This window comes from Kordia aestuariivivens (assembly GCF_014397005.1).
Taxonomy (GTDB): domain Bacteria; phylum Bacteroidota; class Bacteroidia; order Flavobacteriales; family Flavobacteriaceae; genus Kordia; species Kordia aestuariivivens.
Map to the genome: position 1 here is coordinate 1 of NZ_JACGWS010000006.1, position 57,671 is coordinate 57,671.

Below are 57,671 nucleotides of genomic sequence, written 5' to 3' on the forward strand. Positions count from 1 at the left end.
CTGCACTGATAGAACTTCCGATGAATGTTTTTTGTGTAAACTTAGTATCATCATGTGTTTTGTTTCTGAAAATCCAGATTCCACGTGCTGCAGTTTCTTCATTAATATGACCGCTAATGCTAATACGCTCTGTTAGTTGGTCCAATCTGAATACGTCTCCGTCTTCTAAGGCTACATTTTGTAATAAGAAGTTTCCATCTGCTAACTGTCTTACTGAACTTTCACTGTTTGTGTTTGTTGTGAAAGAGAATAACATTAAGCTTAACATTGCTAATACTGGTAAAAAGATTTTAGTTTTCATAATTTAATTATTTAATGGTTTGTATAATTTTTAAGTTTGATTTTTTGTAAATATGTATTGTAATTTGAAATGCGGAATAGATTATCTCTGCATGTAACGTTGCATCATTTCATTGATTTCCCCTTGAGCTTGTTCAACAACTTGTAAGTCTTCGCCAGTTAATTCTGCACTGATAGAACTTCCGATGAATGTTTTTTGTGTAAACTTAGTATCATCATGTGTTTTGTTTCTGAAAATCCAGATTCCACGTGCTGCAGTTTCTTCATTAATATGACCGCTAATGCTAATACGTTCTGTTAGTTGATCCAATCTGAATACGTCTCCGTCTTCTAAGGCTACATTTTGTAATAAGAAGTTTCCATCTGCTAACTGTCTTACTGAGCTTTCACTGTTTGTGTTTGTTGTGAAAGAGAATAACATTAAGCTTAACATTGCTAATACTGGTAAAAAGATTTTAGTTTTCATAATTTGATTATTTAAATGGTTTGTAATTATTTAATAGTTTGATTTATTACTTACTCTGTTTAAAGGCTTTTCAGTAACCGCCTCGAATACTATTGCAACAATATTTCATTTGCTAAACAACATCGTAAACATCACATTTTCAAATGATTACTATTGTGATTTATAAATACAATCACCTGATTTATAAATATCATGTAGGAGTTTTTTATCCGTTTTCACGTAAATACTGGCTTGACAGACGAAAGAAGCGTGATTTTTATAAATTCATAGACTTATAGTGTTCTTTTTGTTTTGCTTAAAAAACAGCGAAATACTAGTAAAATAGAGGATTACGAAGCCTTTTATTTATAAATACCACTTGTCGCAAACAGAAAATTGTGTGTGATTTTTATGTTTTCCGCGTTTTTTACTTCGATTTGAAAAAAAGGTGTCAAAAAGTGGTTTTTTTTGGTTGTTTTGAATTGCTTTTTGGAAAGAAATTGTCCTTTTTTCAAAGTTCTCGGTATTGATTTTTAGTTTTTCAGATCCTACGTGGGTTTTTGAGATGATTCTCTTGGAAAAGTGGTGTGAGTTGATCGTTTTCTATTGTCCATTTTGAAAAAAGCAATAATATATTCTGAGTTGCATCTGGCAGAAGCCAAAAAAGAAAGAACATTGATATATATTCTAGAAAAAACGATACTGGCTTTGTGATTTTTTTGAAGAAAACAACAATCTATAACGAGTCGCATCTGGCGGAAGCCAAAAAGTAAAGAAAAGCAATCAGTATTCTAGTAGAAAACTGTCTATTCTACGTCATTTTTTGAAGAAAGTATTACTATTGATGGACACTGTTGCCCGTATACTGTACAATGGGACAACAATTTTTAAATATGCTCGGTATTTGAAGTTGAGTTTCATTGTTTTCATTACCATGACTGAAGTTTTTAGGCACAAAAAAAGAGCACTGAAATCAGTACTCCTTTTTAGCTTCTATGATTTAAACATTTAATAGATCTGGTAGATATTTGAAATTTTTCATGCAGTATAATTTCCTGGAATAGGCACGGTATTTTTTAAAAAAAATTAAAACAATGTGTGTATCAATATCAGTACTCACATAGTTACCTATGGTAGGTACAACTTTTAAGTATGTATTGTGAAGGTGTTCTGTGAGTACTTTTTTTGTGTATTGATATAATTTTGTGATGATTTGACACATACTAATGGCTGCTTTCCCAAACAGCCATTAGCGTTGTAATCAAAGTATAGAAGCTGCAATTGCTAATAAATTAGTATTATAATTGCTATATCTAAAAGTTACTTAGGCTTTTTGACACGACCTCTAAGTCTTTAGCTTTTATTGCTTAAAGCTTTACCAATTACGTTTCATGGGTTTTATTTTTATAGTCTGATTTGTTGTTTTATAGTCTTTTTGGGATTGAACTATTTGTAGCTTGTTGTAATTTCATAATACAAAGTAATGACCTTATTTGCTATTTATCAAGTGTTTAGCATAGGTGTTTGTAAATATCATGCAACGGATTTATAAATCTCAACAGTATAATTTTACGTGAAACGACCACTATTACTTGCTTTACAAATAGATGTCCGTATTCTTTCAAAAAGTAATATCTTTAGGAGCGTTTATGGAGGTTTTATAAGAATATTTTGATTAGTTCAATAAAAATGTAGTTTTTATATTACAATTGTTAATGAATTTTAAACATTATATTTATTTTTTAAAACAGTTTTTATGCCCATTTCAATAAAAATCAAAGAAAAGTGAAAGATCACACCCAAAATTTAATTTCTTTTTCGTTCGTACCTACAAGAAAGTATCCTACCTACTTTCAATTGAGCATTATTTGTATCCTATTTGGTATCACTTCAGCATTTTCACAGGTAAGTTCTGATACTTTTGAAGCTATTAAATCCGATTTCGACGCGTCATCACAAAACTCTGAAGAAGCATTAAATGCAGCTACGTTATTTCTGGCGAAAGCCAAAGAAATTAATGATGTCGCACGAATTGTAGAAGGATATGAGTTGTTTGTTTCAAATTACAGTCATACTGCAAAAGCAATTTTTTATACGGATAGTATTATTTTGTTGACTAAGAATACGAAGCTTGACAATTATCCTGCGGAAGGGTATTTGAAAAAAGGAATCCAGTTATATTACAATTCTAAATACAACGATGCGCTGAATAATTTTGCCACTGCTAATGACATGGCGCTGACGAGCAAGAATATTAAACAGCAAATTTCCATTAAACATTATATTGGTTTGTTGAAGAATGTGAGTGAAGAACGAGAAGAAGCATTGAAGATTTTTCAAGATAATATTGGATTTATACGAAAGAACAATTTTGAAGATAAAGATCCTGAGCAATATTTGAAATCATTATTTGCACTGGCAGATTCATATAATAAAAATCGGGTGTTGGACTCTGCCGAAGTTGTACATCAACGCGGTATTAAAGCCAGCTTACAACATCCGAATCAGTATTTGTATCCGTGGTTTTTAACTTCTTACGGAATTACGTCTTATTATAAGGAGAATTACGCAACAGCAATGGACAGTTTGTTGAAAGCCACTGATTTCCTAAAGAATAACGAAAAAACATTATGCTCCAATTACCTTTATATATATAAGTGTTTGGAGAAACAAGGAAAAAATACAGAAGGACTTCGCTATTTGTATAAGGTAGATTCTATTTATGAGCAAAAACCAAAAGTAATTTTTCAGGCCAGAGATGCGTATGAGTTCTTAAATGCGGAACATAAAGCAGCAAATGATGCAAAACAACAATTGTCTGCTATTGAAAAGTTATTGGTCGTAGATGAAATTATTACAGAACGCTATCAAAACTTAGGGAAAAAGATTGTTCAAAAGTATGAAACACCATTAATTATATCTGAAACAGAAGAGTTATTGATTCAAAAAGAAGAATTGATCAGTCAGTTACAAGATAAAAACTTCTTATCTGAGAAAAAAGTCTTTGTCCTCATCATTGTTTCAGTGTTGTTAGTATTCATCATTTTTTACTTCTTCCGAAGAAATGTTGTTTATAAGAAACGATTTAATTCATTGATGGAGGAATATGAACAGAAGAAAGTTTTAAAAGAAAAAGAGAAAGAGGAGAAAAAGAAAGTGCCTTCTATTGAAAAAATACCTGCATCTGAAACTCAAAAAGAAGCTATCGGATTGCCAAAAGAAATTGTTGATGGCATTTTAGTAAAGCTGCAAAAGTTTGAAGATACACATCGATTTACCAAAAAGAATTACACACAAACAAAACTCGCAAAAGAGTTAGATACCAATAGTACCTATCTGTCAAAAATTATCAATATGACGAAAGGTATGAACTTTGCAAACTACATGAATGAGTTACGAATTGATTATGCAATTACGCAACTTAAAGAGGATAAAGTGTTCCGATCATATACAATTAAGGCCATTGCAATGGACGTTGGATTTAATAATGCACAGTCATTTTCCATCGCTTTTCACAAAAAAACGGGCATTAATCCGTCATACTTCCTAAAACAGCTTGAAAATCAAAAGTCTATTTCAAACAATTGATTACCAGTTTTTTACAATCTGTTTTCTATCGTGATATTTGTAAATATCACGATACTTCATTATAATTACGTATGGTTTTCTTATACATTTACATCGTAATCAAAAATAACTTACCCATGAAAACATTTAAAAGAAATTTAGGAAAATTAAGCTTAGCAAAATTAGTAATAGCTAAAGTAGGAAACGTACATAGTATATATGGAGGTTCTATCCCAAAAGAAACTGACAGCTGCCCAATAACATTTAGATGTGGAGGCGACACAATAGATACACAATAATATATAGAATTTTATATTTCTCTTTCCCACATTCATAAAATGCTATTTCGGATATCGTGTAAAATATCTTGATTTAGCATTTTATATTTTATTGCAACTCCTAAACCCTCTACTCATTAATTTATGAAATATCGATCTTTCATTTATATACTCATCTCCTTTGTATTAATTCAATGCAATACGAATAAGAATCGTCCTAAAGCTGCGCCTATAAAAACCGCAACAAATACGTATTTCTCAAAAAATATTGAAGATCCATATCAATACATGGAAAACTTAAAAGACACAACCGTATTGTCTTGGTTGTCTTCTCAAAATAAGTATGCAACTGATATGCTTCAAAATATTTCGGGACGCACACAATTATTGAAAAAGATTGAAGCGAATGATAACTTGCGCGCAGAAGCCGTGTTTGACTTAAAAATACTATCGCCCAATGCTTATTACTACTTGAAACATTCAAAAAACCATGAAGCCACTATTCTGTATTTTAGAGCAGGAATAGACGGGAAAGAAACTGAAGTTTTTAATTCGGAAAACTACAAATCCGATTCGCAACATACGTATATTATTAATTATTTTCAGCCCAGCTGGAATGGTAAAAAAATAGCCATTGGTTTTACAAAGAATGATGAAGAATTTTCGGAAGTTGTTGTGTATGATCTTGAAAAACAACAGTTTCACAAAGAAGTCATTGATCATTGTTGGCCATCTGAACTAGGCGGAATCAACTGGTTGGGAGACGATTCTGGATTTATCTATTTACATATTCCCGATATTGATACAACTTCACCAAATTATATTTTAAATACTGCAACCGTATTGTATCGTTTGGGCGAAAACCCAAAAGATTTACAGGTTATTTTTTCTAAAAAAACACATCCGCAACTTAATTTAACTGCTGCGGATTTTCCCATTGTGCATATTTTTGGAAAAGAACAAAAGTATATGTTTGGTAGAGTTGGCGGCATTGGCTTTAAAGATTATTATTATGCGCCAATAACCGAATTAACACAAGAAACCGTGACTTGGAAACCGTTGTTTCAGAAAAAACATAAGGTTGAAAAGTTTATTGCGTATGCAAATGATATTTACTTTTTAAGCGCACAAAAAGCGTCTAATTTCAGTATTTTTAAAACTAGTTTTGATCAGTTAGATTTTGACATGCCAACCGAAGTGATTCCTGCAGCTGAAGATCAAATTTTAAAAGATTTTACGATTACTACGGAAGGATTGTTTTATACAACTTCAAAAAACGGCGTACTTGCTAATTTATATTGTTTAAAAGATAAAAAAATAGACATCGTAACATTGCCAGAAGCTTCTGGAAGTATTAGCTTGGCTACTATTGGGACGAATTTTTCACACTTATGGATTGAGATTGAAAGTTGGGTGAGTCATAAAAACAGGTATCGCTATAACATACATACGAAAGCTTTTAAGCAAGAAAATATAACGCCTGTTGTAGATTATCCAGAGTTGCGTGATATTGTCGTAAAAGAGATTGAAATTACGTCTTATGATGGCGTTAAAGTACCTTTGTCCATCATTTACAAGAAAGGATTGGTGAGAAATGGTGAAAATCGTATGTTATTGAACGGTTATGGTTCGTATAATTGGATTAATGCGCCCATGTTGTATCCGTATTTACTGTATTGGATTTCCGAAGGTGGCGTGTATGCTGTTGCACATGTGCGCGGCGGCGGCGAAAAAGGTGAACGCTGGCATAAAGATGGATTTAAGTCAAAGAAGCCAAATACCTGGAAAGATTTTATTGCGTGTACTGAGTATTTAATTGATGAAAACTATACGTCTTCGGAACGATTTGCCGTTTGGGGCGGAAGTGCTGGCGGGATTACTATTGGTCGCGCTATTACCGAAAGACCCGATTTGTACGCAGCTGCCGTAATTAGAGTTGGTTTGTTGAATACGTTACGATCAGAAATTGCACCAAATGGTCAAAATAATATTAAAGAATTCGGAACGGTTAAAGATTCCTTAGAGTTTGAAGCGTTGTTGCGTATGGACGCGTATCATCATGTTGAAAAGAACACCGCATATCCAGCAGTGTTACTCACCGCAGGACTGAATGATTCTAGAGTTGCTGCCTGGCAACCTGCAAAGTTTGCTGCACGAATGCAAGCGGCAACAAATTCGGAGCATCCAATTTTATTGTCTGTAAATTTTGACGAAGGTCATGGTTTTGATCGCACCCAAAAAAGTAAGCGAGAAGAACTTGCAGATATTATTTCTTTTGCATTGTGGCAAACTGGAAGTGATCGGTATCGGTTGATTCAGTAGGTGTTAGGTTTTGGGGCGCTTCGCTTTTGGGTTTTAGCAAAATTAAAAATATACTGCTGAAAACTTATAGATTATTCAACAAACAGATTACTTCGTCGCTCACTTCTCGTGATAACTGAAAGTCCAACAATCTAAATATGTCCAAACAAAAAAGAGCGCTATTGCTAGCACTCTTTTTTTGATATATTGTATGTTTTGGAATCTTACATTCCAGTTACTTTTACGTCGTCAACGTGGTATCTTGTTTCTGCACCACCGGCAGCACCTAAATACTTGAATCCAATATGTACATCTCCATCTAAACAAGAAATGTTAACATCTGAAGGTACAAAACTACCAAATCCGCTTCCTCCAACTGGAATATTTGCGTCTAGTAATGACCATTCTGCTGTTGTTGGATCTCCAGTAAAGTCTGTTGAAACATATACTTCTAAGATTGTTCCTGTTTCAAAGTTAGCTGACACATTAAAAGATAATTCTTCTTCTGTTGTTCCGTCTAAGTTGATTGTTGGTGTTACTAACCAAACTTCCATAGGATCTTCTCCTGTACCGAAAGCAGATATTACCATGTATCTATCTCCACTGAATGAACCGTCTTCAAAACGCTCAGAACCACCTGAAACGTTTACGTTTGTCCATCCTAAAGCATCTAATTGTGCTTCGTTTGTGATTGATTCAAAATCTTCTTCAAAAACAGTTACTGCTGTAGAAGTTGGTCCTTGACAGTTTAAGATATCTGGATCGCAACGCGTAGTTTCTGTAAAATTAATATCAGCTAGCGTATTGATTACTAAAACGTTTGTATCATCCCCAAAATCTCTTGTGAAAATTCCTTGAATTGTTCCTTTGTTTTCATCAATTGTTAATGATTTGAAATCAGCAAACGTACTTGTTTGTAATACAATTGATCCACCAGCAACACATTCTTCAATGTTTCTGAATCCATCAAAACTATCAGAAGCTTCTCCTGCGTAACTTAATCCTAACTGGTTTAATCTGAATTGTACATCTTCTAATTGAATTAATGTATTTTCATCAGCAGCAGTTAATTCAGCAACCGTTGTAACTTTTGGTGTAATGTCCTCAACTTGTGTTCCACGTACTACGAAATCTTCTAATTCAAATGGTTGAATTTGATCGATATCGTTTCCATTTGGTTTTCCGATAGCATATACTCCATTTTCAAGTCCGATCGCTAAACCGTTCATTTTGATGTATACTTTTCTACCGAATCCGTAACTACTGAATAATCCAGCTTGGTTAATGTCTACACGAAAACCTAATCTTGGATCAGCAGCATCGTCAGATCCATCTGTTTTGTTTTGAATTACTAGTTCTTCAAAGAAGTTTCCAGCTTGGTCACTAGATATTACATATCCTTCAATAATAATTTCTGCTTCATCAAGCTCAATTACAGCAATATCGTCTCCGCTTGCTGCAGCTTGTTGGTATCTTGCTACCATGTTACTAAAAGTAGCGTTTGCAGTTAATCCTGGATCAACGACTGTTGTTCCTGTTGGAATTGCAAATTCATCATCTTGAACACAAGAAGTAATAACTAATCCCATGATTGCTGAGACAGCTATTAAACTAAATATTTTATTTGCTTTCATTTGTTCGATTTTATGTTTTTTGTGCACAACTTAAAGTTACGCAATATTTTTTTTGTTTTTTTAGAATCTAAAATATAAATTTAAGAAGTAAGTTCTTCCTCTACCGTACCAGTATCTGTTTCCAAATACTCTTGTTTCTAAAGCAGAATCATCTCTTAATTCTCTGAAGTTAGCGTTTCTTCCTTGCTCAAAACCACCAGTTTTGTATTCTTTACCAAATACGTTATTGATACTTGCAAATAAGCCAACATAATAGTCTCCTAACTTCCATGATTTTCCACCTATAAGATTTACAAGCATGTAATCATCAAATTGTTCTTGTCTTAATAATTCACGTGCCAATTCAGGGTCGTAATCATTGAATGGTTGTCCGTCAAAGTCAGTGTAGAAGTTACTACTTCTTTGTAATGGACTTACGTCGATGTAAGCATTAGAGAAGAAGTTCGTTGTAGCTCCAAACCACCAGTAATCTGGATCTCTATATTCAAATCCTAAAGAGAATGCTCTTTGTGGTCCACCAGCAACTCTATAATCTTTTAATGTTGATTCTCCTAAGTAACGTGTTCCGTCTTCAAAATCTTCAGAAGATAAATACAAGTCAGGATTGTTAGCATACGTATATTGTCCTAAAGACGCTACACCTTTTAACTTAATCGTAGATGTTGCTTGTACTTCAATTCCAAGTTCTGCACCGATGTGTTGTTTGTCAACACCTTGTAAAATTTCTTGAACAAATGCTTGATTGTCTCCACCAATTCCATCTGCAAAGAAGAAAGAGATTTCGTTCGCATCTTGCATTTTTGTATAATAACCAGTTAACCTAGCTTTTATTATTGGAGATCTGTAAATATAACTTGCATCAAACGAAGTAATTTTTTCTTCACTGATGTTTGGTACGATGTTATGATTTTCTCTTGAGTTAGAGAATGTATTACGGATTGATGGTGCTTTTGTAATGTATGCTCCATTAAAATCAAATAAATGACGACCTGTCAATTTATACGTTAATCCACCTTTTGCTCCAATTCCTGTAAACGATAGTTTTTCACCTTCTCCAAAAGAGTTATTGGCAAAACCACCATTTTGATATAATCCTGTACGTTGGTAGGTTGTATTTTCAACACTAGCAGCTACAAAGAAATCAACTTTTTTGTATTTGAATTGCGCTTGTGCAAATCCTCCAATTGTATTTGATTGAATTTCGAAGTTATATCTAAAACGATCTCCTACTCCTACCAATCTGTTTGGATTTCTGATATCGTTTTGTACGCCATTAGGATTTCCTACTAAGTCATCAGCAAAGTTGTCAACATCTAAATACGCTCTTCCACCAAGTAAATCTGTAATTTCTGCAAAATTTTCAGATGTTAATGATGTAAAGTTTGCACCTGCATTTATGGTAATGTTATCATTAATAGAGGTGTTTAATATTGTATTTGCTGTAAATTGCTTGTCATCCGATCTATCTTCATAAACGATGTTTATAGCGTTTCCACCTGCAACTAGGTTATTTTGGTTTGCACCATATAAAGCTGCCCAATCAATTTGTCCGTTGTTTATAAATTCCTGTTGTGCTCCAAACTCTAATGCTGGATTTTCAGGATTGTTTCTAGCAAAGAAACTTGGTAATTTTTGGTAATATGTTGGACTTGGGTTTACACCACTTCCAATTGGAAATCCACTAACGTCTAAGTCAGTTCCTCCAAAGTCTAAACGACCTCTTCCTTGCTCTCCAAATTGGTACGCAACACTTGTTTGTAACGACGTGTTTTCAGCAATATTCCAATTATGGTTTAACATTAAGATTGGTTCATCAACTCTACGCACTCTTGCGTTACGCTTTTTACCGTCTTGATATCCCCAAAAGTCATTGTATTTAATTCCTTTTAGATCAAATACTTCTTGCGTATTTGCTGAAGATTGTCCTCTTCTGTTTGGTGCATAAATTCCAGTAAAGTTAATGCTATGTCTGTCGTTCAATTTCTTTTCAACTGAAACGAATAAAGAATTTGCGTCGTAGAAAGTACCGTCGTTAAAACCTTCATCTCCCCATCTTCTTCCTGCAGAAACTGTATACGCCCATCCACTTTCAAGTAAACCAGAAGAATATGTTGCCATAATTCTGTTGGTATAACTTCTGTTTGATGACGAATACGTTACTCTACCACCTTCTCTATATTGAGAAGCTCTCGTATTGATATTTGTTGTTCCTAAGATTCCTCCGAAAGTATAATCGTTAGCACTTAGTCCATTTGTAAGTTCTTGATTTCTTACAACATCATTTAATCCTCCCCAGTTACTCCATTGTGGTCTTCCATTGAACTGCTTGTTCATTTTAATACCATTGATAAGTACTGTTCCATTTTCGGAATCTAATCCTCTTACTCTGAAGAAGGTTGCTCCAAATTCAAAAGCGGCAGTTCTTAAGTATATATCTCTGGAAGATTGTAGTAATCCTGAGATGTTGTCTGCTGCTGTAGAATCATCATTTAATTCATCATCGGTCAATGAAATAAGTGTAACATCTTCCTGAACGAACCTTTTTAACAGAATTGTTCCCAAGTCAATTGCTTGACCATCGACAACGGTTATTGGCATTCTCAAAATAGAGTATCCATCTTTAGTGAATACTATATCCACTTTACCCGCTGCAATATCTGTTAACTTAAAGACTCCAGATGCGTCCGTAACAACTTCTTTGTTATTGTTACCTGCAACTGAAACCAAAACATTTTGAATAGCATCGTCAGTATTGGCGTCAAGTACCTTTCCGGTAATTGTGTTTTGTCCACTGACAAACCAAACTGATAGCAATCCAAATAAAAAAATAAGTTTTTTCATACTGTAATTTGCAATTAATTATTATTGAGTTAAAAAAATCTTTAATAACGACGCGCAAATGTACATTTTTTATAATTAATACCTACTTTTGGTCTATCTTTTGCATAGATTGTTTAAGTTAACATAACATTCATTAAATGAAAAACCTTAAATCCCTAGTTATACTTGCTTTTTTACTAGCGTTTACCCATGGTTGGGCACAGAAAAAAAAGCAATTTAAAGTACAAACGATAGCTTTTTACAACGTTGAAAACTTGTTTGATACCATTAATGACCCACTGAAAGATGACGAAAAGAGTCCTATGATGGAAATTCAACGTGATCGTTCAAAGATTTATGAAGATAAAATTGCGAAACTTGCACGTGTTATTTCTGATATTGGCTATGATGTTACTAAAACATCACCTGCAATTTTAGGAGTCGCTGAAGTTGAGAATAAGAAAGTACTGGAAGATTTGATAAATCATCCAAAGTTGAAAGATTCTGATTATGGTATTATCCATTTTGATTCCCCTGATAAGCGTGGAATTGACGTAGGATTGTTATATAAACAAGATGTTTTTCAACCGCATAGCTTTTCTAAACATCCTTTATATTTATATAATGGTGATGATAAAAGAGTATACACAAGAGATCAATTGTTAGTTTCTGGTGTATTGGACGGTGACGAAATACATATTATTGTGAATCACTGGCCGTCACGTAGTGGAGGAGAAGCTAGAAGCAGACCAAAACGTGTGAAAGCTGCCCAATTGAATAAACGTATTATTGATTCGTTACAGAATGTTGATAAGAACGCAAAAATATTCACTATTGGCGATTTGAACGATGATCCTTTTAATGAAAGTATGAAAGGAGTACTGAAAACAAAAGATAAGCGTGAAGATGCGAAAGGAAAAGATTTGTTTAACCCAATGGAAGGTATGGCAAGAAAAGGACTTGGAACACTTGCATATAGAAATGGGTGGAATTTATTTGATCAGATTGTAATGACTGCTCCGTTGTTAGAGAAAGATTTTTCAGAGTATCGTTATTATAAAGCTGGAATTTACAATAAAACGTACTTGTCTAATAAACGTGGACGTTATAAAGGATATCCTTTTAGAAGTTTTTCTAGCGGATCGTATACTGGTGGTTATAGTGACCATTTTCCTGTGTATGTACATTTGATTAAAGAAGTAAAGTAGTGTTTAGATGTTAGACCGCTTCGCTGTTAGAATTGAGATATAAGACTTGTTTGGTATATCAATTTGAAAGCTGTGAAAATATAAAAAAATCCTTATCGTAACTGATAAGGATTTTTATATAATTTAAGTCTGTTGTGGTTATAAGTCTAACCATACTTTCCAAGGTAATCTAGATAATATTAATAGTAATCCTAAACCATAGAAGGTAGCAATTTTACCAAAAGCTCTCTTGTCTGTTTCTTGTTTTTTGTGCTTAGACCAACCAATTGTAATTAATATGATTGCTAAGATTCCCACAAAAGGATGTTCTAAAGCTAGTAATCGTTCTGCTGAACTCATTCCGCCCATTCCTCTTGATGAAATCATGCTCATTCCGAATGGAGACACGAAATAGAGAATTAATCCAATGACCAATTGTAAGTGTGTAAAGATGAGTGCGAATAGTGAGATTCGTAAGTCTTTGGAAACAAATTTTTTGTTGGTTGCAAATCCTATGATTGCGTTGACAACAGCTACAATTAAGATGAGAAGGACAAAATATGCCCAGTATGAGTGTAGTGTTTTTACAGTATCGTACATACGTTTAGTTTTAGTTGATAGACAAAGGTACTTATTTTTATGAAACAAAAAACCCTGTCAATTGACAGGGTTTTATATTTAGGGTCATTTTATACGTTCTTACTTAGAATGTATAACGTAAGCTAAAGTTCCATGTTCTTCCAAATCCGAAGAATGCTTTGTTGTCCGTGTTAATTCCGTCAAAAGTAGCATCACCTGGATCAGCAAAAATGTTTGTTTGAGATTCAGCAATGTATGTAGTGTTGAATAAGTTGTTTACATTTAATCTAAAGAAAATACTGTTTTCTTTTTCTTTTCCAACTAACCACTTGTATGACATACCACCTTCAAATAATGTATATGCTGGTAATTGTAATGAACCGTTGTTATCAGCTTCATCAAAATCTTCTGCTCTAATATCAGCGTATAAATCATCAGCTCTGAAACCAGCGATATCAAATTTTAAACGTTCTACTGGCTCAACGATTACAGCTAAACGCATTGTCGTTTGTGCAGCATTTCCAACTTTTACATCGTCTAAGAATAATGTATTCTCTCCTACAATAGTGTTATCGTTTGTGTCAAATGCAGGTCCAGAAACTGATCCTCCATATTCCCAATTACCAAAAGAAGCCATACCTCTGAAAGTTACCATATCTAATGGCTTGTATGTGAATTCTAATTCAACTCCTGAGTGAATTTGCTCAACACCTACTAAGCTTGAACGACCTTGAACGGTTTCCATAGGATCCGTTGGATCTGGGAATGTTCCGAATACTTGAATGAATCTGTCTTTCCAAGAAGTTCTGTATATGTTTACGTTAGCGTTGAATTTTTCAGACTTATATCCGTATCCTAATTCAAATCCTAATACTTTTTCGTTTACGTAATCTTGATTGATGTCATTTCCAAAGTCAAGAAAAACTGAATCAAATAAAGGTTGCTTAGAGTAGTAACCAGCATTACCAAATACGTTGTGGTTTTCGTCAATGTTGTAGTTTAATCCACCTTTGATTGTTCCACCTAAGATGTTTTCCCAGTCAGTACGCTGTCCTTCAGCAACTGTTACTGCAAATAAATCTTCTCTACTAAACCCTTGGTTAGATCCAGAGAACTGAACAAATGCAGAGATATCATCTTTCTTATATTCTAATTGACCAAAGATTCCTAACCAACGTACATAACCAATGTTATAGTAGTCAATTTTGTCTTCATCATCGATGTCTTTAAATACATTTACGATAGAACCAAAGTCAGAAGCGTATGTGTTTGTTAATACTCTGTTAGGATTGTTTACGTCATCATTATCTCTATATGCGTCAGCTCCTAATAAGTTGTCTAGTCTTCTGTAATGGAAACCTTTATAAGTTCTTGCATCAAATCCAACATCTAACGTTAAGTTGTCGTTTAATCTTGTATTTAAGTTTGCTAATAAACCAAACCAGTTATGAGAGTTTACAGAAGCTCTTCTTGAAATACCGTTATCTCTACTGTCATTGATGAATAAACCATTTTCTTGATCAGTTCTTTGGTATACGTTACCGTCAGAGAATGTTGTAGCTTGTCCACTGTTGTACTGTACAATTCTATCCCATAATACTTCACCATTTTGTTGATTTCTGAAGATATCACTTGACGCGAAGTTGAATCCTGGTAATCTTCCGATATCTCCAGTTCCACCACCTCTACCAAAAGAAGCGTATGCTACTGTAGATAATTTAGTATCGTCAGAAATGTTCCAATCCCAGTTTATAGATAATACTGGTTTGTGATAAAAGTTTCTTCTCCAGTTAAACTCTTCACCATTTAATGTACCATGGTTAAAGTTATATTTATCACCAAATTGTAAGTACTGACCAATTGTTGCAGCGTTAAAGAAACTTGTTGTTCTTTGGTTGTGAACCTGTGGCGCACCAGTTGCTGTAAATTGAATATCGTGTTTTCTGTCTTCGTCAGCCCATCCAAATCCTATGAAATAGTTGTACCCTTCAAAAGCAGTTCCGTTAATGTATCCGTCTCCAGCAGTTCTACTGAATAATCCAGTAAATGCGAATCCGTTGTCCATTCTTCCTGTTGAATACGAAGCAATTGTTTTTAAGTAGTTGTCGTTACCTAATGTAGTTCCAACAAATCCACCTTCGTTTCTTTCAGTTGTTTTTGTTACAATGTTTAATGTACCACCAACAGAAGAGATTGCTAATTTAGAAGAACCTAAACCTCTTTGTACCTGAATTGCAGAAGCAACATCAGCTAAACCAGTCCAGTTACTCCAGAATACACGACCGTTTTCCATATCGTTTACAGGAACACCGTTTACTAATACCGCAGTGTTTACTTGATCGAATCCACGAATGTTGATTCTTGAATCTCCAAATCCACCACCAGATTTTGTAGCATACACAGATGGTGTAGCATTTAATAATTCTGGAAGTTCTTGGTTACCTAATCTTTCAACAATTTCCTCAGCTCTAATTGTAGATACTGCTACTGGAGTTTCACGCTCTTTCGCGATATCAACAACACCAACAATTACTACTTCATCAAGAGAGTTGTTAGAAACTAATGTAATAGTTCCTAAGTCTACTGTTCCACCAGTTACATTGAAAGTTACAGTTTTTGTTCCAAATCCTACATAAGATACTTCAATTGTACCTGTAGCACTTTTTACGTTTAATTTAAATTTCCCATCAAAGTCGGATGATGTTCCATTTGTTGTTCCCTTTACAACTACACTTGCACCTGGTAATGGTCCTGTTTCAGAATCTACCACTTTACCTGTAATTGTTCCCTGAGAAAAAGCAACAGATGTTACTAAAAACATCGCTACTACAAAAAACAAATTGTTAATCGTTTTCATAAGTTTTATTAGTTTATTTAATGCCGCAAAAATCGTATTTATTGTGCATGCATATATTAAGCGAATGTTAAATGTTTTAACATTTTATCAAATTTACATTTTTAACTTATTTGTTTGTTTTGCAACGAATTAAGATATAAACCGAATTATTAACATTTATTTTCTACTTTTTTTAAAGTATGTTAGGAGTTTTTCCGTAGAAGCATCATGTTTCGCAATTTCGTCATTCTTAATATCTGTTAAAATTTTTGTTGCGAGTTGTTTTCCAAGCTCAACTCCCCATTGATCGTAACTAAAGATATTCCAAATAACACCTTGCACAAATATTTTATGCTCGTATAATGCGATTAAAGCACCCAAACTTTCGGGCGTAAGCTTATCTATTAATATGGTATTTGTTGGTTTATTTCCTTCAAATATTTTATACGGAAGCAATTTTTGTAGTTGCGAAGCTTCCATTCCAGCAGCAGATAGTTCTGAAATAACCTCTTCTTTTGTCTTTCCGTTTAATAAAGCTTCTGTTTGTGCAAAGAAGTTTGCCATCAATTTTTCATGATGATCTTCGTTGTTATTTAATGAATGTACATATCCAATGAAATCTGCAGGGATTAATTTTGTTCCTTGATGGATTAATTGAAAGAATGCATGTTGCGAATTGGTTCCAGGTTCTCCCCAAATTAGTGTTCCTGTTTCGTAGTTGACACAATTTCCTTTTCTATCTACACTTTTACCGTTACTTTCCATGATACCTTGTTGCAGATATGCCGAAAAACGATGTAAGTATTGTGTGTACGGAATGATGGCTTCACTTTCCGCACCATAGAAATTGTTATACCATATACTTAACAGTGCTAAAACCACTGGAATGTTTTGATCGAACTCAGCGCTTTTGAAGTGTTCGTCCATATCATGCGCGCCAGCTAATAACTTATCAAAATTCTCATAACCTGTTGCTAAACTGACGGATAATCCAACAGCGCTCCATAATGAGAAACGTCCGCCAACCCAATTCCACATTGGAAATACATTGTCAGCAGCAATTCCGAATTCCTTTATTTTCTCCAAATTGGTTGAAACCGCTACAAAATGCTGTGCAACAGCTTCTTCAGCTGCATGCGTTAAAAACCACTTGCGAAGTGTCATTGCATTCGTTAAAGTTTCTTGCGTGGTGAATGTTTTTGAAACAATGACAAATAATGTCGTTTCAGGATTCAATTTTTTGATTACTTCCTGTACATGATCGCCATCTACATTGGAAACAAAGTGTACGTTTAAGTGATTTTTGTAATGTTGTAACGCTTCCGTCACCATTGCTGGTCCTAAGTCCGAACCACCAATTCCAATATTGACAACATCTGTAAATGCTTTTCCGGTATGTCCTTTTTTGGCTCCAGAAATAATCGCATCAGAGAATTGTTTTATTTTTTGCTTAACAGTGTATATTTCTGGAATGATATTTTTACCATCTACATATACTTTTGCACTTTCATTTTCGCGCAAAGCTGTATGCAACACAGCTCTACCTTCGGTTTCATTGATGACATCACCATCAAAGTATTTTTGAATGTTTTCTTTTAAGTTAACTTCATCCGCCAACTCCAATAACAAATCCATCGTTTCTTGCGAAATTCTGTTTTTAGAATAGTCTACATAGAAATCTTTCCATTGAATGGTAAACCGATCTGCTCTTTCCGAATCTGTTTTAAACTGTTCTTTTATCGCAAACGATTTCGTTGCATGGAAATGCTCCTGAAGTTTTTTCCAAACTTCAGTTTCCGTAGGGTTTATGTTTGTTAACATGGTGTTTATTTTAGTGCAGTTACTGCTTGTTCTGTGAGTTCTTCCGCTGGCTCTGGAAGTTGAATATTAATACCGTCAAGTTGTATTTTTAACGGTTGAATGTGTTCTAAGAAAGGTACTTTTAGCTTTTCGTCAATTGGATCAGCATCGGGTAGTTTTTGTTTGAATGGATCTACTTGACTTCCATTTTTCCAGAAACGATAACATACGTGCGGACCTGACGTGTTTCCTGTCATTCCAACCCAACCGATTACATCTCCTTGTTTTACAAAATCGCCCACTTTTACTTTACGCTTTTTCATGTGTAAGTATTGCGTGGTGTACGTACTGTTGTGTTTTACTTTTACATAGTTTCCGTTTCCACCTCTACGAGCAGATTCGACCACAACTCCATTGGCTGTTGAGATAATTGGTGTTCCGCGTGGTGCTGCAAAGTCTGTTCCTTTGTGTGCTCGGACACGGTTTCCGTATAGTTTTATTCTTCTTTTTAGATTGTATCGCGATGAGATTCGCACGTTTTTGTAACTCACTGGTGCTTTTAGAAATGCACGGCGTAAGTTTTTAGCATTTTCATCGTAGTAATCCACAATTTGTTTTACACTATCTGTCTCAAATTCAAATGCATAAAACGGTTCTTTGTTATGTTTAAAGTATGCCGCGTGAATTTTGTCAATTCCCACGAAAGTGGTATCATTTATATATTTTTCGGTATAAACCAACTTAAATTCATCTCCTTTTTGCAGTCTAAAAAAGTCAATTGTCCATGCATAGATATCCGACATATCAAAAGCGAGTCGTTGACTTAGTCCAGCTTCGTCCAACGCTCCTGATAATGAACTTGTAATAATCCCAGAAGCTTCTTTTTGTACAATTTTTACAGGTTTGCTTTCCGTGTATGCATTGATAGAGTCTTTGAATTTTATCACTACATAGTCAATACTATTTGGCTGATAGATGAAACATTCTGGTCGTTGAAGCGAATCGCCTTTTGTACATAATAAGGTATACGGTTTTCCGGCAGTGATTTTACTGATATCAAATGTATCTTTTGTTTGTTCAACAATATTGAAAACGGTTCCGTATCCAATGTTATTCTTTTCAAGAATTTTTCCGAAGCTATCGCCATTTCTTACGGTATCTTTTACAACTACATAATCGTTTAAGTGAAACCCAAATTCCATAGGATCTGGAGCTGGCACTTCTATTTGCTCAGTAACTTCTGGCTTTTCTTCGGTTTCTTTGCAGGCGTTGAAACCTATTAATAATACTATAAATAGTAAAATTTTCTCTATTCTCATTGTTTCCTTTCTGTATTGAAGATATGATCTACCCATTCTTTTCCCCATTCGTCTTTTTCATTTTCGCTCCAAATTTCAGGAAAAAATATCACTTTTTGAAAGCTTGGCGGTAAATATTCTCTCCAATTCGTTCCACCAGTGGCTTCAATGGTCTTTTTTTCTCTTCGCAAATAGCGATATGCAGATCCCATGTGCATTAATGGCCAATTGACATTTGCATTGAGATCAAGGTGCTTTAGAGCTTCTATTAAGTCTTTATTTTGTTTTACTTCTTGTGGCAACGCTAAGTAACGGTGATATATTGTACTTGTTTTTACTGCTGCTGCAATCCGCATAAAACGTGGCGTGTAGCGATATTCAAATTGCTTTAATGTGAGTGTTTTTTCGCCTGTTTTGTTATCGGTTGCCCCTTTTTTCCAATAGATATTTTCGTATAAATCATCTAAGGAGTTTTTTGCTGAGAATTGATCGCGTATGGAATGATGCACTAAGTTTTCTAGTGGCGTGGAATAAAATTCGATCATTCTGTATTGTGCCGATTGAAATCCGCTTGCTGGCAATAACGACATTCTATAATTTAAGAATTGTTCTTTTTCCATACCATTGATCATGATTTCGAAAGAAGATATTAGTGCCTTGAGGTAATTGTTGATTCTGAGAATGCGTTGTGTAAAAAAATCTGCCGTTTGATGTTTGTCATCAATGATTTGTTTTTGCTCGTGAATGATGAGCTTAAAGTACAATTCTGTGATTTGATGATACATGATGAAGATTTCTTCATCAGGATAAAACGTGCGTGGTATTTGTAAGCTAAGTAAGGTATCTAAATGAATGTAATCCCAATAGGTAAGGTATCTTTGGTGTAATAAGCCGTCAAGATAAGAGCCTAAGTCTTGCCCAGAATTTGTGTATTTCTTGTCTAATTTTTCAATTCTTTCCGCAATTTCTGGTGGAATTTCCATAATTAATCTACAAGTATTTTAAAGGGATGTTTGAGGCCTTTGAACGCATCTAAGTCAGCTTTTAGGGAACCAACTGCTAAACTAGCTTTGATACGAATTGGAACTTTGTTTTCATCATTAGAAACCCATAATGTTAAGCTTTCATTTTCCTTGAAAACGCGTCCTTTTTGTACATAAGGTCTGAATTTTAAACAAGGAACTTTTCCAAATTTGGTGTTCATTGTTTCTTCGCCTAAGTATTTTAGTTTGAATTTGAAGTTTTCTTTGTCAAAAAACATGTTCAACACAATTTCGTCACCTACTTTAATATCAGAAATATCGTAGTTGTTACGCAAGTAATAGAACGCCGAAACCATGTCTTGCACATCTTTTTCAATGTTGTATTCTGTTTTTGTATTGTGTTTTCGGTTATTGACTAAGGCTTTTTGTTTATTATAGTCAAAATCTATTTCAACATCTTTTGTGTGTCCACCTTCGTCTATTTTACGAATAAACTTGTATGGCTTTCCAGTTTCTTTATCAAAATAGCTTTCGTAATTGTCGTTTACTTTAAAAAACCAACTGGCAAAACCAGTAGTTTTTCCCTTTCCAACAACATGATACACACTTTTTCCGTTGAGATATTCGTCTTTGATTTCTAAGGTAGCATAGCTTGCATTTATGAATCCGTAGTGAATTCTAAATTTAAACCATTCGCCTGTTTGGAATGCGCTGTCTTTTTTTTGTGCTTGTGATGCGATGCATGTAAGCAAGAATAGTATAGTAAGTGTACGTTTCATGTTTGATGTAAAGGTTTGTAAAAATAATAAAATTCGCATTACTTTCTGTTAATTTATGTTAGCATTACAATTACTATTCCAAAAAAAGATTATTTTTTTTCATTCAAGCAACAATTAATCGCTTTTTTATGGATGTTTTTTTAGTCCGTACTTTATAAACTCTTTTTACCTACAGACTTGTATTACAGATTGTAACGATTAAAAATAATACGCGACACATATTGTATTTAATATTATATTGTATATTTCTGATGATTATACGAGCCGACTTCTTACAACCTACCATTATGATGAAAAGCATGTATTATATACCAAAAAATATTTCAATTAAGTCGTTGCATTTATGCTTCTTGAGCGCCTTTGCTCTTTTTTCCATGAGTTTAAAAGGTCAGGAATTGAATACAATGAATGATTCTTTAGTTTCTAAAGAAATACAATTGTTTATTTCGTATTCTGATTCCATTCATGAAATTGAGGAACTGATTTATGATACTTTTGACCAAAAAAAAGATACACTTCTGGGTTTAGCATATTGCAATTCTTTTCTGGAAAGAGGAAAAAAACAACAAAATTATGAGGTTCAATATTTTTCTAGCTATCAAATAGCGTATATAAATTATATGAAATCGGATCATAAACAAGCGGTTCGGTATGCACATATGTCTGTTAAGGTTGCAGAAAAAATGCAAGATACCATCAGTAGTTTTAATAGTAATATTTTATTGGGAAGCTCTTGGTATGTGTTAGGAAATTATGATGAAGCACTACAATCGTATCTCGTTGCAAAAGAACTCGCTACTAAATTACAAGACTTGCAAAGCGAACTTATCTGCCTTGCCAATATAGCAAATACACGTGCAAAACTAGACCGGTATGAAGATGCGCTGAAAGGCTACAATTCCATTTTGAATATTCTTGATGAAAAAGATAAAGGTACTTTTGATCTGTACGTTTCAACATATTTGAGTTCACTTTTAGGAAAAGTATTGTGCCTTACTGGATTGGGTAATTTAGAAGCAGCCGAAAAAGCATGTGCTAAAGGCATCGCGCTAGCCGAAGAAAATGGTTTGAATAGATTTGTAGGTGATTTTAATATTAATTTGGGCAGCGTGCATTATGAAAAAGAAGCCTATTATAAATCGCTTGGCTTTCTGAGAGAAGGAAAAAAAATATTGCGCAATCATGGAGGCTTACAAAACAACTTATACATTACCGATTTTTTTATCGCCAGAAACTTATATAAACTAGAGGAACTTGAAGAAGCAGCTTCTTTACTCGATGGTATTTTTGAAAGTATTGGAGAAAAATTAATTACTGACAGAGTCGAAGAAATGTATGAGTTAGCTAAAAGAATTGCAGAAATCCAAAATAATAAAGAGAAGCAAATTTTTTATTTAGATAAATTAAATAAGATCAATGCAATTAAGACTGAGCGAGAATCAAATGCGAAAGATTTATTGCATAAAGATGACCTAAAAGATATTGTAACCGAAAATGAAAAATTAGCCAATGAGAAAAGCAAAAGTATCGTTGACAAGAATATTATTTTGATTGGGGCTAGCATTCTATTTGTAGTGGTATTGCTTGTTTTTTTATCCTATCACAAAAGAACAAAATTGAAAGAACAAAAATTTCTAACTATTATTGAAAATATATCCAAGAATACAATAGCAAAAAAGCAATCTCAAAATCCTAAAATAAAAGATGAAAAAGCCAATAGTATCCTAGAAAAACTTCAAGAATTAGAAAATACTGATTTTTATCTTTCCAAAAATGCCACATTGCACACCACCGCAAAATTACTCAATACCAATACGACATATTTGTCAAAAGCTTTAAATGACGTCAAAAAACAATCATTCAATCAATACCTGAATAAGCTTAGAATTGACTACGTTTTGGTAAAGCTTAAAGAGGATTCAGTATTTAGATCCTATACCATTCACGCCATTTCCGAAGAAATCGGATATAAAAGCGCCACTACTTTTATTAAAGAGTTTAAGAACAAAACAGGGCTAAATCCTTCGTATTACATCAAAAAGATTCAAAGCTAAGCCTACATTTTGTTTAAATTTATAAATATGAACACGTATCGTTTGTAGTGAAGTATCAAATATTCATACTTTATTAGGGTATAATTAAAACCCTTTGTTATGAAATTAAAAATCTTTACACTTTCAACACTGTTTTTATTTTTTTCGATAAAAACCACTGCGCAACTTACACACGCTCCTTCAACTAATATTGTAGATATCACTTTTTTAATTAGTGATCATCATGACGAGTTAACATTTGAATTGACTCATAAAAATGAATATTTGATATCATCAGAATTGGATCTTGTTTTTAGAATTAACCTTGATTATCAGTCCGTTCAAGAAATGGTAGGTTATTTTGGATTGCAATATAAAATTTACAAGCTATCGCCCGATGGATTTAGACAACTTATAAGAGGTGTTACCGTACCTGTTGTTATTCCTCCTGTCCGAAAAAACAGAACACGAGTTTCTTCAGAATCAGAGGAATACCCATTTAATATTTATGATGCAATCGTACTAGAACCAACAAATTACGACGTAAAAATGAATTTAGTGAAATTTCACACGAGAGCAGACTACTTAGCAAATAATGACAATTACACTATGTATCCTAGAATTAGTTTCCCACTAGTTCATGTTGCTGATCTTTTAACGAATCGAAATGCACCAGATTCATCATCATCATTAATAACGTATCCAAATCCTAGTATTAATGAAGTGATTATTGACTATGCAAATACAACTCAGAATTTACCTGTTGAAGTTGTTATTTTTAATGATAAAGGAATCAAAGTTAGTGCGCATACTTTAATAGGTGTTTCCGGAAACAGTCGTACGTTATATCAATTGAATGTTTCTCACGTACCTAAAGGAATGTATTTCTACCAGATAAAACGTGGAGATAAGACAGAAGTTAAAACCATCATCAAAAAATAAGCTCTTTATTTACTTACTACACAAACCATCTGTTCACTTTAGCAGATGGTTTTTTTATTTCTTCATTTATAGATATCTACAAATTTATAAATCTGAAAATGCTTGTCTTGTTTTCAGAAATTAGGTCACATAACTTTGAATTGTCTTGATCGAGATAGGTCGCATCCGAAAAACCTTAACAGAGTAGGAATTCATTCAAAAATCAAAAATATTTATGAAAAATTCAATTTTCAAATTTCGCAATCTTTCAGCAGTACTTGTAGTGCTTGTAGTATCTTTTTATGTCATTAGTTGTCAAACTGAAGAAATTACCGCTGAATCAGAAGACTCAGTTACTTCAACTGAGCAAAAATTTTCAGGAGGTCCATTGAATCCAGATTTTAGACCGCCAAACATTCCTAATCCACCATCAATTGATGCACATTGTGTGGTACGATTAGCGTATTTATCGTACTTAGAACGCTGTCCAGAAAATGCTTCTGTGGTAAATTATTGGATCAACATTCTCAATACTAGAGGTTTTGATGATTTAGCCAAAGGATTTATTACCTCACCAGAAGCGAACTCCAAATGGCACAGTCGGTATTTGTCTTTTTTAAATAGAAACAATGTTACAAGTCAGCAAATTAATAAGAAAATTTACATTGCTTACAGAGGTTTGCTACTCAGAGAACCTGATGTTTCAGGAGGAATTTATTGGACTAATATTTTATACACTAGAGGCCTTTTAAATGTAGCAAATGGTATTGGAAATTCTCCAGAGTTTAGAGCGCGATTGAGCAGAATTTCTACCGAATGTAACAATGCAGCAAATCAGTGTACATTTTAATCAGCTTATTTTTTTTCATCATATCAATACATCAAATTACGAACAGTTTTTAAAAAGCGGAATCCGAAAAGCTTATAGAGTAGGAATATCTTAATAGTTATCAATCATGAAAAAACAAAAAATTCAAAAGTTGGGAATTAAAAAATCAACTATTTCTCAATTGACACAGAATCAACTAAATGGTGGAGGTACATTTACCTGCCATGGTGGTTCTTGCTGTCCTACAGAAGCTGCTACATGTGCAAATACGTGTGCAGCGACCTGTGCTAACACGTGCGCAAATACATGCGCTACTTGTGGAACAGGTACAGGAGGAGTCAGAACTCGTGATTTCTGTCCAACAATTCAAATATAATACTAATCTATCGATTGAATGATTATAAGAAGACTGTCAATGAATTTTGAGGGTCTTTTTTATCGTTCAAATTAGCGCAAAAAAAAACCCGATCTTACGACCGAGTTCCTTTTTTTATTAACCAACCAAAACTTTAAATTATGAGAATTTCTCTTCTTAAAGTCGCAAAAGGAAACCACTCGCTTTTGCACTGCAAACATATGGCAACATTTTTATTATGCAAGCATAGTATTTAACTTTAACACAATTTTTACACTCACAACTATACTTCATCGATGTTTCTTATTGAATTCACAACAAAATATGCATTTTACTGTCGATTATTCAATATTATTTCAATTTCTAATTAACGTGAGTTCGATGTAAGAAATCGTCACTATAAGCCCGAAATATAATAAAATCAACACTTTGTCACTTCGAGCGCAGTCGAGAAGCTAAAGAACACGACTGTTTTTATTGAATCTCGATAGCTACGCTAGGTATTGAAATCAAAATATATTTTAATTTCAATAATGCTCGATTTGACATTTGTCTTAAAATACTGAAAAAACAAAATATTGAAAGTAACGTTATATCGAACTCACGTTAATTAAAAAAGGTCATAAAAAAAGCCCGATCATAGGATCGAGCTTCTTTTTATTTATTAACCAACCAAAACTTTAAATTATGAAAATTTCTCTTCTTAAAGTCGCAAGAGGAAACCACTCTCTCTTGCACTGCAAATATAGGACGAGAATTATACTATGCAAGCATAGTATTTAACTTTAACACAATTTTTATATTCACAACTGTACTTCATCGTTGTTTATTGATGGATTCTCAATGATATTTCAGTTTCTTTGATGAATACTCAGTAATTTGACACTTTTGACTTTTAAGATTTTGGTTATTTTAGTGTTTTATAGCCTTCTAAATTGGTAATTCCCCAGTTTTTTACTTCTTCTTCACTCCATAATTCAGGAAAAAAGATTCGTTTTTGATATTTTGGGTGCATATATTTCTGCCAATCGCTTCCGCCTGTCGCTTCTGAATTACCTTTTTCAGAATTTATATATTTTCCTGCGGCATGATAATGATGCATTACCCAACTGATGTTTACTGTATGATCGTAATGACGCATTGCATTGATTAAACTTTGATCGTTTTGATAATTTCTAGGCAATTGCTTGAATTTCGTCCAAAGATTGATAGTATTATATTCTTTCATGCAATTGATGAGTTCCTTTTTATACTTTTCATCAAAGTTGACCATCAATTTACTACGCTTGCCTGTTTTGTGATCGTTTCCTGCTACTTGCCAATACATATTGTTATACGCATGTATATATGGCGTTTCGCGATCAATGGTGGTTCTAAATCTGTAATCTATTAGATTGATTAATTCCGTAGAAGCGATTTCAATTTTACGGTATTGTACCGATTGAAAACCACTTGCAGGCGTTAAAGTATCGCGGAATTTCATGTATTGCTCTACTTCCATTCCATCGCCCATAATGTCGAAAGAGTTCGATAACATATCAAAGTATCTACTGATTCGCATTAAATGCATGACGAATTTTTCGGGCTCAATGTTTTCGACATGCGCAATTTGTTGCATTTCCCAAAGAATCATCTTAAAGACCAATTCATTGATTTGATGATACATAATAAAAACCATTTCATCAGGCAATTGCGTACGTTGTGTTTGTAATCCTAAAAGCGCATCCAGTTGAATGAAATCCCAATATTTCATAGGTTCAGCGTGTAGTAATCCTGAAAGATGCACATCGGGATCTTGTCCCATGTCCAAATATTTTTTATCAATGGCTGCTAGTAATTCTTCTCTAGTCATCTTGTGTTTTTTAGGGAAAGAAAGGTGTTAGGTATATAAATTGTCAGTTCGAGCGCAGTCGAGAACTAAAAACCATTTCGTTTTATATGCATTTCGACTGCGCTCAATGTGACAAAAGTTTATTATAAAGTTCCACGCGCTTCTTGTTCTCTTTCAATTGCTTCAAATAATGCCTTGAAGTTTCCGACTCCGAATGATTGTGCGCCTTTACGTTGAATAACTTCAAAGAACATCGTTGGTCTGTCTACAATTGTTTTGGTGAAGATTTGCAACAAATATCCTTCTTCATCACGGTCAATTAAGATTCCGTGCTTTCTGAGTTCTTCTACATCTTCATCAATATCACCAACTCTTTCTAATAAATCATCATAATACGTTTCTGGAACATATAAGAATTCCACACCTCTTTCGCGCATTTGCGAAACCGTTTCAATGATATTATCTGTAGCAACCGCAATATGTTGTACGCCCGCACCATTATAAAAGTCTAAGTATTCTTCTATTTGAGATTTCTTTTTTCCTTCTGCTGGTTCGTTGATTGGAAATTTGATTCTACCATTTCCATTACTCATTACTTTACTCATTAATGCGGTAAATTCGGTAGAAATATCATCATCCGTAAACGAAATAATTTGCGCAAAGCCCATTACTTTCGCATAGAATTCACACCATTCTTTCATTTTTCCCCAACCTACATTTCCAACCATGTGATCGATGAATTTTAATCCAACATCTTTAGGATTGTAGTGTGACTCCCATTTTTTGTAGCCTGGCAAGAAGATTCCGTTGTAGTTTTTACGCTCTACAAAAATGTGAACCGTTTCTCCGTAGGTATAGATTCCTGAACGTATTACATATCCGTTTTCATCTTCTTCTTTGGTAGGTTTCATGTATGATTTTGCGCCTCTTTTGGTCGTTTCTTCATACGCTTTGGTTGCGTCGTCTACCCAAAGTGCAACAACTTTTACGCCATCACCATGTAAATCAATGTGTTCGTTGATTTCGCCACCTTTTCCAAGTGGTGTTGTTAACACCAATCGAATTTTATCTTGTTTTAATACATACGAAACTCTGTCTTTTACGCCAGTTTCTAATCCTGCATACGCTTCTGATTGAAAGCCGAACGCCGTTTTGTAGAAATGTGCGGATTGCTTTGCGTTTCCAACATATAATTCTACATAATCTGTTCCTAGTAATGGTAGAAAGTCTTGTGCGTCTTCAAATAATTTTTTGAGTCCGTATTCTGTATTTTGTAAATCTTTTAAGTTTTTTATTTCTGCTGCCATCTTTTTAATTTTTTAAAGCATTTGCAATTCGTTTTTTTGTTCATTGTGATAAATAGTTCTTGATATTTACCACATTGCTCGAATATGCGCTGCAATTTTAGTTTTGTGTGTCATCAGTGTTTCCCGTTTTCTAACCAAGATTTGTAATAATCTTCATCTGCAATTTTCATCGCTTCTTCGGTTACTTGCAATGGCTTGAACGTGTCAACCATCACAGCCAATTCTTCCGTTTCCATTTTCCCAATGCTTCTTTCTGCTGCTCCTGGGTGCGGTCCGTGTGGAATTCCTGCTGGATGCAACGAAATGTGCCCTGCATCAATATCGTTTCTACTCATAAAATCGCCATCTACATAGTATAAAACCTCATCACTGTCAATATTACTGTGATTGTACGGTGCTGGAATACTTTGCGGATGATAATCATACAATCGTGGTACAAATGAGCAAATCACAAACGCGTCCGTTTCAAAGGTTTGATGTACTGGTGGCGGTTGATGAATTCGTCCTGTAATTGGTTCAAAATCGTGAATTGAAAACGCATACGGATAGTTATATCCATCATATCCAATGACATCAAAAGGATGTGTTGCGTACACCATTTCAAAAATATCGCCTTGTTTTTTTACTTTGATAAGAAATTCGCCTTCTTCATTATTGGTTTCTAGCTCGTACGGTCTTCTAATATCGCGTTCGCAAAATGGCGAATGTTCTAAGAGTTGTCCAAACCAGTTTCTATAACGTTTTGGTGTGTATATTGGTCGATACGATTCTACAATGAACAATCGGTTATCATCTGTATCAAAGTCTATTTTATAGATAATTCCGCGTGGAACTAATAGGTAATCTCCATATTTGAAATCAAGATTTCCGAGCATGGTGCGCAGTTTCCCTGTTCCTTTATGAATAAAGATCAGTTCGTCTGCATCTGTATTTTTATAGAAATAGTCACGTGTAGATGTTGTTGGTGCCGCAAGAATAATGTTGCAATCACTGTTAGTCAACATTATTTTTCTACTTTCTAAATAATCTTCTACTTGTGGCACTTGAAATCCGCGCAAGCGATACGATTGTATGTTGTTTGCTTTCGCGATTTTTGGTGCAACGCTGTATTGTTTGCGTATTTCTTTGACTTGTGTGGGTCTGTGTTCGTGGTAACTGTTGGTGGACATTCCGTCGAAACCTATGGTTCCAAAAAGTTGTTCATAGTATAAATCACCATTTGGCTTTCTAAATATGGTGTGTCGCTTTGGTGGAATGTTTCCTAATTTGTGGTAAAAAGGCATGATTTAATGAATTTAAGTGATTAAAAAAGTTTTAAACGATTCAAAAAATGCACTTTCTTATTCAGGATTTCTTTTGATAAGATAGTGTAAATGTGCCAATAAGTCGTTCCAAAATGGTTTCATTTACCGTTTAGTGTTTTGATTTTCAGAAAGATGATTTTTTCATCACTACACAAATATCGGAATTATTTATAGATTTTATACACTTCTAAGATGTGAAATGTTTGCGTTGAAGTAATTAAAACCAAAACCCAATACTAAAATACAATTGATCTTTCTCAACATCAGGTGTCCAAGCGTATTTTACTTGCAAAGGACCAAAGAAGGTTTCCATTCCGTAACCAATAGCATAACCATTAAAATCGGGTTTTGTGAACCATTCGCCACTGTCAAATATATTTTCGCCCGCATTGGCATAGTTTGCTGTAAAGTTGAAGTGATGTTTGGTAGAAAAATTATAATCGAGCGTAATGCTTCCTTTTACAAAACTATCACCTGCAAAACTTAGAAAGTCGTATCCTAAAAATGAAATATAGTTGTTGATAAAGTTGTTTCCAAATCCACCCAATACAAAGTCTAACGAGCTTACGGATGAATCTCCAAGATTGAAACCACCTTCCGAAGAAAGATTGAGTGATATGTTACTGAATAAAGGTGTTGCATAACCAATTTTTGCGCTGGCGATTGAAAAAGGCTCAAAGTTTTTGTTATAGTCAGATGAATACAGATACCAATTGAAATTCCCTGAAAAGAAGATTCCTTTTGATGGAAAGTATTTGTTATTGTAGGTATCGAGTCGTAAGAAACCAAAAGAACTCACAAAGTCACTTTTTTCAAAAATAGTTTCATTTTCATTACTTGGCACAATCGTTTCCGAAGTAATTTTTAAGCGTTTGTGTTCGGCACCAATTCCAAATACAAATTCTTCTCTAACAACCGTTTGCGCGTATAATTGATTGGTGAAATCAGAAACTTTTACATCAATTCTGTTTATCGCAGGGTTTGAATTGTCTTCACGAATTAAATCATAATTAATCCCTCTTTCAAATGCATTGAATCTAGATTTTAATCCAAGACTCCAATAGTATCCTTTGTCTATGTAGTATTCAAAGTTATACCGAATGTTGTCTCCAATGATAAAATCAAGCGAAGCAACATCATTGTTAAAGAGTATTTTTTTCTTGGTAACATTGATAAGTCCTGCTGTTTTGTAGACATCATCATAATGTGCTGCCAATCGTAAAAATGTAGTGTTTGGCGCTTCTTTTAGATTGAGAATAATGTCTTCCGTTCCATCTTCATTTTTCCATGTTTTGTACCGAATTCCTGTAAAGTTTCCTGTTGCCGCTAGATTCCCTATTCCTTCTGTAAATTTTCTAAACGATATTTTAGTGGGCGTTTTGAATCGTAATTTTCCGCGCACATACGAACGTGTATATTTGTCATTTCCACGCAAGTGAATGTAATTAATTGCTAAAGAATCTTTTGTTTTTACAGGTTTAAGATTCGATTTTTGGTATTGTTGCGCTGCAACTGCTTTTAAGGCTTCTAGTTGATTTTTTCCTGCGACTTCTCCACGTTTGATGAGTTCTTTTCCTTTATCAAAAGAAATAACTGAAAAGCCTATAATGTCTGGACGAATGTAAACATCCGTTTGTTTCTTTTTCTTTTTCATGTCATTGATGGTGCGGAAATTGTTGATTTGCGATAGAATTCCCATCGCAGATTTTAGTTTGTCTCTGTCAGCCAAATCATCTTGCACATCAACACCAATGATAATGTCTACATTTTTTGCTTTGATTTCGTCAATAGGATAGTTGTTCGTTACGCCACCGTCAATAAGTAACCGTTTGCCAATTTCGACAGGTTCAAACAGTGATGGAAACGCACCACTTGCCGTAATTGCATCTGGCAAATAGCCTTTGTCCAAAATAACTTGTTCTCCTTTTTCTATATCCGAAGCAATACAAAGAAAAGGAATTGGAAGTTTACTAAAATCATCTATATGATCTACATGAAGCAATAATTGCGCGAGCAAATTGTATACATTTTGCCCTTTTGAAATAGAAGTCGGAAAGGTTACTTTGAAACTATCAAACGGTAAGCTAATCGCGTAGCGTTCCGAATCTTCTTTTTCGTAAAACGTTTTTGCAGATCGTGGTAATTCATCTTGAATTAGTATTTCCAAATCTGTTTTTTTAAAAATAGAATCTATTTGTTTTCCTGAGTAACCTGATGCGTACAGCGAACCAATGATTGCGCCCATACTTGTGCCGCCAATGTAATCAACCCGAATTCCTAAGCTATCAATGATTTTCAAGGTTCCGATATGCGCTAATCCTTTTGCGCCACCACCACTTAAGACCAAACCTACTTTAAGGTCTTGTCCTGTTTTGGGTTCTTCTTGCGCTGTGGCAAAAGAAAAACTTAATAGCGTGATGCAGATGAGAATCCACTTGTTCATAGGTATGGTAGCTTATTTTTTATGAAAGTTATCGTATATTTTTTTTGCTCTACTGTTTCCAACTACGGTTGCAACTTCTTCTAGTGATGCTTCTGAAATTCGCTTGACCGATTTGAATTTTTTTAATAATTCTACAATCGTTTTTTCGCCAATTCCTGCAATCGTTTCTAGTTCTGAGTTTAACGCAGTAGTACTTCTTTTATTTCTATGAAACGTAATTCCAAATCGGTGTGCTTCGTTTCGTAGGTGTTGTATTATTTTGAGTGATTCACTTTTTTTGTCTAAATATAACGGAATGGAATCGCCAGGATAATAGATTTCTTCCAAGCGTTTTGCAATTCCGATAATCGCTATTTTTCCACGTAAACCTAAGGCATCTAAACTTTTTAGTGAAGATGAGAGTTGTCCTTTTCCACCATCAATCACAATTAATTGCGGCAACGGTTGTTCTTCTTCTAGTAATCGTTTGTACCGGCGATATACTACTTCTTCCATCGATGCAAAATCATCTGGCCCAACAACGGTTTTGATGTTGAAATGGCGGTATTCTTTTTTGCTTGGTTTTCCGTTTTTGAAAACGACACAAGCTGCCACAGGATGTGTTCCTTGAATGTTAGAGTTGTCAAAACATTCAATGTGTCTTGGTTCTGACGAGAGACGCAAATCTTTTTTCATTTGCATCATAATGCGATTCACATGCTTGTCTGGATCGGTTAGTTTTATTTGCTTGAAACGTTCCATTCTGTGATATTTCGCGTTTCGCAGCGACAGCTCTAATATGTGTTTTTTGTCGCCTAATTTTGGAACTGTTATTTTAAATTTTTCTCCAACTTCTACTTCAAAAGGAACATAGAGTTCTTTGGAATTGGTTTTGAAACGTTGATGAATTTCCGTGATTGCCAATTCGAGCAATTCTTTGTCTGTTTCGTCTAATTTCTTTTTAATTTCTAGCGTGTGCGATCGTACAATGGAACCTAAGGATAGTTGCAAGAAGTTGACATACCCGAAACTTTCATCCGATATAATCGAAAACACATCTACATTGCTGATTTTTGGATTGACAATCGTCGATTTTGCTTGATAATTTTCTAAGATTTCTACTTTTTCTTTTACTTTTTGTGCATCTTCAAATTCCATCGCTTCCGCATGCGCTTTCATTTGCGTTTTGAATTGCAATAAGGAATCTTTAAAATTTCCTTTTAAGATTTCACGAATCGCAGTCGTTTGCTTATCATAGTCACCTATGGTTTGATAGTTTTCACACGGACCTTTGCAGTTTCCTAAGTGATATTCTAAACAGACTTTGTATTTGCCTGCGTTTATTTTTTCTTGAGATAAATCGTAATTGCACGTTCGCAGCGGATAGAGTCCTTTGATTAATTCTAATAGTGTACGAACCGTTTTAACACTTGTGTACGGACCAAAATATTCTGAACCATCTTTGATGACTCTGCGGGTTTGAAATACACGTGGAAAGCGTTCATTTTTAATACAAATCCACGGATACGACTTGTCATCTTTCAATAATACATTGTAGCGTGGTTGGTATTTTTTGATGAGATTATTTTCCAACAATAACGCATCTGTTTCCGTTGCCACGATAATATGTCGTATGGAAGCAATTTTTTTGACCAACACTTTTGTCTTTCCATACTCATGATTTTTGTTAAAATACGAAGCCACTCTTTTTTTTAGATTCTTTGCTTTTCCAACATACAGAATTTTCCCGTCTTTATCATAGTATTGATACACGCCAGGATTGGTTGGAATCGTTTTGAGTTGTAATTGGAGTTCTTCGGTCACGTGTTGGGTTTTGGTTTTGGGTTCTAGGTTTAAAAATAGTTTTATAGTTTGTGTTTCGTGTTTTGCTTTTGTTATTTTTTGGAGTTTTCTTCTTCTTTTTGTTCTATTTTTTCTTTTAAAAAATCTTTATGTTTTTTGACAGTTTGCGAAACTAAATAATCTATTTCTTCTTCCGTTAATTGTTCACCGTACTTCTTTTTTAATAAATTTTTTGAAATTATCATTTTTTCGCTCTTTTCTATATAAGAAATAGCGTAATGTTCCGATTTAAATTCAAACTTTAGATCAAAACTAAAATTTCCATCAATAATCGTTGATTTGACCTGATCTGCTTTTAATGAAATAGTAAACTCGCTAATCACTGGCTCTGAAAAGGAATCTACTGAAGGATCTATACTTGTGCTTGAATTTACATGTATATTAACGTAAAACTTTTTAAAAATTTTCGTTTGTTTGAATTTAATTTCTTTTAAAAGCTTAAATCCTGATTCATTTATAATTTTTTTGACATCTTGGGGATCTTTAATTGTTGCACTATTATTCAAGTATTTAAATCGTTGTTCCAACAAAACCACTTCTTTCTCCACATCATCCTCTTCTTCAATAGATTCTCCGTTCGCTCCTGAAATCATCAATTCTAAAGAATGTACTAAGTTTTGTGCGATGTAGTTGATAAAAGCTTCTATGTTTCCTGCATCCGCCAAACGCAACGCCGCAAAATAATTTTCTTTGTCTTCTGTTTTTATAATGGTTGGTGGAAAACCGTATTTCATCAAAATGAAATTCATAATGATTCTTGCCGTTCGTCCATTTCCATCATCAAATGGATGAATTCTTATAAACTTATAATGAAATTCTGCCGCAACTAATATTGGGTTTATCGTTTCTTCTTCTGTTTTACTTCTATACCAATTTAACAAATCGGTCATTTTTGCAGGCGTTTCTTCTGGTGTAGCAAAACGAAATATTTCTCCTGTAACCGTTTTTACATGGTTTGGTGTTTTTTTATATTCACCAACGTGCACTTTCTTTTTTGTTGGTTTTCCGTCTGGAGTTTCTGCATCAACTTCGTACGGTTCTTTAAGTAATAATTCATGAATTTGTCGAATGAAGCTTTCGCTTAATGGACGATCGCCTTTTACCAAATCTAAAACCCAATTGATTGCTTCATTATGTCCTGTAACTTCAATATGATCTTTGAGTGGCTTTCCTTGTGCTGTAATATTAAAAAGCAATAATGCTTTTGTTTCTCCATACGTCAACGTATTCCCCTCTAAGTGATTCGAATGGTAATTCCAATCCAACCGAAATTTCTGCATAATGATTGCTTCTCGTTCTGCATCTATCGGACGTAAAACATCTAATTCGTGTTTGAGTTCTAAGGCTTTTTTTAATTCTTCCATAATATCGTTGATGCTAACAAAGTTACTCGCAATTATTCCAAAAACAAAAGCGTATCCAATTTACAATCTTTATTTTTGTGTTAAAATTACATTTATGTCAAAATCTGCCTTGCGAAAGAAGTATAAAGCGTTGCGAAATCAACTGACCGATCAACAGTTAGACGATTTTAGCATTGCGATTGCAAATCAGTTATTGAAACTTCCCGTTTGGCAAGCACGTTATTATCATTTGTTTTTAACGATTGCCGAACAGAAAGAGGTTGATACCGAGTTTATTTTGAATATCCTTTCGGGAAAAGACAAAGATATTATCCTGTCTAAAAGTAATTTTGATGATTATTCATTGACACATTTTTTATTGACAGATAATACTGCTATTAAAAAGAACGCGTACAATATTCCTGAACCTATTGATGGCATTGAAGTTCCCAGCAACAAGATTGATGTAGTCTTTGTGCCTTTGTTAGCATATAATACGAAAGGAAACCGAATTGGCTATGGAAAAGGATTTTACGATCGGTTTTTAGCGGATTGCAAACCAGATGTGATTAAGATTGGCTTGTCTTTTTTTCCTCCTGAAGAGACTGATTTCACAGTAAGTGAGAATGATATTTCGTTGGATTTTTGTGTGACGCCTGAGCGAGTTTTTGAATTTTGAAGCATCTCGACTGCGCTCGATGTGACAACTGGATAAGTTTTACAACTTCTTTATTTGAATGATTTTAGATACAATTTTCATTCGAAATGACAGCTTACCTTGATCTTGTCATTGCGAGAATTTTGATAAAAATTCGTGGTAATCTGTAGTTAAACAATAGATTACTTCGCCGATTCCTCCTCGAAATGACGCTTTATAAAATTAAAACACTCGAAGTTTTATTCCGAAATTTCTTCCGTAGCAATTTCTTTAGCTGTTACAGGCTTTTTAGGAAATGCTTTTTTGTTGAAAATAATTAAAAGCAATACGCCAATAGTGATGGCTGAATCTGCAATGTTAAATACAGGATCAAAGAAGCTTAAACGATCGCCACCAAGCCATGGAACCCATTCTGGCCATGTAGTATCAATCATTGGAAAATAGAGCATGTCTACCACGTGTCCGTGAAATACAGGTGCGTATCCACCAGCTTCTGGCATAAATGAAGCGACTTCACCTTGGTATACGCTTTCGTTGAATATGATTCCGTAGAATACAGAATCGATGATGTTTCCAAATGCGCCTGCAAAGATGAGTGCAATGGCAACAATTAGAATTTTTGAACTTTTTTTCTTTACAGAATCATATAACCAATACCCAATTGCTGTGATGGCAAATAGTCGAAATAAGGTTAGGAATAGTTTTCCGTAACTTCCAGGAAGTTCCACTCCCCAAGCCATTCCTTTGTTTTCGACAAAGAGAATTTTGAACCAACCGAAAACCTCAACAGATTCTCCGAGTGCAAAGTTAGTTTTGATATATATTTTACTGATTTGATCAATGAGTAAGATCAAAACAATGATTCCAATAGCTTTTTTTAATGACATGAATCGTACAATTTCCGTTTGAAAATTCTAATAGTTGGCTAAAATAAGAATATTTTACCCTTTATCAGAAGAATAAGTGATCTTTCCATTGTCTGCTTTTAATTCTATTTTTTTACCTTTTTCGTAGAATACAATTTGTTGATCCGATTCTTTTTCAAATGTTGGTAGTTTTTGCTTAATATAGTATATGTTTCCTTTTTTAGTTTGAATTTTTGCTTCGCTATGAAAGTTTTCTAGTGTATAGTTTCCTGAGATCAACATTGCTAAGAATTTTTTATACTTTCCTGTTACATATATTTGCGTTGCGTCGCCTTCTAACTGTACTTTGAGTTGTTTTGGAATGTATATATTCATGCTTACTGAAAATACTTTGTGTGCGCTTAGTTTGTCATTTGGAAGCTCAAAACCTTCTGCCAATTCACAGGAAAGTTGCAGTTGTTTGTTTTTTGTCGATGTTATAATGTTTAAATCGCGAAAGTATTCACCTTCCATCTTAGTTTCAATTTTAATAACATTGTCGTTTGTACTGAAGATGTTGAGTTGAAATATTTTATCTGTATTGATTCGGATTTCTTCTATTTCGTGTATGGAAAACGTTTGTTGCGTTACTTTTTGCGCAAAGCAATTCATGTTTACATATAAGAGAAAGAATAGTATGTAGAAGGATTTTTGCATTTTGGGTGTATCGCTTTGCTCTTTTGTTTTTCGTGGATTTGTTTTTTTGTTGTTTGTTCTAGATTATTGAACTCGGTTTTGGTAAAACTATAAAATATCCTTCAAATTAAATTGATAACCTTTTTAATTCAGGTTACCGTTTATAGAGATTCCACTTTTCATTGGGATTAGTTCAACTTACAATTTTGAGTTTCACTAAACCAAAAAAGCGCTCAATGAGCGCTTTTTGTATTGTATAATGTGTTTTTAGCTTTGCATATTTTTCGCCTCAATACTAAGTGTAGCGTGTGGCACAAGTTTTAAACGTTCAGGATTGATGAGTTTTCCTGTAGCTCTACAAATTCCGTATGTTTTGTTTTCTATACGAATTAAAGCATTTTTCAAGTCGCGAATAAATTTTTCTTGACGAATTGCCAATTGCATGTTTTTCTCTTTAGACATAGTTTCAGATCCTTCTTCAAATGCTTTAAATGTTGGCGAAGTATCTTCTGTACCATTGTTATGATCGTTCATATATGCACCTTTTAACAATTCTAAGTCCTTTTGTGCTTGATCAATTTTTTCTTGAATGATAATTCTAAATTCCTCTAGTTGCTTGTCTGAGTATCTTATTTTAGTGTCTTCCATGTTCTACATTTTTTTAATAAACAATATGGTGTTTACGTCATCGAAAGCAATTTCTGTTCCATTTTCTAGTTGATCTACAAATACTAACTCAGCTGTTAACGTTTCTGCTTTTATATAAGCTAAATTAATAGTGATAGCTTCTACTAAATGTTCGTCTTTTTGTAGTGTTACGTGGATTTTATCCGTGACTTCAAATCCTGAATCTTTACGTAAATTTTGAATTCTGTTTATGAGCTCTCTTGCGATTCCTTCTTTACGTAATTCTTCTGTGATTGTTACATCTAACGCTACTGTTATTCCTCCCGAATTGGCTACTAACCAACCTTCGATATCTTGAGAAGTTATTTCTACTTCTGTAATGTCTAATGTACTATTTTTTCCGTTAATTACAACGGGTATTTTCCCTGTTTTTTCAATTTCAGCAATTTCTTCTGGTCCAAATTGCATGATGACAGTCGCAGCCGCTTTCATATCTTTCCCAAATTTTGGTCCTAAAACTTTAAAATTGGGCTTTATTTGCTTGACTAATATGCCCGAAGCATCGTCTAAAAGTTCAATTTCTTTTACGTTTACTTCCGATTTTATTAATTCGGCTACAGCCAAAATCTCCGCTTTGTTTTGCGCATCCAACACAGGAATCATGATTCGTTGTAATGGTTGACGCACTTTGATCTTTTCTTTAGCTCTTAACGATAATACTAAGGAAGATATTGTTTGTGCATTTTCCATTTTTCGTTCTAACGATTTATCTATGAATGATTCGTCGTAGGTTGGAAACTTTGATAAATGTACACTTTCAAAGTTTTCTGTATTTGTCGCTTCCGTTAAGTCTTTGTAAAGTCTGTCCATGAAAAATGGCGCAATTGGCGCACCTAATTTGGCAACATTCAACATACATGTATACAAGGTTTGGTAGGCAGATATTTTATCAAATTCATAATCGCCTTTCCAAAATCTTCTTCTGCTCAATCGAACAAACCAGTTACTTAGCAGTTCTTGTACAAATTCTGAAATCGCTCTTGCAGCCCGTGTTGGCTCATATTCCGCATAGAATTGATCAACGCTTTTGATCAACGTATGCAATTCAGAAAGAATCCAACGATCAATTTCTGGGCGTTCCGCTAATGGAATTTTGTCTTCGCTGTATGTGAAATTATCAATGTTTGCGTATAAACAGAAGAACGAATACGTGTTGTACAACGTTCCAAAGAATTTACGGCGCACTTCTGCAATTCCTTCTAGATCAAATTTTAAGTTGTCCCAAGGATTTGCGTTTGATATCATGTACCAACGCGTTGCATCGGCTCCATACGTATCTAATGTTGTGAATGGATCTACTGCGTTTCCTAAACGTTTGGACATTTTTTGTCCATTTTTGTCTAATACCAAACCATTTGACACTACATTTTTATAGGCAACTGAGTCAAATACCATACTTCCAATCGCGTGAAGCGTATAAAACCAACCACGTGTTTGATCGACACCTTCGGCAATAAAGTTTGCTGGAAAGCTTTCGTTGTTATCGATTTTTTCTTTGTTTTCAAACGGATAATGCCATTGTGCATACGGCATTGAACCAGAATCGAACCAAACGTCGATTAAGTCACTTTCGCGATTCATTGGTTTCCCAGAAGGCGATACTAACGTAATTCCGTCAACGATATGTTTGTGCAAGTCTACTTGATCATAGTTTTCTTCCGACATGTTTCCAACTTCAAAGGAAGCGTATACATCTTCCGTTTCAAGACCTGCATTGATTGCTTTTTGGATTTCAGATTTTAATTCGGCCATAGAGCCGATCATAATTTCTTCTTTTCCGTCTTCTGTACGCCAGATTGGTAATGGAATTCCCCAAAAACGCGAGCGTGAAAGGTTCCAATCGTTTGCACCTGCAATCCAGTTTCCAAAACGACCTTCACCTGTTGATTTTGGTTTCCAATTGATCGTTTGGTTTAAGTCGTACATTTTATCTTTTACATCCGTGATTTTTATAAACCATGAATCTAATGGATAGTATAGTATTGGTTTGTCCGTACGCCAGCAATTTGGGTAACTGTGGACATATTTTTCTACTTTGAATGCTTTGTTTTCTGTTTTTAGCTTGATGGCTAGTTCTACGTCTACTGACTTTTCAGGTGCTTCTCCATCTGCATAGTATTCGTTTTTTACATATTTACCAGCAAATTCGCCCATTTCTGGTCTAAATTTACCTTGCAAATCTACTAAAGGCACTGGATTTCCATTATCATCTAAGACTAGTAATGGTGGAATTTCAGGTGTTGCTTGTTTCGCAACTAGTGCATCATCTTGTCCAAATGTTGGCGCTGTGTGTACAATTCCTGTTCCGTCTTCTGTGGTTACGAAATCACCAGAAATGACTCTGAATGCATGTTCCGCATTTTGATACGGCAATACATAGTCTAGTAATTGCTCATATTTGATGCCTACTAAGTCTTTTCCTTTGTGTTCGCTTGTAACGAGATATGGTATTTTTTTAGCTTCTTTTGTGTACGCAGCTATTTCTTCTTGTGTTTCCACTTTCGTGAATTTACCCGAAAATTGCTTCCCGATAAGGTTTTTAGCCAATACCACATTGATTGGCTCAAAAGTGTATTGATTGTAGGTTTGAACGACTACGTAATCGATTTTCGGTCCAACGGTTAATGCTGTGTTCGACGGAAGTGTCCAAGGCGTTGTTGTCCACGCTAAGAAATATACATCGCCTGCTACATTTTGTAATGCTTCTGGTAATGTTTCTTTGATGGTTTTAAATTGTGCAACCACCGTTGTATCTGTAACATCTTGATAGGTTCCGGGTTGATTTAACTCGTGCGAGCTTAATCCTGTTCCTGCTTTTGGTGAATACGGCTGGATGGTGTATCCTTTGTACATTAAGCCTTTGTCATAGATTTGTTTTAGCAACCACCAAACGCTTTCCATGTACTTTGATTTGTACGTGACATAAGGTGTTTCCATGTCTACCCAATAACCTGTTCGGCGGGTCATATTGTTCCACACATCTGTGTAACGCATGACAGCTTTTTTACAGGCTTCGTTATATTCTACAACAGAGATTTTTTTACCAATGTCTTCTTTGGTAATTTTCAATTCTTTTTCGACACCTAATTCTATTGGAAGTCCGTGTGTATCCCAACCAGCTTTACGCTTTACTTGATATCCTTTTTGTGTTTTGTAGCGGCAGAAAATATCTTTAATGGCTCTAGCTAATACGTGATGAATTCCTGGCAATCCGTTTGCTGAAGGTGGTCCTTCAAAAAATACGAATGATTCAGCGCCTTCTCGTGAACTTATACTTTTTTCAAATATGTTGTTTTCCTCCCAATAGTTCAGTATTTCATCTGCTACTACGGGTAAGTCTAGTCCTTTGTATTCTCTAAATTTATTAGCCATTTTTTTCCTGCTGTGTATTGAATTTGCGAAATTAATGAATTTCATTGAATTGTAATGTTTTAAAAATATAAAAGCTATTAAACTCAAATAGAAATTTCTATAAAGCATAAAGCTTAGGTCTTGCTTTTCAGCAAGATGAATTCAATTCATTGAGATCTCGAATGATTTATTATCAAATCATTCAAATAAAAAAAGACCACTTGGGTTTCAAGTGGTCTTTTGTATGCGTTGTTATTCTGTTTTATTGAACGACTAGTTTTTTACTAATTTTTCCTTTTTCAGAATAGATACTTATAACGTATATACCACTTGCTTTGTCATTGATAGGAATTCGAATGGTGTTTTCGTTGATTCCTTCTTTGATTGAAAGTATTCGTTGTCCTAGAATGGTATGCATATCAATACCTTCTAGTTTGAAGTTGGTATTATTTGTAATCACAATTTCATCTGTTTCTGTATCTGTATACATTGTGATTCCGTTTTCTAATATTTCATTGTTGATACTTAGTGGATTTTCTCGTTGGAATACTAATGAGTATTTGTCATTTGTTTCTCCAGCAGGAATTGCTACTTGGAAATCACTTGCTCTTAAATCGTGCGTTGCACCCGTATAGTTGTCTTTTATGTAGATATTTACACTTGCATCTATGTTTTCAAGTTCGTCTAACATAATTGTTCCACCGCCAGCATTTTCAGCAATTAAACCGATAGGCACTTCTCTTTGTTGGTATAAGTTGTCTACTGCTTGAATTACATATTTTTCACCTTGAAGTGACCAATACATATCATTTAAAATACCATCAATAGATTCTCCTTCGTATCCTAAATCAACTCCATCCGTAGCATTTCTATCAAATGTTAGTAGTATTTGTCTATGGAATCCTGCTGAGGTTGTGTATCCTAAACGGATTTTCTTTCTGTAATCTGTTCGAATTCCAAATTCTTGATACCAAGCGTTAGCATCATTTTCTGAAGTCGTTGTGCTTTCAGGATATTGAATTGTATTTTCTTCTTGAGAATCTTCTGTTGCGTTTTCAGGATTTTCAAACATTCCCGGATTGTGTGCATCTATTCCGTCTCTTACGAATACCGTAAAAGTAGAAACATATTCTCGCGTAAAGTTTCTTTGAGAGTTGTTAAATTCAACCGTTGCGGTTACTCCATTCCCTGCATTACTATCTCCTTGCACAAAGAATCCTTGTCCGACAGAAACAAATTGTCCTGGTGTTTTATCTCCCGATCCTGTTTGGTTTACTGTAGGATGCGACAATGCTGGTGTTCCTCCACTTAATGTATATGTTGCATAACCACCTTGATAGTCTAAGAGCGTGTGTGTTCCTCCGCCCCAATGTTCCCAGAAAAATAATGTTCCTGATGTAGCATCGTTGGCAATGTTATCATTGATAAATTCATTGGCATCTAATACAGAAGGATATGGATTTCCGACTAAGTATAGATTGGTATCATCTAAAGGACTTACTGTAATGACACCATTATTAGGTTTTCCTCTAAATACATAGTTTTGATCTTCTCTTTCATCCAAAAATGAAACTCCTTTCATAGTATACCCTTCACCTGGCGAAATGCTTCCTGTATTTCTAACAAATTGCCAAGCGTCGTAATCTTCATCCGCACCATTCACATATTTGTAAATCCAACGTGTACTAATTCTAAATGGCGATGTTTCTCCATCTTCATGTGGATTCCAGTCTATTGTTGTTGAAGGTATCGCTGGATTTGTACCATCTAAGAATACATCGTCTAATGTATAGGCAAGATTGTTAACTGTTGTATTTATTAAACTTACAGGTGACGACCAATAGTTATAAGTATATTTATTAGCAGTTCCTTGCTGATCTTTCTCAATATAACCAGCACTTGTTACTGCTAAATCACTACGTTCTGTTTGTAAAAATTGACTTTCGCCATCCAAATCTATGATTCCATTTAGTTCTGTGTACCACGTATTGGTTAGTGCATATCCTACCCCAGATGTTGCGCTAAAAGGCGACGTACTGTTTATTGTAGGGTTTGTTCCTGTTACAGTAAGTGAAGCTCCTGCATCAACTGTTAATCCTAAGGTTGAATAACTTGCACTTGCAGTAACATTGTTTCGTATTTGAACGATGGACCAGTTTATACTAGAAGCCGATGGCGTATCCCAAACTGAACCAAATTCCCATGTAGCATCATCTGTCCAGTTACCGTCTGCAATACTTATGTATGGCATTGGTGCTGTTTGCGGCTCAATGGTTGTAATGTTTTTCATAAACGCAGTATTTCCGTTTCCTGTTGCGTCTTCTATACGATTTCCTTTGATGCTTGACATGTCATAATACGCAATGAGTGAAGACCAAGGCAAGTTGGCGCCACTTGTAAAATCTTCAAGATCTTTTGGAATTATTTTTCCTCGAACATTTACCCCGTTTTGTTCTATTTCTTGATGTACCATTTCTCGGAGTTGATCTATGGTAACTGCCGTATTAAAAATTCGCACCTCATCTATTGAACCTTCAAAGAAATTAACATTATCAAAAGTTCCCATTCGGAACGGATTCGTATTTGATGCTAATGGATCTAATCCTCCACCTCCAAAATCTCTACCATTGATATAATAGTCTGCTCTACCAGTTGAAGAATTTACGATGATTGCAAAGTGAACCCAATCTCTTATGCTTCCTGATCCTGGTGCACCAGCTCCTCCAGTTAGTCCTTCTTGAATTGTGAGTGATCCTGAATCTAAAGAAAATCTGAATTGACCTTGTACTCCTAACATTCTTCTAGTAGCATTAACTACTGACTGCCCTGGGTTTTTAATCCAACCCATTACTGTATAATCCGTTAGTCCTAGGGTAGTTGGTGTTTTATCTTCTACATAATCATCAATACCATCAAAGAATAACGCACTAGAACCTGTGATTGTTTCTGGCTCAGCCAATGTAAAATACTGTCCATCACTTAGGTTCACACCTGTAAATGTTAGCACACCTCCTACGTTTGTTCCTATATAGTTTTCATAGGCGGCAAAACTAGTTCCGTTAGCTATGTATAGTTCTAAATCGTCAAGGTTTGCAACACCACTAGCGCTCATGTCGAACTCTAATTCTACGGTTCCGACATCTGTTGTGCTTTCACGTGCCAACCATACTTTGTTTAACATTCTTAATGTACGTTCAGGCAAGGTTGTTGTTTGCGTTGTTTCTGCCAAGCCATTATTTCCAACGAGAAGGTAACTTGCATTTGATGCAAAAGCGCCTCCTTCTTTTCTCATCGTTAAAATATCTGCTGGACTTATATTGACACTTTTGGATTGTGTTTGCATTAATTGAGAGTTATCATCTCTTGCAATTCCAAATACGTTGTATCCATATCCTGCGTTTGCAGTACCATCCCAGATAGTGATTCCATTAGAGTCTAAGTAATCGTTACTTGTTCCGGTATATCCAAATGGACTGGAAGTATTGCTAGGTGTATCCCAAAAAGCATCGTTAGAACCTAATGTAATTCCATATTTTATAGCTAAGTACGATTCTACTTTTTGCAATTCTAATGCTGTTAAATCTCTATCATAGATGATAATTTCAGCAATATCTCCTGAGAATGGATATCCAGAACCTGTATTTCCTGAACCACTTCGCCTAGCGCCAATTAAGACATCTACTGTGGCTGCCCCCGAAAGCACACCATCATTACGGTCTGCTGGGTCAAGTACTCCATTCATATAAGGAGTTAGTCTTGTAAGCGGATCTCCTGTATCAGCAACTACTCCCGATGTAAGCTTTGGTTCATTTAAGGCATAAATTGTCCCCCAGCGTACCGCTTGGTCTGAGGCAGCGCCACTAATTCTTCCAAGTGTGTGGTGTAATACTCTGTCAGTTCCTCCAAACCAAACTTGATAGTTTCGTACATTGTTATTTCCTTTACAAAGTACAGTTCCTGTTGAAGCTCCATTCGTAACAACCATCGTAATGATAGTCATTTCGTCTGTGAGTGGTTGTAAATCTAATTCGGGTTGATCACCTAAGTTCAGAAATTGGGTTCCTGAAAATCGTAATATTGGATTAAAGTTTAATCCATCTGTGACAAGTTGTGCATCAGCTGTTCCTTGTGAAGTTGCTGTAAATGAATTTGGAGATTGATCTGTCCATAAATCTACATCGGTTCCTGTTACTGTGGTTCCGACATCCGCTTTCATCCAAAGTTGCAAGCTCGAAGATACGTTTGCTGGAGCTGGTATTGGTAATATTCCATTTCCTGCTATGTTGAATGTATATGATTGTTCTAGTACATCGGGATCATTGCTTGCTATAATGATCTCACCAGTTACTGGTCCTGTAAGTGTTGGTGCATAAGTAATTTGAAAAGTGGTCGTTTCTCCAGAAGAGAGTTCTAAGTCTGATGGTTGCGTTGTAACAGTAAATGCAGCATCGGTTCCCACTCCAAAACTTATTGGATCTGTAGGCAATATTAAATCCGTAGTATTTCCTGTGTTTTCTATAACAAATGTCCGTAAAACTCCTGTAGTACCCGTTTCAACCGTTCCAAAATCTGTGTTATCTCCTACAGCTGGTGTATTCACAGAACCATCTAGAATTTCTACTGTATTTCCACTTACATAAATATCTGGCGGCAGTGATGAACTTACAATATTTACCGTATAGTCTTCAACTTCTCCATAGTCAAAACCAGTAGCTAACACATCACAAGGATCATTTGGAGTAACATTGTATTGCATTTGAACTCGCATCCGTGTATTTCCTGGAATTGCACTGAGCGGAACGGTAAAGTTTCCTGAAACAGGAGTTGTTTGATTTGGAATGTCATTAAATACTAATTCTGTTGGAGCAAAGAAACCATCCTGATCATAATCAATCCAAACACCAACACCTTCATCATAAGGTCCTCCAAAGGCAGGCGGCCAAGTTTTCTCGACAGAGACTGTATATGTTGTGTTTTGTGATAAGTTGGTTGGAGTAAGTCCAGTGAAGTCTGTGTATCCTGTAGCAGGTGTAGACGGGCTGGCATTGTCTAATAATGTAGTAGGTACTAGTGAAGCAAGTTGTACTCTGCTTATGTATTCACCACTAGGGTCATTTCCTACTGAGACACAATATTGTGCACTTGCGTAGGTAACGGATAGCAATAAAGCTATGAGTGAGTAGGTTTTTTTCATATATAAAGTATTTTTAAGGCGCAATAAATTTACTTTGTTTTTTAATTTTAATGTAATTTTTAGTAATGTAAAGTATTAAATTAGATAAAAGCTACGAATTAGCCGTTAAAAACAATGTGAAATTTGAGAACATTTAATTTTTAATAATCTTTTTCTGTATTTTTGATAACTAAAAATCGTAATTCAAGCCTAAAATTAGATTTCTTCCGGGTGCAGTAATTCCAGAAGAGTAGGTTCTATATCGTTGATCAGTGATGTTTTCTAAGGAAGCTGTAAGATTAATTTTATCTGTGATTTCAAAACTCGATTTTGCATTGAGTGTAAACCACGAAGGTGCATACGGATTTCCGTTATCATCAGTTGCGTATAAATATGCTTTACTTCGCTCCGAAGGTGCTAAATTTTCGTAGGTTATGGAACCATTATAATTGGTGAAAATATCAAATTTTAATCGTTCATTTTTGTATATAAAGTGAACGTTTCCAAATATTGGCGATATATGACGTAGCGGCACTTTTGTTCCATCAGCTTGTTCTTCTTCTCCGCGAGGAATTGTAAGATCTGCCGTGATTTTTGTTTGCTTATTAAATTTAGCTACAAATCCAAATTCAAAACCATAGGTAAATACTTTTGAAGCATTTTGAATTGCCTGTACATTACTCAATTCTCCATTGTATAAAATTTCAGTTTCTCCATTGAGGCTGAAGTCTTTACGAATCAACGCATCATCTAATATGGTATAAAAAGCTGTAAAGTTTAAGTCGAAACTGCTTCCGATTCTTTTTTGGATGCCAAATTCTGCACTGTATGCATGCTCTGGCGTTAGGTTTGGATTTGGCACAACTACTGAGCCTGGCTCAGAATCAAATACTTTTCCAATATCATCAATGTTTGGTGCTCTAAAGGCAGTTCCTATGTTTGCTGTAATTTGCCAGTTTTTTGGCAACCAACTAAATCCTACGCTTCCTGTAAAGGCACCTGTGTTTGTAGTAGCTTCCGTGAACGGAAATGGAAAAAATGTAGTGTCAAAATCTGTATCAATGAGGATGTGGTTGTAGCGCAACCCAGATTGAATGGTAAATTTAGGATTTAATTTATATTCTAAACTAGCGTACGCCGCCATTGATTGCCACGTAGCTCCATCTGGATAGCGTGAAGGTGCTGCAGTGACTTCGCCTGTATCAATGTTTCTATCAAATGCGTTAGAATGCACTTTGTTGTATACATATTCCAAGCCATAAAATACTTTGGTTTTTGGATTGAATGTTTTTTCAAAGTCTAAGTTTGAAGAGATTGCATCTACTTTTTCTTCTGTTACATTTAGAATTACATCTTGAAAGAGGCGACTGTTTCTACTTTCTTCAAAACGTTGATATGCGTTGGTAAACTTTACATTATCATAGTAGGTATTGTTTCCTTTTTTTTGTGTTTGAAAGTTTCCCATAAACCATTTTTGTGGTCCATAATGCCAATCACCATAACGCAGTGAACCGTCTCGGTATTGAAGCAAACGATCATATCGTGGAAAGTTTGAAGTTGTTGAGTAATGCAATCCTAAGTCGAATTCCCAAATATCATCAGGCACTAGTTTTATCCGTTGTGCTACATTGAGTTGGCTGTATCCTGTAAATTTTTGAATTAATGGATTGCCATTAGCTACTACAGCATCTTCGCCGTTAATTGTGGTTACATATTCTGGTCGTAAATAGGCATCATCACCATTTTTTCCCATGCGTAAATCATCAAAATCACTATGACTTATACTCGTTAAGAATGCCCATTTTTTTATTCCAATGTTAAAATCTATATGACCTGTTTTTTCTGTATTTACAGAGGCATAACGCAAGCCTGCACTACCAGAAAAGATTGTTTCTTCATTCCATGAGAGTTTTGGTGTTTTTGTGTAAAAATTCATTACACCACCAACAGCATCACTTCCATATATGACAGAGCCTGGCCCTAATATTACTTCGGTATTATTTACATTGAAAGGATCAATAGAGATTACATTTTGGATGTTTCCACCTCTAAATATTGCATTGTTCATACGAACACCATCTACCGAAAGCAATAGTCTATTTGTAGAAAATCCTCTAATCATTGGGCTTCCGCCACCGAGTTGACTTTTTTGAACAAATATTTTTCCGCTTTTTTCTAGTAAATCAGCCGCAGTTTGTGGAGATGAGTATGCAATATCTTGACTGCTGATACTGACTATTTTCTTGGGTACTTCTTTTTTGTTTTGTTGCCATTTGGAAGCTGAAATCACAATTTCTGATAGTTCATCTGAACTTCGTATGAGATATACTATATTTTTGTTTTGTAGTATTTCTGCTTTTGTTTTTGTGGATGGCAAATAGGAGATATGCTGAAAAGTAATTTTTTCATCATCAGAAAACATAGAAATATCTATTTTTCCGTATGCATTCGTGATTCCGCCTTTAGACTGATCCGCATTATATACGCCAACATTAGATATGTTTCTATCGTTTACAATGTCTTTTACTTGAATTTCTTGACCAAAAAGAGCTGTAGAAAAAATAAAAGAAATTATAAGCGCAATACCTTTTATTTTATTTGAATACTTCATGTAACACTTCCATTGATTTTGGTTGCCTAAATCCTTGCAAATGTAATTTAAAATATTGAATGAGTATTGCAAGAATTTCATTTCTTCTATGAGAAGACAACATTATAGTGTTCTGTTCATCAAATTTTATGCCTAAAAGCCGTTTAAAGTATGTTAAAGTTTCACCTGTGACGCATTCGTTCATCGTACTGCTGTCAAAGAATTGACCTTCTTGCAGATCAAAATAATTTTTATCCATGTTTATTGTTTCAGGATAGAACCCAAAGTACTTTGTGAGATTGATTAGAAAAACCAGGTGAAAGTTTGCAATTTCAGTATGCATATCTAACCATTGTAGTGCATTTTCTATAAATTCGAATAAAGTTTCGTTTTTTTCTTCTTCCTGAATGGAATAGTTTAAAATTTCAGATAGAAATAATACAATAGAACTTTTGGTTATTGTTGTGTAAATTGAAGTATAAGGATATACCGTTTTTACATCTTTAATGTATTCTAAGCTTCCTTTGTTTTTGTGATTGGCAACGATTTCAAGTTGCATCAACGGTTGAAAATAAGCTATTTTTAGCTTTCCTTTTTTTGATTTGAGAATTCCGCGCAGTAAGTAACTTTTGATTCCATCAGAAGCGGTGAGACATTTAGCAATAATGCCAGTATCGCCATATTTTATGGTCGCAATTACGATTGCTTTTGTGGTCACTAACATTTAACGAACAACCATAACTTTGGTTACTTTGGTTTCTGTACCATCTTGATTGGCAATGAGTATTAAGTATACACCTGAAGCAACTTTGTGTTTTCCGAAAGCTGTTAAATCCCAAAGTAAAGTTCCACCATCTGAAGTTGTTTCATATACTAGGTTTCCTTCGATGTCCGTAATTTTTACATTGGCATTGTTTATGAGTCCCGTAATTGTTAGGTTTCCGCTGAATCCAGGTCGTACAGGATTTGGATATACATATACATTGTCTAAGGTTTCTTTTGGTCCAGTAGCAGTTCCTTGATAGGATAGAAGTCCTTTAGCAGTGGCAATATATACGCGTCCAGTTTCTGAATCGATTTCGATATTATTGACAACATTTGTTGGTAGTGGCGAGTTGTCTTTTGTAAAATGTGCTAAGGTTTCTGTTGCATCTGACGACATATAAAATACACCAGAAGCTGATGTAGCAATCCATTTGTTATTAGAACCATCTACTTCAATGTCCGTAACAGTTTGCTCAAAGAGTAATTCTTTTGGCACACCATCTTCATCTACAATAATGATATCATTAGATTGTGGATTACCGTCATCAAAAATATTATCTGCGCCAAAGTATACTCTGATTCCTTTTACCGTTCCTATCCAAAGATTACTTGTTTTGTCAATAGCCAAGGCTCTTACATCTGTTGTTGGCAAGTTTCCTTCTTCTTCTTCACTAAGCTTTGTAAAACGAGAACCATCACTTCGTGTTTCATCAAACGCTAATACTCCGTGTGATTGTGTTGCAATAAATTTGATATTATTGTCAGAAATTTCAATTTTTGAGAGACCGTTTTCACCATTAACAGGATTACTGATAGCTTCTGATATTGAGTATGAATCCCATTGTCCGCCACTGCGCAATACTTTTATACCGTTTTCAATTTTAGAGTTCAACACCCATAAATCGCCGTTTGCGTCATATTTTGTTTCTCCAATACGAATATCAATATAGGTTGGAACTCCAATATCTAACGATTCTAAGCCACTATTGGTAACATTCAATATTTCTGTTGGAACATTGTCTTCAATTTTGAGTATTCCAGAAAAGAACGAACTGATGAATACTTCGCTTGTATTGGAAGGGTTTACCGTAGCATGCACCAAACTAACTGCATCAAATTCTGAAGTATATGGTATGTTTGTCCAGCCCGACTCTTGCAAGTGACTTACGCCTCTACGATCTAACGGATATGGATTATAACCTGCGTTGTAATCGCCATATACAACCCATAATTCATTTGGAATTGCTGTGATAGAGAATGTATTGTTTAATAATGGTCCGTCTGGCAATATTTGGTTTGCCGCACTTGGCATTGGAAAAGAAGCTTCTAAAATTCCTTCTGTTTCAGTTCCTAAGTATATAGTATTGTCTAAGAGTAATGCTGAATTAAATTCTAAATCAGGATACTCATCTAAGACATCTACACCTAAAACTTCATTCAAATCAGTGTCATATATATGTACTTTACTATCATGAACTAAAGTCATGTATGTATCATTTACTTTTAAATCTTCTAAGATCGTTGCGTATTGAGGAATTTGAAGTTGTGGTGTAAAACTTGTTCCGTTGTATTTATAGATTCTTCGGTTGTTGTTTACCGCGTATAAATCTTCGCCAAAAGCGATAATTCCTTGCCAGTTTGATGTAATTACACGTTGCCATTCGGCAAAATCAATTAAATTATCATTATCTACTACTGCCCTAAACACACCAACATTTGTGGCTGCATAGATAAACTCTCCAAGAATAGTTGTTTGTCGTACTTCTATTTGACTTCCATTAGGGCCAATAAAATAGGTGTCTCCAAATTCTAGGACATTAATATTATAGAGAGAAATACCGTAGTTTGTGGAAATGTATAATATTCCATTGTATTCTAAGATGTGATTTAAGTTCTTCTTATTTGGCGGAATAGTAGGCTTGTCAACAATATCTACTACTTTTCGTATTTCTTCTGTGTCTGCGTCAAATACTTCAATAAGTCCAGTATTGTAGCCAATCACATATTTTTGAGCCGATTCACTAAAATATGCTGTACTTACTTCCTCACCTGATAATCCATTGACGGTAGAAAATTTTTCTATTTCATTTGACTGCAAGTCATACGTAAAAAATGCATTTTCTGAAGCTCCATATATTTTATCAGAACTAAGTGATATATCAATTACATTATTATATGAGTAATGACCGAGCCAAGAATTAAAAGATTGTCCATTTACTGATATATAGGACAGCAGCAATAGAAGATACAAGCCTCTTTTCATTTGTTTATTTTTATTTTATGAATTCTATTAAATGGAATTTACCAAAATCAAAGAGGTTTTTTTAACCAATTTAGGATGACTGATTTCATGTTTTTAGAATATTTTATCAAATATATTTAATAATAACGTAAATGAATTAGTTATCATATATTATTGTAATAAAAAAAGCTTCCTGTATTTTCAACAGAAAGCTTTTTAATCTATTTTAACGATTATAGTTACACAACTCCTTGTGCAATCATAGCATCCGCTACTTTTACGAAACCAGCAATGTTAGCTCCTTTTACGTAGTCGATATATCCGTTTTCATCAGTTCCATACGTTTCACATGCTTCGTGAATGTCAATCATGATTTGTTTTAATTTAGCATCTACTTCTTCACGTGTCCAATTGTAACGTAACGAGTTTTGCGTCATTTCCAAACCTGAAGTTGCTACTCCACCAGCATTAGATGCTTTTCCTGGAGCAAATAAAATCTTTTTATCATGAAATACTGCAATTGCATCTGGTGTAGAAGGCATATTTGCTCCTTCACTTACACAGATACAACCATTAGCTACTAATGTTTTTGCTTCGTCTTCATTCAACTCATTTTGTGTTGCACATGGCAACGCAATATCACATTGTACGCTCCAAGGTCTTTGTCCTTCATGATATGTTGCAGATGGATATTGACCTACATATTCTTTAATTCTTGCTCTTTTTACATTCTTAAGCTCCATGATGAATGCTAATTTTTCAGCATCAATTCCATCAGCATCATGAATATACCCAGAAGAATCGGACATTGTTACCACTTTTGCACCTAATTCAGTTGCTTTTTCAGCTGCGTATTGCGCTACATTCCCAGAACCAGAAACTACAACTGTTTTCCCAGTGAAAGAAGTATTTTGTGTTTTTAACATACTTTGTGCAAAGTACACATTTCCGTATCCTGTTGCTTCCGGACGAATTAAAGATCCGCCCCAAGTAATTCCTTTTCCAGTAAGAACTCCTGTAAATTCGTTTCTTAATTTCTTGTACATCCCAAACATGTATCCAATCTCACGTCCACCAACTCCGATATCTCCCGCAGGAACATCTGTGTTTGGCCCAATGTGTCTGAATAACTCCGACATGAAAGCTTGACAGAAACGCATAATTTCTATATCAGATTTTCCTTTTGGATTAAAATCTGATCCACCTTTTCCACCTCCCATAGGAAGTGTTGTTAAACTATTTTTAAAGACTTGCTCAAACGCTAAGAATTTAAGAATACTTAAATTTACACTTGGATGGAAACGCAATCCTCCCTTATAAGGTCCGATTGCAGAATTCATTTCAATTCTATATCCACGGTTTACTTGAGTTTCTCCTTTATCATCTATCCATGATACTCTGAACATTATAACACGTTCAGGCTCTACCATTCTTTCAAGTATTTTTGTTCCTTTATATTTTGCTTTTCCTTCAATATAAGGGATTACAGCTTCTGCAACTTCCTGAACTGCTTGTAAAAATTCAGATTCGTGCCCGTTTGTCTGCTTTACCAAGTCTAAAAAGTCTTTTACTTTTGCTTCCATAAACGAAGTTTGATTAACATATTGTTATTAATATCATTATTTGATCATGCAAATATACATTTAATTAAAAAAAAACACTCTTTTTTTTATAATTTGATAATTCATTCAGTATCTAAAAATATTAAACACTATTCTACTGAACATCTTGTGTCTATTGAATAATAAACAATAGTTAATACACTTTTTGTTTTTTTGTTTTAAGGGTTTTTATATATTTGCTGTGTAGCCTCAAAAAATACTGGTTTATAACATGTTAAATAGAATCTGCCCTATCTTCCTACTTTTCATGCTGATGTGTGTCGGAACGATGAATGCCCAATTTGGATTTTCCCATGAAATTGGCTTCGTTATCGGACCGAATGCTTTTCAATCAGATTATGGTGAGCGTAGTGATTTTGAGACGAACATAGGAAATGTTGGTCTTGAATTTGGTATTGTACATTATTTGAACTTCTCATATCGTGCCGAATGTAATTGTTTTACTCGTTACACATATTTCAATGATCACTTCAAAGTGAGAAACGAATTAACGTTTACGACTGTAAATCTAGAACATTTTGGAAGGTACGTTGGAGATGATAAAGTATCATTAACTGCTGACCAATTACGTGCAATGCATGGAAATACACGTGTCCTAAACTTAGGAACACAATTAGAATTTTTCCCAAGAAGTATTCGTGAATTTGAAAGCGGTGGCTATTTGCTAGCTCCTTATGCTGCTTTAGGTGTTCAATACAATTATTATACACCAACAGTAGAATCTGATTTAGGACGACTTACCGACCCCGGTGTGTTGCCCATAAAATATCAAGATGCATATCAAAATGAATCTGGCTCTACTTGGTCTATTGTCGCCAGTTTTGGAACGCGGTATAAATTTACAGAAACATCCGATTTATTATTTGATGTCCGTTGGAGATATTATTTCTCAAACTGGGTTGATGGATTAAATCCAGATGAAAATCTGTATCCTGAAAATAAAGCAAACGATTGGGGATTCATTATTAATGTTGGATACATTTATTACTTGAATTTCTAAAATATATAGTTTACAAAAAATCCTGCTCAAATTGAGCAGGATTTTTGTTTTTATAACAGTTTCTAAAAAGTATTATTCCTTTATAAATTTGCGAACAGCAACACGGTTTTCTGTATCGGTTAGCTTCAAAAAGTAAACACCATCTTCAAGTGAACTCACAGGTAAAGTGTTTGAAAAATTAATTAAAATAACTTATTAAAAAATCAGTATTTTAGTTAAAACTAACTATAAAAAATGCGTTTGAAGATATATAGCAGCAAAACACTTCTGTTTTTTTGTATTTCGCTTCTGTTTACCACAATCACTTGCAGCCAAAACTCTTATTATTTTAATTTCAATACAAATAATGGTTTGCCAAGTGCACAATGCTATCATACGTATGAAGATAGTAAAGGGTATTTGTGGTTTACAACTGATAGAGGTATTTCAAAATATGATGGCAATACTTTTTACAGTTATTTGGTGGAAGATGGTTTGGCAAATTTGGTAAACTTTAAGTTTTATCCAGATCCTTTAAAAAAAGATGCTTTTTGGGTAAATGGTTTTGACGGCTCTTTTAGTTATTGGAACGGAGAAAAATTTTCGCCTTTTACATTCAATTTAGACTTACTAAAACTAAAATCTAAAGGATCGTGGTTTCAAATTTTTAACATTAAAAAAAACACCATTTATTTTTTTGAAGTCTTTGCTAAGAATAAAACACAATGTCCAGAAATCTATTACAAAATTAATACAACTACGGGAAAAATAGATTCATATACATTCACAAAAGATACGGAGGTAGGAAAAAATTTAAGCAGTGAAGTATTATATACTTTAAAGAATTGCGGTAATGAAACACGCACGTCAAATTTTCTCATCCACTCACTCTTTGATCAAAAAGGCAACTATTGGGAACTTACTAGAGAAGGTGCTTTTTTTTATGAAAAAGGAGATACGCTAATAAGTCCAACGACCTATTTTAAAAACATTCCAATTTCTTCTTTATATGAAGATTCTAAAGGAAGTTATTGGTTTACTTCTTTAAACAATGGAGTGTTTTATGTCCCTTCATTAGTCGTAAAAAAAATAAACTTACATGAATTTAGTGATTCTTTTTGCAACTTGATAAAAAATTATAACGATGCGCTCATCCTTAGTTTTAATGAACAAGGAAAATCAATTATAATCTCTCCTGAAGGGAAAATTTTCAAGATTGATTTGTATAAAGAAGATAACGATACGCAGATTTCTAAAAAACTAAACTTAATTACAACAGATCTCGAAGATGTATTGCCGTATAGTTATAATCAATTTAGAATCACAAAAAAGCATCTATTGGTAAAACGAGGAAGTAGTTTCCTTGTCAATGAGTATCTCAGTGGAAAACAAATATCAAGCAAACAATACGATATTAAAACGACTAATTTTCTAAAAGATACGCATGGAAAATTATGGATTGGAGCTATTGACGGATTGTACTCTTTGACAATAACGGATAGTTTACAACTTGTAAAAGAACCATTTCTTGATACTGAAATTCCTATAAGAGTTAATGATATCACTCAAAGTTCGGAAGGATTTTGGATTGCTACTTTATCACGTGGATTGTATTTTAAAAAAGAGACAAGCTATAATCTATATCAAATTCCGAGTTTAAGAAACCAATCCATTCAGAGCTTATGTCAAGAAAATGATACTACTTTATGGATAGGCACAAATAAAGGATTGCATAAAGTAAAATATAACTACACTAACGAAAAACCAAAAATAAAGTCGTCTGAGATATTTACCATTGATGATGGATTACCTTCAAACTTTATCAATGATATGATTCTTTGGAATGATAAATTATACATTGCTACTGACAAAGGTGTTGGTTATTTTAATCCTTCCGAACTCATAAAAAATGCGCGCGAGCCTAAACTTGTCATTGATAAAATCTTCATTAATGGGAAAGAAGTAGAATATAAATTATCCTATAATAAACTTACGTTTAATGAGAATACCATTACGATCAATTTTACAGGAATCATTCACCACAAACCTGTACATCCAAACTATTTTTTTCGGTATAAAGTGAATGACTCCGATTGGAATTATACGAATAGCAGCAGTATTAATTTCAACACTTTGCCGCATGGAATCTATAAAATAAGCGTTCAATGTCAAAATAATTCAGGCAATTGGAGCGTTCCTAAAACGGTACAATTTATCATTCCGCCACATTTTACAAGACATTGGTTGTTTATAACTACGCTTCTTTTTATTATTGGCTTTACAACGATCAAACTCATACGTTGGCGTATTCATATCATAAAGAAAAGAGCCAAACAAAATATTGCCTTTAAAGAAGCACAATTGGCAGTATTAAGAAATCAAATGAATCCACATTTTGTGTTCAACTCTTTAAACACTTTACAAGATTATATTTTTGAAGGAAATGCGATTGGTGCAAATGATTATATTACGAGTTTTTCTTCTTTAATGCGAAAAAGTCTTGAGTTTTCAAAACTAGAAAGCATTACATTACAAGAAGAAATAGCTTTTATTAAAAATTACCTATCATTAGAGCAACAACGCTTTCAGGGAAAGTTTCGGTTTGAAATACATCAATCTTCAAGCATTGAAGGCAGTATTCTGATTCCTCCTTTATTGGTACAACCGTTGGTAGAGAATGCAATTAAACATGCGTTTAAAAAAAATCGTTCCGAAGAAGGAATGATTGAAGTAAATTATAAACCGTTAAATCAAGATACCATTTTAATTGAAATCGTTGACAATGGCGATGGTTTTCAATATAAAAAACCGCCTCACACGTCAAATACACATACTTCTTTGGGCATAGAAATCATTCAAGAACGAATTCGTTTGATCAATGAAAAAAAAGGGGTAACAATTGCGCATTTAAAATACTTAGTTAAAAGTAAAGGAACACATATTCAATTAATACTTCCAAAATATTAAATAATATGATTACTGCGGTTATTATAGAAGACGAGCCTAGAAGTAAAAATTTACTTCAACAAATGATTCTAAATTATAGTG

General features: G+C 34.3%; 38 protein-coding genes (1 of these 38 running past the window's edge). 12 read left to right on the forward strand and 26 right to left on the reverse strand.

The genetic code is table 11. From position 1 onward, the window contains the following. On the reverse strand, positions 1–301 hold a 301-nt coding region (locus tag H2O64_RS10820), incomplete at its 3' end, for a hypothetical protein (protein ID WP_187562220.1). 81 nt (positions 302–382) lie between these two features. Next, positions 383–766: a hypothetical protein gene (locus H2O64_RS10825; RefSeq protein WP_187562221.1), complete on the reverse strand. Its 384-nt coding sequence runs from the start codon at positions 764–766 to the stop codon at positions 383–385. Between the two features lie 1,764 nt (positions 767–2,530). Here H2O64_RS10825 and H2O64_RS24285 point away from each other — a divergent pair. From H2O64_RS24285 to H2O64_RS10840, 3 genes are all read left to right on the forward strand, one after another. Then, positions 2,531–4,333 carry a helix-turn-helix domain-containing protein gene (locus H2O64_RS24285; RefSeq protein ID WP_187562222.1) on the forward strand — a complete coding sequence of 601 codons (1,803 nt, stop codon included), beginning with the start codon at positions 2,531–2,533 and terminating at the stop codon, positions 4,331–4,333. Positions 4,334–4,449: 116 nt separating this feature from the next. Then, positions 4,450–4,611, forward strand: coding sequence for a hypothetical protein (locus H2O64_RS10835; RefSeq protein WP_187562223.1), 162 nt, complete (start codon positions 4,450–4,452; stop codon positions 4,609–4,611). A 123-nt stretch (positions 4,612–4,734) separates the two neighbouring features. Continuing rightward, positions 4,735–6,912, forward strand: coding sequence for a prolyl oligopeptidase family serine peptidase (locus tag H2O64_RS10840; protein ID WP_187562224.1), 2,178 nt, complete (start codon positions 4,735–4,737; stop codon positions 6,910–6,912). A gap of 203 nt (positions 6,913–7,115) precedes the next feature. On the opposite strand, the gene H2O64_RS10845 is transcribed toward H2O64_RS10840, so the two are convergent. Next, the gene (locus H2O64_RS10845) at positions 7,116–8,525 is read right to left on the reverse strand and encodes a DUF5689 domain-containing protein (protein WP_187562225.1); all 1,410 of its coding nucleotides are present in this window, start codon (positions 8,523–8,525) and stop codon (positions 7,116–7,118) included. 60 nt (positions 8,526–8,585) lie between these two features. Then, the gene (locus H2O64_RS10850) at positions 8,586–11,366 is read right to left on the reverse strand and encodes a TonB-dependent receptor (RefSeq protein ID WP_187562226.1); all 2,781 of its coding nucleotides are present in this window, start codon (positions 11,364–11,366) and stop codon (positions 8,586–8,588) included. 137 nt (positions 11,367–11,503) lie between these two features. Here H2O64_RS10850 and H2O64_RS10855 point away from each other — a divergent pair, with 137 nt between their 5' ends. Beyond that, entirely contained in the window at positions 11,504–12,553 is a 1,050-nt protein-coding gene (locus H2O64_RS10855; RefSeq protein ID WP_187562227.1) for an endonuclease/exonuclease/phosphatase family protein, read from the forward strand. A 138-nt stretch (positions 12,554–12,691) separates the two neighbouring features. Here H2O64_RS10855 and H2O64_RS10860 read toward each other — a convergent pair whose 3' ends face one another. The 6 genes from H2O64_RS10860 to H2O64_RS10885 form a co-directional block, all read right to left on the reverse strand. Further along, on the reverse strand, positions 12,692–13,132 hold the full coding sequence (locus tag H2O64_RS10860) for a hypothetical protein (protein WP_187562228.1): 441 nt from the start codon (positions 13,130–13,132) through the stop codon (positions 12,692–12,694). Between the two features lie 103 nt (positions 13,133–13,235). After that, positions 13,236–15,968: a TonB-dependent receptor gene (locus H2O64_RS10865; protein WP_187562229.1), complete on the reverse strand. Its 2,733-nt coding sequence runs from the start codon at positions 15,966–15,968 to the stop codon at positions 13,236–13,238. 156 nt (positions 15,969–16,124) lie between these two features. Beyond that, the gene (gene pgi, locus H2O64_RS10870; protein WP_187562230.1) at positions 16,125–17,768 is read right to left on the reverse strand and encodes a glucose-6-phosphate isomerase; all 1,644 of its coding nucleotides are present in this window, start codon (positions 17,766–17,768) and stop codon (positions 16,125–16,127) included. 5 nt (positions 17,769–17,773) lie between these two features. After that, positions 17,774–19,066 (reverse strand): M23 family metallopeptidase, encoded by a 1,293-nt coding sequence (locus tag H2O64_RS10875; RefSeq protein ID WP_187562231.1) that lies wholly within the window; start codon positions 19,064–19,066, stop codon positions 17,774–17,776. Continuing rightward, on the reverse strand, positions 19,063–20,028 hold the full coding sequence (locus H2O64_RS10880) for a tryptophan 2,3-dioxygenase family protein (protein WP_187562232.1): 966 nt from the start codon (positions 20,026–20,028) through the stop codon (positions 19,063–19,065). The genes H2O64_RS10875 and H2O64_RS10880 overlap by 4 nt, the downstream gene beginning before the upstream one ends. A 2-nt stretch (positions 20,029–20,030) precedes the next feature. Beyond that, positions 20,031–20,807, reverse strand: a complete 777-nt coding sequence (locus H2O64_RS10885; protein WP_187562233.1) for a DUF3108 domain-containing protein — start codon at positions 20,805–20,807, stop codon at positions 20,031–20,033. A 374-nt stretch (positions 20,808–21,181) separates the two neighbouring features. On the opposite strand from H2O64_RS10885, the gene H2O64_RS10890 reads away from it, so the two are divergent. From H2O64_RS10890 to H2O64_RS10905, 4 genes are all read left to right on the forward strand, one after another. After that, positions 21,182–22,861, forward strand: a complete 1,680-nt coding sequence (locus H2O64_RS10890) for a helix-turn-helix domain-containing protein (RefSeq protein WP_187562234.1) — start codon at positions 21,182–21,184, stop codon at positions 22,859–22,861. 99 nt (positions 22,862–22,960) lie between these two features. Beyond that, positions 22,961–23,782 (forward strand): T9SS type A sorting domain-containing protein, encoded by an 822-nt coding sequence (locus H2O64_RS10895; RefSeq protein WP_187562235.1) that lies wholly within the window; start codon positions 22,961–22,963, stop codon positions 23,780–23,782. Between the two features lie 214 nt (positions 23,783–23,996). After that, positions 23,997–24,611, forward strand: coding sequence for a hypothetical protein (locus tag H2O64_RS10900; protein ID WP_187562236.1), 615 nt, complete (start codon positions 23,997–23,999; stop codon positions 24,609–24,611). A gap of 106 nt (positions 24,612–24,717) precedes the next feature. Then, complete coding sequence (locus H2O64_RS10905) at positions 24,718–24,966, forward strand: hypothetical protein (RefSeq protein WP_187562237.1); 249 nt, start codon at positions 24,718–24,720, stop codon at positions 24,964–24,966. 886 nt (positions 24,967–25,852) lie between these two features. Here the strand turns inward: H2O64_RS10905 and H2O64_RS10910 are convergent. The 6 genes from H2O64_RS10910 to H2O64_RS10935 all read right to left on the reverse strand — a co-directional run bounded on the left by H2O64_RS10910 (position 25,853) and on the right by H2O64_RS10935 (position 35,036). After that, on the reverse strand, positions 25,853–26,797 hold the full coding sequence (locus tag H2O64_RS10910; RefSeq protein WP_187562238.1) for a tryptophan 2,3-dioxygenase family protein: 945 nt from the start codon (positions 26,795–26,797) through the stop codon (positions 25,853–25,855). Between the two features lie 122 nt (positions 26,798–26,919). Next, complete coding sequence (hppD, locus tag H2O64_RS10915; RefSeq protein ID WP_187562239.1) at positions 26,920–28,083, reverse strand: 4-hydroxyphenylpyruvate dioxygenase; 1,164 nt, start codon at positions 28,081–28,083, stop codon at positions 26,920–26,922. A gap of 113 nt (positions 28,084–28,196) precedes the next feature. Next, a complete protein-coding gene (locus H2O64_RS10920) occupies positions 28,197–29,366 on the reverse strand; it encodes a homogentisate 1,2-dioxygenase (protein WP_187562240.1) in 1,170 nt (389 codons plus the stop codon). Positions 29,367–29,604: 238 nt separating this feature from the next. Then, positions 29,605–31,830, reverse strand: coding sequence for a patatin-like phospholipase family protein (locus H2O64_RS10925; protein ID WP_187562241.1), 2,226 nt, complete (start codon positions 31,828–31,830; stop codon positions 29,605–29,607). A 12-nt stretch (positions 31,831–31,842) separates the two neighbouring features. Next, entirely contained in the window at positions 31,843–33,633 is a 1,791-nt protein-coding gene (gene uvrC, locus H2O64_RS10930; protein WP_187562242.1) for an excinuclease ABC subunit UvrC, read from the reverse strand. A gap of 71 nt (positions 33,634–33,704) precedes the next feature. Then, entirely contained in the window at positions 33,705–35,036 is a 1,332-nt protein-coding gene (locus tag H2O64_RS10935) for a Fic family protein (protein ID WP_187562243.1), read from the reverse strand. A 94-nt stretch (positions 35,037–35,130) separates the two neighbouring features. Here H2O64_RS10935 and H2O64_RS10940 point away from each other — a divergent pair, with 94 nt between their 5' ends. Beyond that, positions 35,131–35,694, forward strand: a complete 564-nt coding sequence (locus tag H2O64_RS10940) for a 5-formyltetrahydrofolate cyclo-ligase (protein ID WP_187562244.1) — start codon at positions 35,131–35,133, stop codon at positions 35,692–35,694. Positions 35,695–35,912: 218 nt separating this feature from the next. Here the strand turns inward: H2O64_RS10940 and H2O64_RS10945 are convergent, their stop codons facing one another. From H2O64_RS10945 to gdhA, 9 genes are all read right to left on the reverse strand, one after another. Beyond that, positions 35,913–36,560 carry a lipoprotein signal peptidase gene (locus H2O64_RS10945; RefSeq protein WP_187562245.1) on the reverse strand — a complete coding sequence of 216 codons (648 nt, stop codon included), beginning with the start codon at positions 36,558–36,560 and terminating at the stop codon, positions 35,913–35,915. 54 nt (positions 36,561–36,614) lie between these two features. Continuing rightward, on the reverse strand, positions 36,615–37,235 hold the full coding sequence (locus tag H2O64_RS10950; RefSeq protein WP_187562246.1) for a hypothetical protein: 621 nt from the start codon (positions 37,233–37,235) through the stop codon (positions 36,615–36,617). 246 nt (positions 37,236–37,481) lie between these two features. Further along, positions 37,482–37,862: a TraR/DksA family transcriptional regulator gene (locus tag H2O64_RS10955; RefSeq protein ID WP_187562247.1), complete on the reverse strand. Its 381-nt coding sequence runs from the start codon at positions 37,860–37,862 to the stop codon at positions 37,482–37,484. A 3-nt stretch (positions 37,863–37,865) separates the two neighbouring features. After that, complete coding sequence (gene ileS / locus H2O64_RS10960; RefSeq protein WP_187562248.1) at positions 37,866–41,273, reverse strand: isoleucine--tRNA ligase; 3,408 nt, start codon at positions 41,271–41,273, stop codon at positions 37,866–37,868. A 241-nt stretch (positions 41,274–41,514) separates the two neighbouring features. After that, the gene (locus H2O64_RS10965; RefSeq protein ID WP_187562249.1) at positions 41,515–46,446 is read right to left on the reverse strand and encodes a GEVED domain-containing protein; all 4,932 of its coding nucleotides are present in this window, start codon (positions 46,444–46,446) and stop codon (positions 41,515–41,517) included. Positions 46,447–46,615: 169 nt separating this feature from the next. After that, positions 46,616–49,036 carry a TonB-dependent receptor plug domain-containing protein gene (locus tag H2O64_RS10970; RefSeq protein ID WP_187562250.1) on the reverse strand — a complete coding sequence of 807 codons (2,421 nt, stop codon included), beginning with the start codon at positions 49,034–49,036 and terminating at the stop codon, positions 46,616–46,618. Then, complete coding sequence (recO, locus tag H2O64_RS10975; RefSeq protein ID WP_187562251.1) at positions 49,020–49,739, reverse strand: DNA repair protein RecO; 720 nt, start codon at positions 49,737–49,739, stop codon at positions 49,020–49,022. Before recO ends, H2O64_RS10970 begins: the two co-directional genes overlap by 17 nt. Beyond that, the gene (porZ, locus tag H2O64_RS10980; RefSeq protein ID WP_187562252.1) at positions 49,740–52,043 is read right to left on the reverse strand and encodes a type IX secretion system anionic LPS delivery protein PorZ; all 2,304 of its coding nucleotides are present in this window, start codon (positions 52,041–52,043) and stop codon (positions 49,740–49,742) included. A 218-nt stretch (positions 52,044–52,261) separates the two neighbouring features. Next, the gene (gdhA, locus tag H2O64_RS10985; RefSeq protein ID WP_187562253.1) at positions 52,262–53,605 is read right to left on the reverse strand and encodes an NADP-specific glutamate dehydrogenase; all 1,344 of its coding nucleotides are present in this window, start codon (positions 53,603–53,605) and stop codon (positions 52,262–52,264) included. 250 nt (positions 53,606–53,855) lie between these two features. On the opposite strand from gdhA, the gene H2O64_RS10990 reads away from it, so the two are divergent. Further along, positions 53,856–54,644 (forward strand): THC0290_0291 family protein, encoded by a 789-nt coding sequence (locus H2O64_RS10990; protein ID WP_235982850.1) that lies wholly within the window; start codon positions 53,856–53,858, stop codon positions 54,642–54,644. 72 nt (positions 54,645–54,716) lie between these two features. Here H2O64_RS10990 and H2O64_RS24365 read toward each other — a convergent pair whose 3' ends face one another. Then, the gene (locus tag H2O64_RS24365) at positions 54,717–54,833 is read right to left on the reverse strand and encodes a T9SS type A sorting domain-containing protein (protein WP_187562440.1); all 117 of its coding nucleotides are present in this window, start codon (positions 54,831–54,833) and stop codon (positions 54,717–54,719) included. Between the two features lie 45 nt (positions 54,834–54,878). On the opposite strand from H2O64_RS24365, the gene H2O64_RS11000 reads away from it, so the two are divergent. Both H2O64_RS11000 and H2O64_RS11005 read left to right on the forward strand, forming a co-directional pair. Continuing rightward, entirely contained in the window at positions 54,879–57,590 is a 2,712-nt protein-coding gene (locus H2O64_RS11000) for a sensor histidine kinase (RefSeq protein ID WP_187562254.1), read from the forward strand. A gap of 5 nt (positions 57,591–57,595) precedes the next feature. Beyond that, a protein-coding gene (locus H2O64_RS11005) for a LytR/AlgR family response regulator transcription factor (RefSeq protein WP_187562255.1) crosses the window boundary here: on the forward strand, positions 57,596–57,671 show its beginning. The gene runs 680 nt beyond the window's last position; only the first 76 of its 756 coding nucleotides appear in the window; its start codon is at positions 57,596–57,598; its stop codon lies off the right edge, out of view.

Excerpts from the sequence above, each read along its gene's own strand:
- H2O64_RS10825 (WP_187562221.1), bottom strand. The coding sequence starts at position 766 with ATGAAAACTAAAATCTTTTTACCAGTATTAGCAATGTTAAGCTTAATG.
- H2O64_RS10835 (WP_187562223.1), top strand. The coding sequence starts at position 4,450 with ATGAAAACATTTAAAAGAAATTTAGGAAAATTAAGCTTAGCAAAATTA.
- H2O64_RS10840 (WP_187562224.1), top strand. The coding sequence starts at position 4,735 with ATGAAATATCGATCTTTCATTTATATACTCATCTCCTTTGTATTAATT.
- H2O64_RS10845 (WP_187562225.1), bottom strand. The coding sequence starts at position 8,525 with ATGAAAGCAAATAAAATATTTAGTTTAATAGCTGTCTCAGCAATCATG.
- H2O64_RS10850 (WP_187562226.1), bottom strand. The coding sequence starts at position 11,366 with ATGAAAAAACTTATTTTTTTATTTGGATTGCTATCAGTTTGGTTTGTC.
- H2O64_RS10855 (WP_187562227.1), top strand. The coding sequence starts at position 11,504 with ATGAAAAACCTTAAATCCCTAGTTATACTTGCTTTTTTACTAGCGTTT.
- H2O64_RS10860 (WP_187562228.1), bottom strand. The coding sequence starts at position 13,132 with ATGTACGATACTGTAAAAACACTACACTCATACTGGGCATATTTTGTC.
- H2O64_RS10865 (WP_187562229.1), bottom strand. The coding sequence starts at position 15,968 with ATGAAAACGATTAACAATTTGTTTTTTGTAGTAGCGATGTTTTTAGTA.
- pgi (WP_187562230.1), bottom strand. The coding sequence starts at position 17,768 with ATGTTAACAAACATAAACCCTACGGAAACTGAAGTTTGGAAAAAACTT.
- H2O64_RS10875 (WP_187562231.1), bottom strand. The coding sequence starts at position 19,066 with ATGAGAATAGAGAAAATTTTACTATTTATAGTATTATTAATAGGTTTC.
- H2O64_RS10880 (WP_187562232.1), bottom strand. The coding sequence starts at position 20,028 with ATGGAAATTCCACCAGAAATTGCGGAAAGAATTGAAAAATTAGACAAG.
- H2O64_RS10885 (WP_187562233.1), bottom strand. The coding sequence starts at position 20,807 with ATGAAACGTACACTTACTATACTATTCTTGCTTACATGCATCGCATCA.
- H2O64_RS10890 (WP_187562234.1), top strand. The coding sequence starts at position 21,182 with ATGAGTTTAAAAGGTCAGGAATTGAATACAATGAATGATTCTTTAGTT.
- H2O64_RS10895 (WP_187562235.1), top strand. The coding sequence starts at position 22,961 with ATGAAATTAAAAATCTTTACACTTTCAACACTGTTTTTATTTTTTTCG.
- H2O64_RS10900 (WP_187562236.1), top strand. The coding sequence starts at position 23,997 with ATGAAAAATTCAATTTTCAAATTTCGCAATCTTTCAGCAGTACTTGTA.
- H2O64_RS10905 (WP_187562237.1), top strand. The coding sequence starts at position 24,718 with ATGAAAAAACAAAAAATTCAAAAGTTGGGAATTAAAAAATCAACTATT.
- H2O64_RS10910 (WP_187562238.1), bottom strand. The coding sequence starts at position 26,797 with ATGACTAGAGAAGAATTACTAGCAGCCATTGATAAAAAATATTTGGAC.
- hppD (WP_187562239.1), bottom strand. The coding sequence starts at position 28,083 with ATGGCAGCAGAAATAAAAAACTTAAAAGATTTACAAAATACAGAATAC.
- H2O64_RS10920 (WP_187562240.1), bottom strand. The coding sequence starts at position 29,366 with ATGCCTTTTTACCACAAATTAGGAAACATTCCACCAAAGCGACACACC.
- H2O64_RS10925 (WP_187562241.1), bottom strand. The coding sequence starts at position 31,830 with ATGAACAAGTGGATTCTCATCTGCATCACGCTATTAAGTTTTTCTTTT.
- H2O64_RS10935 (WP_187562243.1), bottom strand. The coding sequence starts at position 35,036 with ATGGAAGAATTAAAAAAAGCCTTAGAACTCAAACACGAATTAGATGTT.
- H2O64_RS10940 (WP_187562244.1), top strand. The coding sequence starts at position 35,131 with ATGTCAAAATCTGCCTTGCGAAAGAAGTATAAAGCGTTGCGAAATCAA.
- H2O64_RS10945 (WP_187562245.1), bottom strand. The coding sequence starts at position 36,560 with ATGTCATTAAAAAAAGCTATTGGAATCATTGTTTTGATCTTACTCATT.
- H2O64_RS10950 (WP_187562246.1), bottom strand. The coding sequence starts at position 37,235 with ATGCAAAAATCCTTCTACATACTATTCTTTCTCTTATATGTAAACATG.
- H2O64_RS10955 (WP_187562247.1), bottom strand. The coding sequence starts at position 37,862 with ATGGAAGACACTAAAATAAGATACTCAGACAAGCAACTAGAGGAATTT.
- ileS (WP_187562248.1), bottom strand. The coding sequence starts at position 41,273 with ATGGCTAATAAATTTAGAGAATACAAAGGACTAGACTTACCCGTAGTA.
- H2O64_RS10965 (WP_187562249.1), bottom strand. The coding sequence starts at position 46,446 with ATGAAAAAAACCTACTCACTCATAGCTTTATTGCTATCCGTTACCTAC.
- H2O64_RS10970 (WP_187562250.1), bottom strand. The coding sequence starts at position 49,036 with ATGAAGTATTCAAATAAAATAAAAGGTATTGCGCTTATAATTTCTTTT.
- recO (WP_187562251.1), bottom strand. The coding sequence starts at position 49,739 with ATGTTAGTGACCACAAAAGCAATCGTAATTGCGACCATAAAATATGGC.
- porZ (WP_187562252.1), bottom strand. The coding sequence starts at position 52,043 with ATGAAAAGAGGCTTGTATCTTCTATTGCTGCTGTCCTATATATCAGTA.
- gdhA (WP_187562253.1), bottom strand. The coding sequence starts at position 53,605 with ATGGAAGCAAAAGTAAAAGACTTTTTAGACTTGGTAAAGCAGACAAAC.
- H2O64_RS10990 (WP_235982850.1), top strand. The coding sequence starts at position 53,856 with ATGTTAAATAGAATCTGCCCTATCTTCCTACTTTTCATGCTGATGTGT.
- H2O64_RS11000 (WP_187562254.1), top strand. The coding sequence starts at position 54,879 with ATGCGTTTGAAGATATATAGCAGCAAAACACTTCTGTTTTTTTGTATT.